General features: G+C 43.9%; 61 protein-coding genes and 2 other annotated features (2 of these 63 only partly in view). Of the genes, 45 read left to right on the forward strand and 16 right to left on the reverse strand.

The genetic code is table 11. The annotated features are described in order from the left end of the window. From AB1K91_RS00555 to AB1K91_RS00575, 5 genes are all read left to right on the forward strand, one after another. Window positions 1-474, forward strand: the 3' end of a protein-coding gene (locus AB1K91_RS00555; protein WP_413087388.1) for an iron-hydroxamate ABC transporter substrate-binding protein. The gene continues 474 nt to the left of window position 1, outside the view; only the last 474 of its 948 coding nucleotides appear in the window; its start codon lies beyond the left edge, outside the window; it ends in the stop codon at window positions 472-474. A gap of 2 nt (window positions 475-476) precedes the next feature. After that, window positions 477-1493 carry a FecCD family ABC transporter permease gene (locus AB1K91_RS00560; protein WP_413087389.1) on the forward strand — a complete coding sequence of 339 codons (1017 nt, stop codon included), beginning with the start codon at window positions 477-479 and terminating at the stop codon, window positions 1491-1493. Continuing rightward, window positions 1483-2523 (forward strand): FecCD family ABC transporter permease, encoded by a 1041-nt coding sequence (locus AB1K91_RS00565; protein WP_413087390.1) that lies wholly within the window; start codon window positions 1483-1485, stop codon window positions 2521-2523. Before AB1K91_RS00560 ends, AB1K91_RS00565 begins: the two co-directional genes overlap by 11 nt. Beyond that, complete coding sequence (locus AB1K91_RS00570; RefSeq protein ID WP_413087391.1) at window positions 2520-3266, forward strand: alpha/beta hydrolase; 747 nt, start codon at window positions 2520-2522, stop codon at window positions 3264-3266. The genes AB1K91_RS00565 and AB1K91_RS00570 overlap by 4 nt, the downstream gene beginning before the upstream one ends. Window positions 3267-3337: 71 nt before the next feature. After that, entirely contained in the window at window positions 3338-3979 is a 642-nt protein-coding gene (locus tag AB1K91_RS00575) for a FusB/FusC family EF-G-binding protein (protein WP_413087392.1), read from the forward strand. 41 nt (window positions 3980-4020) lie between these two features. Here AB1K91_RS00575 and AB1K91_RS00580 read toward each other — a convergent pair whose 3' ends face one another. Further along, window positions 4021-4695 (reverse strand): hypothetical protein, encoded by a 675-nt coding sequence (locus AB1K91_RS00580; protein WP_413087393.1) that lies wholly within the window; start codon window positions 4693-4695, stop codon window positions 4021-4023. Between the two features lie 326 nt (window positions 4696-5021). Between AB1K91_RS00580 and AB1K91_RS00585 the strand changes: the two genes are divergently transcribed. The 9 genes from AB1K91_RS00585 (at window position 5022) to AB1K91_RS00625 (ending at window position 12511) form a co-directional block, all read left to right on the forward strand. Continuing rightward, window positions 5022-5408 carry a PH domain-containing protein gene (locus AB1K91_RS00585; RefSeq protein WP_413087394.1) on the forward strand — a complete coding sequence of 129 codons (387 nt, stop codon included), beginning with the start codon at window positions 5022-5024 and terminating at the stop codon, window positions 5406-5408. Next, window positions 5409-5612: a binding site (T-box leader), on the forward strand. Between the two features lie 38 nt (window positions 5613-5650). Then, window positions 5651-6103: an HIT family protein gene (locus tag AB1K91_RS00590; RefSeq protein ID WP_413087395.1), complete on the forward strand. Its 453-nt coding sequence runs from the start codon at window positions 5651-5653 to the stop codon at window positions 6101-6103. Next, window positions 6096-6884, forward strand: a complete 789-nt coding sequence (locus AB1K91_RS00595; RefSeq protein ID WP_413087396.1) for a PP2C family serine/threonine-protein phosphatase — start codon at window positions 6096-6098, stop codon at window positions 6882-6884. Before AB1K91_RS00590 ends, AB1K91_RS00595 begins: the two co-directional genes overlap by 8 nt. A gap of 218 nt (window positions 6885-7102) precedes the next feature. Then, window positions 7103-7510, forward strand: a complete 408-nt coding sequence (locus AB1K91_RS00600) for a lactococcin 972 family bacteriocin (protein WP_413087397.1) — start codon at window positions 7103-7105, stop codon at window positions 7508-7510. Between the two features lie 59 nt (window positions 7511-7569). Beyond that, window positions 7570-9720: a DUF1430 domain-containing protein gene (locus AB1K91_RS00605; protein WP_413087398.1), complete on the forward strand. Its 2151-nt coding sequence runs from the start codon at window positions 7570-7572 to the stop codon at window positions 9718-9720. Between the two features lie 2 nt (window positions 9721-9722). Then, entirely contained in the window at window positions 9723-10340 is a 618-nt protein-coding gene (locus AB1K91_RS00610; RefSeq protein WP_413087399.1) for an ATP-binding cassette domain-containing protein, read from the forward strand. 155 nt (window positions 10341-10495) lie between these two features. Continuing rightward, on the forward strand, window positions 10496-10714 hold the full coding sequence (locus tag AB1K91_RS00615; RefSeq protein ID WP_413087400.1) for a hypothetical protein: 219 nt from the start codon (window positions 10496-10498) through the stop codon (window positions 10712-10714). Between the two features lie 94 nt (window positions 10715-10808). Continuing rightward, a complete protein-coding gene (locus tag AB1K91_RS00620) occupies window positions 10809-11462 on the forward strand; it encodes a DUF3298 and DUF4163 domain-containing protein (protein ID WP_413087401.1) in 654 nt (217 codons plus the stop codon). 83 nt (window positions 11463-11545) lie between these two features. Continuing rightward, complete coding sequence (locus AB1K91_RS00625; protein ID WP_413087402.1) at window positions 11546-12511, forward strand: Gfo/Idh/MocA family protein; 966 nt, start codon at window positions 11546-11548, stop codon at window positions 12509-12511. Between the two features lie 36 nt (window positions 12512-12547). Here the strand turns inward: AB1K91_RS00625 and AB1K91_RS00630 are convergent, their stop codons facing one another. From AB1K91_RS00630 to AB1K91_RS00650, 5 genes are read right to left on the reverse strand one after another with little or no spacing between them, the layout of a single operon-like run. Further along, entirely contained in the window at window positions 12548-13204 is a 657-nt protein-coding gene (locus tag AB1K91_RS00630; protein WP_413087403.1) for an ABC transporter permease, read from the reverse strand. 15 nt (window positions 13205-13219) lie between these two features. Beyond that, window positions 13220-14137, reverse strand: coding sequence for an osmoprotectant ABC transporter substrate-binding protein (locus AB1K91_RS00635; RefSeq protein ID WP_413087404.1), 918 nt, complete (start codon window positions 14135-14137; stop codon window positions 13220-13222). An 18-nt stretch (window positions 14138-14155) separates the two neighbouring features. After that, entirely contained in the window at window positions 14156-14809 is a 654-nt protein-coding gene (locus tag AB1K91_RS00640) for an ABC transporter permease (protein ID WP_413087405.1), read from the reverse strand. An 18-nt stretch (window positions 14810-14827) separates the two neighbouring features. Beyond that, window positions 14828-15958 (reverse strand): betaine/proline/choline family ABC transporter ATP-binding protein, encoded by a 1131-nt coding sequence (locus AB1K91_RS00645; RefSeq protein WP_413087406.1) that lies wholly within the window; start codon window positions 15956-15958, stop codon window positions 14828-14830. Window positions 15959-15973: 15 nt separating this feature from the next. After that, complete coding sequence (locus AB1K91_RS00650) at window positions 15974-16657, reverse strand: TetR/AcrR family transcriptional regulator (protein ID WP_413087407.1); 684 nt, start codon at window positions 16655-16657, stop codon at window positions 15974-15976. A 163-nt stretch (window positions 16658-16820) separates the two neighbouring features. Here AB1K91_RS00650 and AB1K91_RS00655 point away from each other — a divergent pair, with 163 nt between their 5' ends. Further along, the gene (locus tag AB1K91_RS00655) at window positions 16821-18869 is read left to right on the forward strand and encodes a CocE/NonD family hydrolase (protein WP_413087408.1); all 2049 of its coding nucleotides are present in this window, start codon (window positions 16821-16823) and stop codon (window positions 18867-18869) included. Window positions 18870-18883: 14 nt separating this feature from the next. On the opposite strand, the gene AB1K91_RS00660 is transcribed toward AB1K91_RS00655, so the two are convergent. After that, window positions 18884-19525 carry a DUF975 family protein gene (locus tag AB1K91_RS00660; protein ID WP_413087409.1) on the reverse strand — a complete coding sequence of 214 codons (642 nt, stop codon included), beginning with the start codon at window positions 19523-19525 and terminating at the stop codon, window positions 18884-18886. 196 nt (window positions 19526-19721) lie between these two features. Here AB1K91_RS00660 and AB1K91_RS00665 point away from each other — a divergent pair, with 196 nt between their 5' ends. From AB1K91_RS00665 to pbp4b, 5 genes are all read left to right on the forward strand, one after another. After that, window positions 19722-20051 carry a PadR family transcriptional regulator gene (locus AB1K91_RS00665; RefSeq protein WP_093726263.1) on the forward strand — a complete coding sequence of 110 codons (330 nt, stop codon included), beginning with the start codon at window positions 19722-19724 and terminating at the stop codon, window positions 20049-20051. Next, window positions 20048-20797 (forward strand): HAAS domain-containing protein, encoded by a 750-nt coding sequence (locus AB1K91_RS00670; RefSeq protein ID WP_413087410.1) that lies wholly within the window; start codon window positions 20048-20050, stop codon window positions 20795-20797. The genes AB1K91_RS00665 and AB1K91_RS00670 overlap by 4 nt, the downstream gene beginning before the upstream one ends. 99 nt (window positions 20798-20896) lie before the next feature. Continuing rightward, a complete protein-coding gene (locus AB1K91_RS00675; protein WP_413087411.1) occupies window positions 20897-21091 on the forward strand; it encodes a helix-turn-helix transcriptional regulator in 195 nt (64 codons plus the stop codon). A gap of 1 nt (window position 21092) precedes the next feature. Further along, the gene (locus AB1K91_RS00680; protein ID WP_413087412.1) at window positions 21093-21560 is read left to right on the forward strand and encodes a hypothetical protein; all 468 of its coding nucleotides are present in this window, start codon (window positions 21093-21095) and stop codon (window positions 21558-21560) included. A gap of 129 nt (window positions 21561-21689) precedes the next feature. Further along, complete coding sequence (pbp4b, locus tag AB1K91_RS00685; RefSeq protein WP_413087413.1) at window positions 21690-23021, forward strand: penicillin binding protein PBP4B; 1332 nt, start codon at window positions 21690-21692, stop codon at window positions 23019-23021. A 24-nt stretch (window positions 23022-23045) separates the two neighbouring features. Here the strand turns inward: pbp4b and AB1K91_RS00690 are convergent, their stop codons facing one another. Then, window positions 23046-23639: a C39 family peptidase gene (locus tag AB1K91_RS00690; RefSeq protein ID WP_413087414.1), complete on the reverse strand. Its 594-nt coding sequence runs from the start codon at window positions 23637-23639 to the stop codon at window positions 23046-23048. A 174-nt stretch (window positions 23640-23813) separates the two neighbouring features. Here AB1K91_RS00690 and AB1K91_RS00695 point away from each other — a divergent pair, with 174 nt between their 5' ends. Then, window positions 23814-23906, forward strand: coding sequence for a putative holin-like toxin (locus AB1K91_RS00695; protein ID WP_244499261.1), 93 nt, complete (start codon window positions 23814-23816; stop codon window positions 23904-23906). A gap of 145 nt (window positions 23907-24051) precedes the next feature. On the opposite strand, the gene AB1K91_RS00700 is transcribed toward AB1K91_RS00695, so the two are convergent. Further along, complete coding sequence (locus AB1K91_RS00700; protein ID WP_413087415.1) at window positions 24052-24777, reverse strand: ArsR/SmtB family transcription factor; 726 nt, start codon at window positions 24775-24777, stop codon at window positions 24052-24054. An 88-nt stretch (window positions 24778-24865) separates the two neighbouring features. Between AB1K91_RS00700 and AB1K91_RS00705 the strand changes: the two genes are divergently transcribed. Beyond that, a complete protein-coding gene (locus tag AB1K91_RS00705) occupies window positions 24866-25459 on the forward strand; it encodes a flavin reductase family protein (protein ID WP_413087416.1) in 594 nt (197 codons plus the stop codon). A 19-nt stretch (window positions 25460-25478) separates the two neighbouring features. Here the strand turns inward: AB1K91_RS00705 and AB1K91_RS00710 are convergent, their stop codons facing one another. Further along, window positions 25479-26165, reverse strand: a complete 687-nt coding sequence (locus tag AB1K91_RS00710; protein WP_413087417.1) for an HAD family hydrolase — start codon at window positions 26163-26165, stop codon at window positions 25479-25481. Between the two features lie 18 nt (window positions 26166-26183). After that, a complete protein-coding gene (locus tag AB1K91_RS00715) occupies window positions 26184-26942 on the reverse strand; it encodes a DeoR/GlpR family DNA-binding transcription regulator (protein ID WP_413087418.1) in 759 nt (252 codons plus the stop codon). A 225-nt stretch (window positions 26943-27167) separates the two neighbouring features. Here AB1K91_RS00715 and lacG point away from each other — a divergent pair, with 225 nt between their 5' ends. The 3 genes from lacG to AB1K91_RS00730 all read left to right on the forward strand — a co-directional run bounded on the left by lacG (window position 27168) and on the right by AB1K91_RS00730 (window position 30667). After that, window positions 27168-28568: a 6-phospho-beta-galactosidase gene (gene lacG / locus AB1K91_RS00720; protein WP_413087419.1), complete on the forward strand. Its 1401-nt coding sequence runs from the start codon at window positions 27168-27170 to the stop codon at window positions 28566-28568. 71 nt (window positions 28569-28639) lie between these two features. Next, entirely contained in the window at window positions 28640-28954 is a 315-nt protein-coding gene (locus AB1K91_RS00725) for a PTS lactose/cellobiose transporter subunit IIA (RefSeq protein WP_413087420.1), read from the forward strand. Window positions 28955-28969: 15 nt separating this feature from the next. Further along, window positions 28970-30667 (forward strand): PTS lactose transporter subunit IIBC, encoded by a 1698-nt coding sequence (locus tag AB1K91_RS00730; protein WP_413087421.1) that lies wholly within the window; start codon window positions 28970-28972, stop codon window positions 30665-30667. A 241-nt stretch (window positions 30668-30908) separates the two neighbouring features. Here AB1K91_RS00730 and AB1K91_RS00735 read toward each other — a convergent pair whose 3' ends face one another. The 3 genes from AB1K91_RS00735 to AB1K91_RS00745 all read right to left on the reverse strand — a co-directional run bounded on the left by AB1K91_RS00735 (window position 30909) and on the right by AB1K91_RS00745 (window position 33267). After that, complete coding sequence (locus AB1K91_RS00735) at window positions 30909-31916, reverse strand: ketoacyl-ACP synthase III (protein WP_413087422.1); 1008 nt, start codon at window positions 31914-31916, stop codon at window positions 30909-30911. Between the two features lie 79 nt (window positions 31917-31995). Further along, window positions 31996-32382, reverse strand: coding sequence for a hypothetical protein (locus tag AB1K91_RS00740; RefSeq protein WP_413087423.1), 387 nt, complete (start codon window positions 32380-32382; stop codon window positions 31996-31998). Between the two features lie 369 nt (window positions 32383-32751). Next, window positions 32752-33267: a hypothetical protein gene (locus AB1K91_RS00745; RefSeq protein ID WP_413087424.1), complete on the reverse strand. Its 516-nt coding sequence runs from the start codon at window positions 33265-33267 to the stop codon at window positions 32752-32754. A 135-nt stretch (window positions 33268-33402) separates the two neighbouring features. On the opposite strand from AB1K91_RS00745, the gene AB1K91_RS00750 reads away from it, so the two are divergent. From AB1K91_RS00750 to AB1K91_RS00800, 11 genes are all read left to right on the forward strand, one after another. After that, window positions 33403-34092: a response regulator transcription factor gene (locus AB1K91_RS00750; RefSeq protein ID WP_413087425.1), complete on the forward strand. Its 690-nt coding sequence runs from the start codon at window positions 33403-33405 to the stop codon at window positions 34090-34092. Further along, entirely contained in the window at window positions 34089-35090 is a 1002-nt protein-coding gene (locus AB1K91_RS00755) for a sensor histidine kinase (protein ID WP_413087426.1), read from the forward strand. The genes AB1K91_RS00750 and AB1K91_RS00755 overlap by 4 nt, the downstream gene beginning before the upstream one ends. 105 nt (window positions 35091-35195) lie before the next feature. Next, window positions 35196-35957, forward strand: coding sequence for an ABC transporter ATP-binding protein (locus tag AB1K91_RS00760; RefSeq protein ID WP_093726246.1), 762 nt, complete (start codon window positions 35196-35198; stop codon window positions 35955-35957). Beyond that, a complete protein-coding gene (locus tag AB1K91_RS00765; RefSeq protein WP_413087427.1) occupies window positions 35947-37890 on the forward strand; it encodes an ABC transporter permease in 1944 nt (647 codons plus the stop codon). Before AB1K91_RS00760 ends, AB1K91_RS00765 begins: the two co-directional genes overlap by 11 nt. Window positions 37891-37935: 45 nt before the next feature. After that, window positions 37936-39843 (forward strand): ABC transporter permease, encoded by a 1908-nt coding sequence (locus AB1K91_RS00770; protein WP_413087428.1) that lies wholly within the window; start codon window positions 37936-37938, stop codon window positions 39841-39843. A gap of 118 nt (window positions 39844-39961) precedes the next feature. After that, on the forward strand, window positions 39962-40516 hold the full coding sequence (locus tag AB1K91_RS00775) for a YdhK family protein (RefSeq protein ID WP_413087429.1): 555 nt from the start codon (window positions 39962-39964) through the stop codon (window positions 40514-40516). A gap of 116 nt (window positions 40517-40632) precedes the next feature. Then, entirely contained in the window at window positions 40633-42162 is a 1530-nt protein-coding gene (gene nikA / locus AB1K91_RS00780; protein ID WP_413087430.1) for a nickel ABC transporter substrate-binding protein, read from the forward strand. Then, window positions 42162-43106 carry a nickel ABC transporter permease gene (gene nikB, locus AB1K91_RS00785; RefSeq protein WP_413087431.1) on the forward strand — a complete coding sequence of 315 codons (945 nt, stop codon included), beginning with the start codon at window positions 42162-42164 and terminating at the stop codon, window positions 43104-43106. Before nikA ends, nikB begins: the two co-directional genes overlap by 1 nt. Further along, on the forward strand, window positions 43107-43949 hold the full coding sequence (gene nikC / locus AB1K91_RS00790; protein ID WP_413087432.1) for a nickel transporter permease: 843 nt from the start codon (window positions 43107-43109) through the stop codon (window positions 43947-43949). Continuing rightward, on the forward strand, window positions 43946-44734 hold the full coding sequence (locus tag AB1K91_RS00795) for an ABC transporter ATP-binding protein (RefSeq protein WP_413087433.1): 789 nt from the start codon (window positions 43946-43948) through the stop codon (window positions 44732-44734). Before nikC ends, AB1K91_RS00795 begins: the two co-directional genes overlap by 4 nt. After that, complete coding sequence (locus AB1K91_RS00800; RefSeq protein WP_413087434.1) at window positions 44731-45492, forward strand: ABC transporter ATP-binding protein; 762 nt, start codon at window positions 44731-44733, stop codon at window positions 45490-45492. Before AB1K91_RS00795 ends, AB1K91_RS00800 begins: the two co-directional genes overlap by 4 nt. Before the next feature lie 30 nt (window positions 45493-45522). Here AB1K91_RS00800 and thrS read toward each other — a convergent pair whose 3' ends face one another. Then, complete coding sequence (gene thrS, locus AB1K91_RS00805) at window positions 45523-46716, reverse strand: threonine--tRNA ligase (RefSeq protein ID WP_413087435.1); 1194 nt, start codon at window positions 46714-46716, stop codon at window positions 45523-45525. Between the two features lie 301 nt (window positions 46717-47017). Beyond that, window positions 47018-47234: a binding site (T-box leader), on the reverse strand. A gap of 62 nt (window positions 47235-47296) precedes the next feature. Between thrS and AB1K91_RS00810 the strand changes: the two genes are divergently transcribed. Continuing rightward, complete coding sequence (locus AB1K91_RS00810; protein WP_413087436.1) at window positions 47297-47995, forward strand: nucleotidyltransferase domain-containing protein; 699 nt, start codon at window positions 47297-47299, stop codon at window positions 47993-47995. A gap of 147 nt (window positions 47996-48142) precedes the next feature. Here the strand turns inward: AB1K91_RS00810 and AB1K91_RS00815 are convergent, their stop codons facing one another. Beyond that, window positions 48143-48763 carry a GntR family transcriptional regulator gene (locus AB1K91_RS00815; RefSeq protein WP_413087774.1) on the reverse strand — a complete coding sequence of 207 codons (621 nt, stop codon included), beginning with the start codon at window positions 48761-48763 and terminating at the stop codon, window positions 48143-48145. A 214-nt stretch (window positions 48764-48977) separates the two neighbouring features. On the opposite strand from AB1K91_RS00815, the gene garR reads away from it, so the two are divergent. The 8 genes from garR to AB1K91_RS00855 all read left to right on the forward strand — a co-directional run. Next, complete coding sequence (gene garR / locus AB1K91_RS00820) at window positions 48978-49871, forward strand: 2-hydroxy-3-oxopropionate reductase (RefSeq protein WP_413087437.1); 894 nt, start codon at window positions 48978-48980, stop codon at window positions 49869-49871. A 1-nt stretch (window position 49872) separates the two neighbouring features. Beyond that, a complete protein-coding gene (locus AB1K91_RS00825; RefSeq protein ID WP_413087438.1) occupies window positions 49873-51309 on the forward strand; it encodes a four-carbon acid sugar kinase family protein in 1437 nt (478 codons plus the stop codon). Between the two features lie 59 nt (window positions 51310-51368). Then, window positions 51369-52685 (forward strand): gluconate:H+ symporter, encoded by a 1317-nt coding sequence (locus AB1K91_RS00830; protein WP_093726231.1) that lies wholly within the window; start codon window positions 51369-51371, stop codon window positions 52683-52685. A 17-nt stretch (window positions 52686-52702) separates the two neighbouring features. Then, on the forward strand, window positions 52703-53542 hold the full coding sequence (locus tag AB1K91_RS00835) for a class II fructose-bisphosphate aldolase (protein ID WP_413087439.1): 840 nt from the start codon (window positions 52703-52705) through the stop codon (window positions 53540-53542). 173 nt (window positions 53543-53715) lie between these two features. Further along, window positions 53716-54171: a hypothetical protein gene (locus AB1K91_RS00840; RefSeq protein ID WP_413087440.1), complete on the forward strand. Its 456-nt coding sequence runs from the start codon at window positions 53716-53718 to the stop codon at window positions 54169-54171. A 36-nt stretch (window positions 54172-54207) separates the two neighbouring features. Next, complete coding sequence (locus tag AB1K91_RS00845; protein ID WP_413087441.1) at window positions 54208-54723, forward strand: GNAT family N-acetyltransferase; 516 nt, start codon at window positions 54208-54210, stop codon at window positions 54721-54723. Beyond that, window positions 54720-55490, forward strand: coding sequence for an HAD-IIB family hydrolase (locus AB1K91_RS00850; protein ID WP_413087442.1), 771 nt, complete (start codon window positions 54720-54722; stop codon window positions 55488-55490). Before AB1K91_RS00845 ends, AB1K91_RS00850 begins: the two co-directional genes overlap by 4 nt. Window positions 55491-55578: 88 nt before the next feature. After that, a protein-coding gene (locus AB1K91_RS00855) for a ClbS/DfsB family four-helix bundle protein (protein WP_413087443.1) crosses the window boundary here: on the forward strand, window positions 55579-56080 show its 5' portion. It continues 20 nt past the right edge of the window; only the first 502 of its 522 coding nucleotides appear in the window; its start codon is at window positions 55579-55581; the stop codon falls past the right edge of the window.

Consider the following 56080-nt stretch of genomic DNA (forward strand, 5'->3'; position numbering starts at 1 on the left):
ACAGATAAAGAGGAAGAAGCAGAACAAATCATTTCAGATTATAAGGAAGACGCGGAATCAGGCAAGACAGAATTTGGGGAAAAGCTTCAGGATAAGCAAGTACTTGTAGTACGCATCCGGGCAGGCAGCCTGTATGTCTATCCGGAGAATGTTTATTTGAACCCGGTTCTATACGACGATCTGGGGTTGAAAGTACCTGAAGTTGTCAAAGAAGCGGAAGCACAGGCAGAAATATCGCTGGAGAAACTGGCGGAAGTAAATCCTGACTATCTCTTCCTCCAATTCGAAGCGACAGAAAACCCGGAGAATGCTAGTGCTTTAGATGATTTGCAAGCTAATGAAATATTTAAATCGATTAATGCAGCCAAGGATAATCATGTATTCGTAAACTCGATCGATCCGCTGGCCCAAGGAGGCACAGCGTGGAGTAAAACGGAATTCCTGAAAGCAGCAACCGAGAAGCTGGCTGAGTAAGCATGTACCAAGGCACAAAAAATAGAATTGCTTGGTTTGTTCTGCTTACAGCTCCTTTGACAGGAGTTCTGGTTGTATTGATTTCTGTACTGTACGGTGTTAAGGACATGCCTGTAAGTACGATTTGGGATGCGATTTTCCACTATGACGCCCAAAATGTCGATCACACCATCCTCCTGACTGCCAGATTGCCGAGAGCGCTGGCAGCGTTACTAGTCGGGGCATTCCTGGCTATAGCAGGGGCGATAATGCAGGGAATCACAAGGAACTATCTCGCTTCTCCATCCATTATGGGTGTCAATGACGGTTCGGCTTTGGTGATTACAATGTGCATGATATTGGCTCCAGGTTTATCTGATCATATGATGATCCTCTACTCCATGGCTGGTTCAGCATTTGGTGCAGGCATTGTGTTTGGTTTTGCATCACTGCTGAAAAACGGGATGGCGCCAGTTCAGCTGGCAATCATCGGGACAGTTATTGGTACATTCCTGAGCGGGATTGCTGCAGCATTTGCTTCCTATTACCAGGTGTCACAGCATATCAGCATCTGGTACAACGCAAGAATGGATGGCGTGGATGTCCATATGCTGAAATTGGCTGTGCCGATTGGGCTGGTTGGCTTGGTTTTGGCTATGTCCGTTTCCAAGTCGGTCACCGTCATGGCTTTGGGTGAAGAGGTTGCAGCAGGATTGGGTCAGAAGACGGTGTATATCAAACTGATCAGTATGCTCAGTGTTGTCTGTCTGACTGGTACGGCTGTTGCCCTTGTTGGGAAAATCGCATTTGTCGGGCTTGTCGTGCCCCATATCACGCGATTTTTGATCGGAGTCGATTACAGGCTGCTCATTCCATGCGCTGCAGTCATTGGCGGTATTTTCCTTTGCTTGTCGGATGTGATCAGCCGCTTTATCAACGCGCCGTTTGAGACGCCGATTGGTGTTGTGACTGCTTTTATCGGTGTTCCGTTCTTCCTCTATCTCATCTGGAGAAAGGGAGGGAAACAATATGCAGCTTAAAATCGGATCGAAGCTGGTGCTCAGCGGACTCATCATTACGGTGCTGCTCTTGATCTCCATTTACCTGCATCTGACAAGCGGCAGTTATGCAATGAGCCTTGGGGAAATTTTCCGGACACTTTTTGGATGGAGCGATGATCGTAAACTTGAACTGGTCATCTTTCAGTTCCGTCTGCCTCGGATCATTGTCGGTGCCCTCGTTGGTGCAGGTCTTGGCATTGCTGGAGCTGTCATGCAGGGAATCACGCGCAATGGCCTCGCCGACCCAGGCATACTTGGCATCAATGCCGGTGCCGGGACTGCTATCGTCATATATATCTTCTTCTTCCAAGGAATGATCCAATCAGAGTCGATTGGCGGTTGGCTGGCCGTCCTGATGATGCCGATATTCGGCTTTGTGGGTGGTCTGCTGGTGGCGCTGCTCATATTTGCTTTCTCCTGGCGTCAAGGTACGCTTGATATGCAACGGCTCATCTTGACTGGTATCGCACTGGGAACAGGCTTTGGGGCGCTTTCTTTGTACATATCCCTGAAAATGAACGCAAATGATTTTGAAATGGCCACGGTGTGGACTACAGGCAGTATTTATAATGCGAACTGGATTTATATTTATGCCATGCTGCCATGGATCATCATCCTTGGCGCCATGCTTTACCGGAAATCGTATCTGCTCAATTATTTTCAGTTGAGCGATGATTCGGTTCGCAGCCTCGGGATTCGCAATGAGCGTGAGAAGGTCGTCCTGCTGCTGGCTAGTATCGGATTGGTCAGTGCCTGTGTATCCGTCTCCGGTGGCATTGCTTTTGTCGGTTTGATTGCACCGCATATCAGCAGGCGTCTAGTCGGGAATGATTACCGCTATAATATGCCTATCAGCGCGCTGACCGGTATGGTACTGCTCGTTTTTTCGGATTATATCGCAAAAACCGTCTTTGCCCCGGCAGAATTGGCAGTAGGTATTGTCGTTTCGATTATTGGAGTACCTTATTTCTTGTTTTTGCTGGCAAGAGCGAACAAAGGAGGCGAATGATGATAGAAGAAATGATAGTTGCCGGAAAGGAGCCTGAAGTACAGTATCGTGTCCAGATATTCGTTCCGGAACAATCCCCGCCGCCAGAAGGTTTTCCTGTCATTTATGTGTTGGATGGCCATATGTATTTCGGATATGGTGCTGATACCATACGAAATCAAGCCGGTAATGCACCTAAAACAGGGATCGAGCCGGCAATAGTTGTGGGGATAGCATTACAAGCCGAAGATACTGTTGTCAGAGAGCGGCGATTTTATGATTTTACACCGCCGGCTGCAGCTTATAAGTATCCGGATAGACTGAAAGGCATGAAGATTGGCAAGCATGGAGGAGCTGATACTTTCCTGGACTGGCTCGCTGAGGAGCTCCAGCCCAGGATCATGGACAGCTATCCTATCCAGCAGGAGAAACAGTGCTTGTATGGACATTCTCTGGGCGGGTTGTTTACCTTGTACAGTATGTTCAAACGCCCGGAGGCTTTTCAATGCTATTTGGCTATCAGTCCATCCATCTGGTGGAATGAAAAGCATATCTATTCGTTTATGAATGATGCCAAGGATGCCAAGCTGTTCATTGGTGTTGGTAATGAAGAAGGCTTCATGGTCGAGGATGCCCAAGCACTCTATCAGCGTTTGCCGAACGGCGTGGAAGAAGGGGCAGTCTACCATGTGGCAGAAGATGAGAACCATGCATCAGTCGTTCCGGCGACGATGAGCCGCGCCTTTCGTTATTTCTTCCAGTAATCCGGTTTTTTTGTTTCCTGCTCGATGTCTGCTAAAATGAGAGGAAGCGATCAAAACGGAGGGATGTCCACATGCAAGCCTTTATCCGGAACGACCAATACAACAATATAAAAGAACAGGTGCAGCAGCTTGTGAATAGCTCTGCTTCTGTCAAAGACATAGACGTGATTTACGGACTTCGCTCATTAGCGGAAGAGAAAATCAAGAACAGGTTTGAGGAGCTTACGGAAGAAGAGGCGGAAATGCTCGGGAGAATACGGGATGTACAGGATGAGATTGATGCGGAGCTTTTTTTGGCGCAGTTGCGTCCTTCCATCAAAGCCTTTCCTGTTGTGAATGAAGAGCAGCTCAGGAAGCTGTTTCCGAAAGTGAAGCATCTGCATCTGCCAAAGCTGCATGACATAGATTGGGAGAAGACATCTTATCTTGGCTGGAATGATAATGGCCAGCAAGCAAAATACATGGTTGCCCCACACCTAGAAGGAATGATAGCTGCTCGCGGCACATTTACGCCGTCCTCCCAGCCTGGAATATGTGCGATTTGCAACAAGCTGGAAAGCGTGGGGTTATTCATGGCAGAACCAATCGGGCGCGGCCAAGGAACATATGTAAAGCGAGGGAATTATGTTTGCCGGGACAGCGCCAAGTGTAACAGGAACTTAACTGATATCAACCGATTCTACAGCTTCATTTCCCATCTGCATTCCTCTTGAAAAAACAAGGAGCACACGCCTGACTGGCATGTGCTCCTTGTTTAGTCTGCGGGCAGCTTGAATGTCAGATCGGCTGCCAGCAAGTCTTCTTCTTCTGTATCTGTGATACTGGATATACGCAGGGAGAAGTCATCTTCTTCTTTGTAATCAGCTTGATCCATCAGGAAGACGACATATTTGGTAGAAGTCTGACCAGGTTCAATCTCCCCGGAATCTGCTTCCAAAACATTATGGTTCAAAATCCGATAAGTCGGCGTTTCAAGGAAGGCACCCATATCTTGTAAAGGTACTGTTTCCTCACCATCATTCTTTACTTCCAGCATTGCTGTCGCAGCGACGATTTTTTCCGGATCCTTGAATCCGGTAAAGGATTCCTCGTAGGAATCTGCCGGTTTCAGCTTTGTATATTGAATCCCTTTGAGGGTCACTTCCAGGTTGTCATCGGTTTCGGACTGATCAAAGTTCTGTTCAGACAGCATTTCCTTTTCCGCAACCGAATCTTTTGTCAGGCGGTCTGGGAAGAAGGGATTGTCTGCTGATACAGTGTCCGTCAAGTCGGCAGACAATGCATCTGTATCCTCGTTTCCTTCTGCAGCTGCTTTTGCTGTCGGCGTTTTTGGCTCATCTGCAGCTGCTTCATCATTGTTACTGCAGGCAGATAAGGTCAGGGCGATAGCGCACAGCAATAACGCAACTGGAATACGGAACAGTTTCATATACTTCTTTCATCCTCTCTTTAACAAGGTTGTCTTTTTTGGAAAATAAGCAAATTAAGACATAAATATCATACCGTAACCCTATATGGAATGAAATGAAAAGTGCCTAATTTCCTAGAAGAAAGTCTAGGAAGGGATGGAAAAATTGGAGATGGGAGGTATCATTCTCTCTATATAGCTGGTAATATGTAGGAGAGTGCAAGCGACAGCAGGAAAGAGATGAATTCGCTGCAATTTTATTGCATAATTTCAGAAGTACGATATATATTTAGTAAAGTATGAATCAGGATAGGAAGCAAGTATATTAAGTGAGGAGAACGCGGAGAATGGGGCAAAAAAGGGATCTGAAGGAATTGTCCACGTACTTAGATGAAGAAGAGCGGATATTTCTCTACGTACAAAGTAAGCTTGATGAGAGGACTGGCATCCTTGGTGTTACACAAAATCGAATCTTGTTTACGCACAAACCGCTGCTCAAACCAGCTTATATGGATACGACCAGCTATGACAGCATCGACTATATCCTTTATACAGAGGGAACGGGGGAGGGCGAATTATCCATCCATTTAAATAATGGGGATATAAAATATATTACAAGCCATCGTCTGATTCATCTGAAGGGTGTAAGTGATATCGTCAGAATGTTCGTTAATAACCATCAGCGGGATCTCTTGTACCGGAATACGTTCAACCGCAAGCAATTGTTGGAATAGATAGACACAAGGAGCAGAAGCAGTAGGATGGAAATCTGTCTAAGAGAGCTGCCGGTCGGTGCAAGGCAGCCAGGGAAGCATCCGAACTCATCTGGGAGTGCCCGGGAGGAAATGCCTGGTCGGCTGGCGGCCGTTATCAGTTTTCGAGGGTGAGCAGCTTTCTCACCGAAAAAGAGTGGTACCACAATGTCCATTGTCTCTTTACGAGACGATGGGCATTTTTTTATAAGGAGGAAAAATGAATGGGAGAATGCTTTATCTGTGACAAACATGCAAATCGTTTGCAAGTGAGCGGAGCGTGTATCTTTGAAAATGACTACATTTATACCAGTCATATCGATAAGCAAGGAAAACCCACTTATCTAGGCCACATCATGCTTGATTTAAAACGGCATGTTCCGCAGATAGGGGATATGACAGAAGAAGAAGCAGCTGCATTCGGTATTGCAATGAAACAGGTTGCCAAAGGGTTGCAGGAGGTCTTTTGGGCAGAACATGTGTACACGCTTGTCTCCGGGAATGCAGTGCCTCATGTTCACATGCATATCATCCCCAGATATGCTGGAACACCAGAAGAATATTGGGGACCGATGGAAGTATATGCTTGGCCGGATGCACCTTTTGGCGGCGAGGCGGAAATCAAGCATGTTACCGAGAAATTGCAGCGCTTTATGAAAGGGAATGCTCATGCATAGCTTCAGTTGGACAGGCCATCAACGTGCATTCTTGGATACACCTGATGTAAGACAATTCGGAAATCTGGTGTTAGGAAGGCTCGGCGGAATGACGAGTGCGGGTCAAACGAAAAACGAAGATGGCGTATTGTTGTTTACCGGAGGGGATTGGGAGTTCGTCTTGCTGATGGATGCACATCATACAGCAGATAGTGCCAGACTTGTTGCCGAAACACTTTTGAAGGAGGAGACTTCCTTGAGAGCAGCTTCCGAGTCCGCGGATGCCTTTTTACAAGTGCCGGCATTCGTTACCGCTCAATTATCCAACCCTTCTTTCCTGGATGCATGCCAAAATGCAACCGGAGAGACTGCTTGCCTTTTCGTTTTCCGCAAAGATGCCTATGTGTGGTGGCTTTCAGTTGGGGATTGTCTTTTCTATATTTTCCATGAAGATCTAGCGAGAATGGGTGAATTCGAACAAAATACACGACATTTTTTCGAATGGATCGGTCGGCAGAATGCCTGGACATTGCCTGTCCCTTCGTACACAACTGGTACAAGGCAGCTGCGGAAAGGAAAGAATCGGCTTTTCGTAACGACGGATGGCTTGCTGGAATGTCCAGGGCTCCATGTGAAGGGACAAGCGTTATATCGTATGTTATCCAGTACAGAAGATGAGTTGTTTGTAAAAAAACTGCTCACTGATTTGAAAGACCATTTTGTACGGGATAGCTGTACTTTTATCTGCTGGACCATAGAAATAACCAACGATGGGTTGATGCCCAGTGATGTAAAAAAATAGTATTGAATAGCAGCAGGTAATATATTACTAGTTACTAAATCATAGTTAAAAACTGTTGCTTTCTAAAAGAAATGCTAAGAAAACTGCTATATGAATAAAGACTAAAGTAACAATTTGAAAATTATTACAAATATTACTTGTTTTGCACTGAGATACTTATATAATGAAATCACACCTAGCGATTACATTATTTAACAATTAATGGAGAGGTGATTGATGTGTCAAAGTTGAAGAAGGGTTTGGCAGGAGCTTTATTGGCTGGTGTTATTGTAGGCGGGATTTCAGGAGGGGTTTCAGCATCAAGTAATGGACTTACTGAAAACGGGAACTCTGAAATCATCAAAGCAAGTCAAGGAGTAACGGAAAGCTTCGTTAAAGACACACAAACTGGATTCTCAATTAATGCAGAATCCGGGGAAAAAGCCGGCGGTTATTGGATCCGAGGCAAAAGGGATGGCAGAGTGATTTCCGAGTATAAACATTATACGAAAGAAGGACGAGCTTCTGTTACCAATGGTGCCGGATACCATGATGATGGTGGATGGAAAGCAAAGGGTCTGTGGAGCAAGGCTGACTTGGATTGGAGCTTCTGGGGAACTAACAAGGCTTACTACGATTATAGATAAAAAACAAGGTGATAATGCAAGGGTGTTTTCACTCTTGCATTATTTTATGAGGTGAAATTGTGAGAGCAATCTTAGGGTTTTTAACTTCTTTATTCCTTTTGATAAGCCTGTACGTTATATATGATTTACTGGAGCAATACAAATTCAACGAACTGCTATATGAAGATAGAACGGCAGTAGCATTTAATTTTAGTGACTATGAAGGAAACCCCAACGACTTACTTGAAACATATGCTGAACGATATGATTTAGATATCTCTAAATATGTATTTGTAAATCAGGATTCCATCCGGGTATTCACTACCGATCCTACCCTCGGCTCCCGTATTGATGGGATAGATGGTGTTTTTCCAAAGAAGGGAACCACACAATTTATAACAAATCGTTTCAATGATTCCAGCAATGATAAAAGTGGATCGTTCCATTCCGGAGAAAGTACGATTGCTATATCCATCTGGAATTTAGATAACCAGAAACAAGCCAGTGCAAGCGGTATTTATTACATAGATGATAAAGCTGGTTCCATTTCCGCCATGCTGGATCAGCTGCAAAAGGATGGGGTTTCTTCGGAGCTGATAGAAGCACGTATAGACCCGGTAGTGATCAGCCAGCCGCTGACCTTTCTCATATCACCGCTTATCATTCTCCTTACTATGATCGGTGTAATTTCTTTCTACCTGATAAATCGAAGCGACCAAGTCATGCTTTATAAAGTGATGGGGTACTCTTATGGCAGAATATCCATTATCTTAGTGAAAAAGCTTATTTCACCTTTGATTGCGGCCGTTCTGACAAGTTATATTCTATATCTGATTTTCCGTGTTATTACGAAGAAAGAGATTCTGAATTTGTTAGACTTTACGCTTCTGTACGCAGGAGTGGCAGTAGTACTATTTGTTGGAATAGTTCTTTATACGTTCCTGCTGACAGGCTTAATCTTTTCCTTTGGGAAAGAATACGAGGCTTTGAAAGGCAAGAGGCTTTATAAAACATTGATGGCACTCAGTTATGTAATGAAGATTTTATTTCTTATTGCGGCTGTTGGTGCTCTTTCGCAATTGGATCAAACGAAGAAATCACTGGAAGATTACCAAGATAATCTGGAAACATGGAATCAAACAGAGAATTTGTACCAAACGGTTCTGTATTCCACTGGACAAGTTGATCTAGCGATAGAAAGTGTGCAAAATAACAACTTAAAGCAGGTATATAATCAATTAAATCATGAACTGGATGGTTTTCTGATTGATGCGAGCAACTATGAAATAAGCTCTAACGGAAGCTATTTATACGAGATGAACACAGATGACGAGAATGCGTCGACCTCTCCTTATGGAAAAGCGATAACTATAAACGAGAACTATTTGAAATTCAATGAGATCCAGGCAGAGACGGGAGAAATTGAAGGATCTATCGTATCTGACGCTTCTGTCACGAATTTATTGGTTCCTGCATCCCTCAAAGACAAAGAAAATGAAATCAAAAAGAACTTCCTGGACTATTTTTATTTCCAGAAGGTCGAGGTAGGGAACATTTATAGAGAAGCAAAGGGTCAGGAACTGGATGATACCTCTAAAGACGATTTAGCTATAAATATCATCTATGTACGAGATAACCAAGAATACTTTACGTATAACTCTGACAATAAAGGAGAAGGGGATTACTTTATTAAAGACCCGATTGCCATTTTAGATACTGGACAGTTCGATGATTCCTATTATATGAGCTATTTGTCCAGAGCGTATTTCTTTTATACAGATCAAGCAGAACCTACTCAGAAATTAGAGGAGATTGCAGGCGAACATGATGCAGCATCACAGGTTAATTCCGTTATCTCTGTCTTTGATGAGTATGGGCAGGAAATACAAGAATTGAAAACAGACAATTATTTATTATTGCTGGCGGTCATTCTATTATATATCGCTGCATTCACCACTAGCGTTTACTACACAATATGTCACTTTTATAACTATAAAGTGGAAGTATTATTGAAAAATATTCACGGCTATTCGTTTTTCAGAACGAACAGAACACTGCTGATATTGCAATTTTTGAGTTATTGCATTCTTTTATTAGGGATTTTGTTTGTATCATTACCTTCCCTAATTGTCATTGTATTCGGAGGTATAATAATTGATGCCTTGCTTGTGATTGGTTTAAGCAAATATTACACCGCCAATATGCATACTAAACTCAGAAGAGAGGCATAGAGATGATCAAAGCTACTCATCTAAAGAAAAAATTTAAAGAGAAAACCATATTTGATGATTTTTCTTTGACAGTGAAAAGCGGCGAGTTCCTATCCATTACAGGGGAGAGCGGAAAAGGAAAAACAACTTTAATTAATCTATTGAGTCTTCTGGAAAAGCCGGATAGCGGAGATATAGAATACGACGGGATTAAAAACCCTAATATGAAACAGACGATGCTGCTGCGAAGGAATGAGTTTGGTTATCTATTTCAGAATTACTCTTTGATCAATAACGAAACGGTAGAGAAGAATATCCTTTTGGCCATTGCTTATAAAAAGATGAACGATAAAAAAAGAATGATACAAGAAATCCTGGCGAAAGTAGGTCTTTCCGGTTATGAAAAGAAACGGGTCTATACGTTGAGCGGGGGGCAGCAGCAACGAGTTGCACTTGCACGAGTCATTGCGAAGGACTGCAAGTATATATTTGCCGATGAACCAACAGGAAATCTCGATATCAAAAATAGGGATGCCATCTTTCAGCTATTACAGGATATGAACAATACTGGGAAGACGATCATAATGGTTACGCATGATTTGGAGATAGCAAAAGCTACTTCTGCACAAATGGAGATTTAACAGGAACAGCTCTGTGAAAGGAAAGCCATTGCCTGAAAGGAAATGGCTTTTTAAGTGCCCATAACATCACGGGGGGATTTTTAAGACTGATGTAGAATTTATTTTTTGAATAGAAGTTGCTTAAATATAAGCCCATTACGAAATAGGAGGAACGAATGACGGACCCAGTAATGGAAAGTGATGGAGTGAAAGTAGTATTCGTCTTTCAAAAGAATGAAGAGATCGTAGAAACCACGTTGAATGCAGCTCAGCTAACAGCATTATTACATGCTAAGCAAGTATGGATCGAAAAATTCAGCACTACCTTAAAGATTGAAAACACAATCTGGTCCTATGGAAACAATACGGCATCATTGCAGATTTATGTAAAATAAGCAGAACGAATGCCTACTTCCCTCGCGATATAGCTCATAATTAATCGGTGACCTGCACAAACTGTAAACGAGATGAAACAGTGGAGGGAAACTGATGAAGAAAGCGATGATCATGCTTGTGTTTGTGCTTGCCTATTCTGTCTTTATACAACCAGTGCAAGCACTGCCGACGAAAAATGTAATCGTAGAAACTGAATACTATAATGACATTGATGAGTTGAAATACCCGCAAGTGAAGCATGCTGGAACCCCAAAGGTTACGCGGATGATCAATAGTGATTTCAAAGCATATATCGAGAAAGCTGCTGAGGCACGTAAGGAGAATATCGAGGCTGGCCGGAAATATGATTATGACCCGGATTTTCAAACAGATTTTGAAGTGAAATATAATTCGGACCACCTGCTCAGCATATTAATGAGCAGCTATATATTTACTGGGGGAGCACATGGTTCAACGGCCGTAGAATCGTTTAATTACGACTTGAAGGATAAGAAGCGCGTTTATTTGACTGATATCCTGCAGACACCGAGTCAGCTAAAGAAGGTCCAGCATTATGTATTCACCTACGCAAAGGCGAGGCCGGAGATATTTTATCCCGACCTCAAGAAAGAAGATATTCATCTGAATGAAAATACAGCCTTCTTCTTCACTGATGATGGAATTGCGCTTGTTTTTCAGCAGTATGATATTGCACCATATGTATCAGGTAATCAGGTAATTAAAATACCGGAGAAAATATACAACTAAGAAAGAAGCCATGGAAGTATGCTGCATCCATGGCTTTTTCGGGTATATCTAAAATAATACAAGAGAGAAATGGGGAGAAACGGATGATTAATTGGGCTATTCTAGGACCGGGTTCGATTGCACACCATTTTGCGGCAGCCTTGAAGGAAGAAGGGCAATCCTTACTGGCAGTCGGGGCAAGGAATAAAACGAAAGGGCAAGCTTTCGCAGAAAAATTCGATATACCTAGAGTGTACGAAGGATTCCAGGGCGTGTTGGATGATTCGGAAGTAGATGTTGTATACATAGCTACGCCGCATGCTTTTCATTATGAAACGATTATGGAAGCTCTGCATCATGGGAAGCATGTGTTTGCGGAGAAAGCAATTACAGTGAACGCAAAGCAGCTAGAGGAAATCACTGATTTAGCTACAGAGAAACAATTGATTGTGGCTGAAGCCATGACTATATATCATATGCCGATTTATAAGGAGTTAAAGCAATTGGTAGATGCCGGCAAGATCGGTGAGATTCAAACTTTGAGTGTGAACTTCAACAGCATCAAGGAAAACGATCCCGGGAATCGTTTCTTCAATCCTGAATTGGCAGGCGGAGCGCTTTTGGATATTGGGGTTTATGCCTTGTCATTTGTACGTCTGTTCATAAAGGATGAGCCAAATGAAATCATCAGCACAGTTACAAAGCATGAAACCGGCGTCGACCAGCAGGCAGGAATCATCCTGAAGAACAGGCAAGGACAGCTCGCTGCCATTACATTATCTTTTATGGTGGAATCTCCTGAACGTGCTACTGTCATGGGGACAAAAGGATTCATCGATATCGAACGGTTTTCGCGGGCTGAGAAAGCCACTGTTTGTTATATAGAAGAAGGTAAGACAGAAACAATGGAGTCTGGAGAGACGGCGAAGGCTTTGCAGTATGAAGTCAGGGCGATGAAGGAACTGATCGAAAAGGATGTTCCACATGTAACATTGCCGTATACGAAGGATGTTATGAACATCATGGATCAACTTCGGAAGCAATGGGAAATAAGCTTCAGCTTCGAATAAAAAAATGCTCCGGGTATTTCCGGAGCATTTCACTATTTAGCTCAATTTTCTGCTGTTGGCAGGAGAAAGCAACCGTTCGAACCAACCCATGACAAAGTCGGCCAGTACTGCCATAAGCGCAGTCGGAATGGCGCCTGCTAGAATGATGGCCCCGCCTTCTGCTGCATTCGTACCTCGGACGATAATGGAGCCTAACCCGCCAGCACCGATGAATGTACCAATTGTTGCGATACCGATTGCGATGACAAGCGCGGTGCGTAAGCCGGCCATGATAACAGAAAGTGATAAAGGAAGCTCAACCATCCGCAAAATCTGAAATCTTGTCATTCCCATGGCATTACCTGCTTCTTTCAATGTCTTGTCAACGCCAAGAATACCGGTATACGTATTCTTTACAATCGGAAGCAGGGAGTAAAGGAACAACGCCAGGATGACGGTGTTCGTCCCTAATCCCATCACCAGCATGAGGACAGCGAGCAGGGCAAGGGCAGGAATTGTCTGGATAACGTTCACAAAGGAAATAACCCAGGGGCTGAGTTTGCTGTAGCGGGCAATAACGATTCCGATTGGGATACCCACGATAGCAGCGAATAATACGCCGTAAGCAGACATTAAGAAATGTCGGTAAAATTCAGTCCAAACGTAAGCTCCATTATCATTATAATAGGTCACTAATTCTTTCAGTAAGTCCAAGTTTCCGCACCTCCTTTATTCATCTTCGAAGTAGTTATGAGCTTCTAAATACTCTTTGGCAATCGTGCTAGGTTCTTTTTTCTCGATATCAGCTTGATAATTCAGTTCAATGATTGTGTCATTATCGAATTTCCCTACCAGCTTTTGTAGGATATCATCGATCTCTGGATGTTCTTCCAGCAAGTCATTAGAAGCAACTGGGGAGGCATCATAAGGAGGGAAGAAATGTTTATCGTCTTCCAAGGTAGCCAAGTTAAATTGCTTTAGTCTGGCATCTGTGGAGTACGCCAGAACAGCATCCATCTTCTTATTGTTCAAAGCAGAATAAACGAGTCCAATCTGCATCGGGTAAACTTTATTGAATTCAAAGCCATATTTCTTCACGAATTCGTCATATCCGATTCCCTCACGGTTGATCCAGCTGTTATCCACACCAAATAGGTATTTATCGGCAACCGATGAAAGGTTTGAAACCTTCTCCAATCCTTCTTTCTCAGCTACATCTTGTCGTACGGATAGGACATACGTATTATCGAATCCATATGTGTCGTACCATTTTTGATCAAATTGATCCTGAAACTCTCGCTGAACGATTTCCATCGCTTCCTCGGGATCGTTTACCAGATCCATATGCAAGGCTCCACTCAAATCGGTACCGGTATATCTCGCTGCGGAAATATCCACATCACCATTCACCATCGCTTGATGCATCACGATCGAAGAACCCAAGTTGCCGACAATTTCGGCATTTAAATCTGTATAATGCTCAATCATGTATTTCTGTATATAGCCGAGCGTCTGTGTTTCGGAGGTGGTGACTGTACCGATTTTGATCGTTTCCCCTGATCCGCCGCCCAGACCAGGGAGTGAACAGCCAGACAGAAGAAGGGCTGTCAACATACCGATCATGATAAGTTTGGTTAGCTTTTTCATTTTCGTCGTCGCTCCTTCCTATGCGGTTTCCTGCTGCGCACTTCTTGTTGTCGGTGTGAGTTTGGTTTCGATTCTGCCCAGGATAAAATCGGCGAGCAAAGCCAAAATGGTCGATGGAATCGCACCAGCTAAAATCAGTTCTGGCTGATAAAGATTCAACCCATCGAAAATGAAGTCCCCGAGTCCGCCAGCTCCGACGAATGAGGCTAATGTGGCCCAGCCGATAAGATAAACAGTGGATACCCGGATACCAGCCATGATGACGGGTATTGCGAGCGGCAGTTCAACACTGAAGATAAGCTGTGCATTGGTCATGCCCATACCACGACCTGCTTCCAGCAGATTTTTATCTGTATTTTTAATGCCGATGTAGGTGTTTCGGAGAATCGGCAGCATGGAGTAGAAGAATAAGGCGACAATGGCGGGCACTTTTCCTACACCTAATATTGGAATGAAGAATGCCAAGATGGCAAGACTTGGGAAGGTTTGTATGATACTGATGATACGGATGACTGTATCAGCTGCGCGCTCGAATCTGGTGAGCAGGACGCCGACTGGTACAGCGACTAGGATACCGAGAAGAACGGCAATCAATGAAATATATAAATGCTCCCACGTTTTCAGGGCAAGTGTGCTGCCTTGTTCCTGGAAGAATTGAATTAATGCATCCATATGGTCTGTGCCTCCTTCTTAGTTGTCATCCTCATCACCCCAGATAGATTCATAGACTAGATCGGCAAGCGTCGCCCGAGTGACGATACCTTTCAGTCGATTTTGATCATCCACTACAGGTACATATTTCGTATGCCTGCGGAGCATTTTTTGGATGGTATCCCGTATGAGGCTGTCTTCTTTGACCCGATAAAGCTCTGTTTCGACAATTTCACCGACAAGCGTCGATTTTTTTCGGTTTTCCTCGATATCCTCTACGTCGATGTAGCCTTCAAGTGTCTGATCTTCTCCAATAACGAGCAAGGAATCCACGCGTTTCTCCTTCATCCGCTGGATAGCGGTGGATAATGTCTCTTCTTTATGAACAGTTGCCGGTATCTTATTCATGATTTGACCTACTGTTTTAACATCTGGTTTTGTTTGAATCAAACGCTCTTTTCCGATGAAGGATTCGACAAATTCATTTGCTGGATTACGCAGGATTTCATCAGGTGTATCAACTTGCACGATTTCTCCATCCCGCATGATGACAATACGATCCGCCAGTTTGATAGCTTCATCCATGTCGTGGGTTACGAAGACGATCGTCTTGCCTAGCTTTCGCTGCAAATTCTTGAATTCTTCCTGTAATCCATCACGTGTAATCGGGTCCAGCGCACCAAAAGGTTCATCCATCAGAATGAGTGGCGGATTGGAAGCCAGTGCACGCAAAACACCGATCCGCTGCTGCTGTCCGCCGCTCAGTTCCTGTGGGTAACGATCCAGGTATTCTTCCGGCAGATTGACCAGTTTGATCAATTCTTTTGCCCGCTCCCGCCGCTTGTCCTTGGACCATTGAAGCAGCTTTGGGACAAGCGTGATATTTTCGCTGATTGTCATATGCGGAAACAGCCCGATCTGCTGGATGACATATCCTATTTCCCTGCGCATCTGCACCCGGTTTTGTTTCATGATATCTTTGCCATCGATCAGAATTCTTCCTTCGGTTGGCTCGATCAGCCGGTTGACCATTTTCATACTGGTCGTCTTACCACAGCCGCTCGGTCCGATAAAGCAGATGAATTCGCCTTTTTCTATTTCTAAATTCAAGTTATTCACGGCTTTTTTGCTGCCGCTGTAGATCTTTGTTACATTCTCGAATGTCAGCACATGATAACCTCCTGTTTACGGTGCATATTTATTGTCCGAAAAATCGAAAGCTGTCTCATTCCGGACGATTTCAGTAATGTATTGCATCGTTTTTTTCATCGCGCGTTGTGGATCGTATGATCGGCGGTGGTTCAGCACATTGTTGAACATCCCTTGCCAGATGAGGATCGTCAATTCATTGATGGCATCTACATTCTTTTCACTGATTTCTCCAGCTTCGAGTGCCAGTTCCAAGGCAGAGCGCCCCCGTTTGGACATATTGCGTTCCAATAATGTCGAGTGCAGTTCCTCTGGAATATTGATCAGATCCTTAGGAAATTTTGTGTAATAACGTTCCAGCATATTTTCTGGGCTGTCGCCAAGATCCATGATGAAAATGGCATGGAATAGTTTTGGATAACGGAAGGAATACGTACAAAAGCATTCCCAGGCTAATAAATACTTTTCCAGAGGCTTATCGGATCGATTCATATAAGCGACGACTTCTTCGGTATAGTCCTTCAAGAATGTCATGGACGCAAAGAAAATGAGATGAGATAGATCGGAGAAGTAATTATAAATCGTGGCACTATTGTAGCCAGCACGATCCGCTACTTTCCGGATCGTCACTTTTTCTAACCCTTCCTCGCGGATAATATCTGCTGTCGCTTCCACAAAGTATTTCCACATCCGGCTCTTTTGGATTTCTTTCTTGTTCATCGTGCTTTTCTGTCTCCTTTACATACGCGTTCGTGCTCGCCTCCCCATGGTTGTTAAGTCGTAATCGCGTATGATATTATAATCAAAGTTAAAAAGTAATCATGATTATAAATTATAGCATAGTCATTTTTTAATGCAAATTTGCCTAGGAAGGAAGATAGCGATGGTATTCAATGTGCGAGATAACCAGCTGCAAATAAAAACATCATATCCGCATTCCGTTAAAGAGATACGTCATGTTTGGATTCCGATGCGTGACGGTGTGAGATTATCAGCAAGAATCTGGATTCCTGAAGACGCAAATGAAACACCGGTACCAGCGATTCTGGAATATATCCCTTATAGGAAAGGTGATTTCACCGCTTTGCGTGATTCCATCCGCCACCCTTACTTTGCGGGCCATGGATATGCAAGTGTACGCGTGGACATTCGCGGAAGCGGCGACTCAGAAGGCATCCTATATGATGAATATCTGCCGCAAGAACAAGATGATGCAGAAGATGTATTGAAATGGATAGCTGATCAAGCCTGGTCGACTGGTAAGGTAGGCATGATCGGGAAATCTTGGGGAGGATTCAATGGTTTGCAGGTTGCAGCCAGACGACCACCTGAATTGAAAGCTGTCATCACTATTTGCTCGACAGATGATCGGTATGCAGATGATGTGCACTATAAGGGCGGGGCGTTGCTTGCTTCCGATATGCTTTGGTGGGCATCGACGATGTTTGCGTACAATGCAAGACCTGCTGATCCGGAAATTGTCGGGAAGAAATGGCGGGAAGATTGGATCCGGCGAATGGATGAGACGCCACCCTTTGCAGAAGAATGGGTACGTCATCAGCGCCGGGATGCTTATTGGAAGCACGGCTCAGTCAAGGAGGATTATGCAGACATAGAGATACCTGTATTTGCTGTCGGTGGCTGGGCGGATGGTTATACGAATGCCATCCCTCGTTTGCTGGAAGGATTGAAAGTACCGAAAAAGGGACTGATTGGGCCATGGGCGCATGAATATCCGGAAGTTGCAATACCGGGGCCATCAATCGGTTTCCTGCAGGAATGCTTGCGTTGGTGGGATTATTGGCTGAAAGGTCACGAAACAGGCATCATGGAAGAGCCGATGCTTCGTGCCTGGATGCAAGAAAGTGTTCTGCCTGAGGTGGAATATGAAGATAGACCAGGTCGATGGGTTGCAGAAACACAATGGCCTTCCCCGCTCATTGAGCAAAAATCTTTCTACCTGCATGGACAAACGCTGAGTGAAGAATCTGGTGCCGGTATGCCGGTCACTGTTGCAAGCATGCAGCAGCATGGTCTTTACGCGGGTGTATTTTGTCCGTTTGGCCAGCCGGGTGATATGCCATCCGATCAACGTCTGGAAAATGGATTTGCGACTGTATTCACCAGTGCTCCTTTAGAAGAAAGAATGGAAATACTCGGAGCATCTAAACTGGAGCTGGAAATATCGAGCGATCAAGAGCAAGCACTGGTGGCAGTCCGCTTGAATGACGTCGCTCCAGATGGAAGTGTTACACGTGTAACATGGGGCATGCTCAACCTGACTCACCGTAACAGTCATGAATTTCCTGAAGAATTGACGCCAGGTGAGAAAATTTCAGTGACGATCCAATTGAATGATATTGCCCATGCACTTCCGGCCGGTCATCGCTGGCAAGTGGCAGTCGCGCCGACATATTGGCCGCACGCTTGGCCATCTCCAAAAGCAGCAACGCTTACGATTTATCCTGGTGATAACACAAAACTGCTGCTCCCGGTTAGGGAACCACAGGCCATTGATGAGCAACTGTCTCCTTTTCAGCAGCCTGAAACAGCACCTGTGCTGGAGAAGGAAATCTTGCGCCCGGAAAGTCGCAAGCGCCAAATACGGTATGACACGGTGGGGAAAACCTGGATATTGGATGATTATTCAGATGAGGGTGCACGAAAACTCGCAGATAGCGGTTTGGAGTACGGCAGTACGAACCGTAATGTCTACACAATTAAAGAAGGCGAACCTCTATCCGCCAGCGTCCAATGTGATTGGACAATGGACATCGGGCGTGGGGAATGGCAGACACACTTGGATCTTTCCTGTAACATGTGGTGCGATGACATGTACTTTTATCTAAAGCATGAACTTCACGCATTTGAAGGCGAAAAAGAAATCTTCACGAAGGAATGGAATGAAAAAATCCCCAGGGAGTTTATTTAGGGGAGAAGCAGGCATCACTTGGATGCCTGCTTTATTTTTAGTTCATAGAAGCTTGCCATGGTAGTACGGACATAAGGCTCTAACCAAAAGAGCCCAATAAATAGGGTGAAGATGCTTAATATAGCCCATCCAATAAAGCTTAGCTGCAATACAAATAGCGCCCATTTGAAGCCTCGCATCTTTTCTTTGCTCTCCCGGATAGCATCCAGTGGTGAGTAATCTGGATGTTCACGCAGGATGTAAAGTGTCTGGGAATAGCTATAAAATTTGATGATGCCAGGGATAACCAGCAGCAAAGTCCAAAATGTCAGCAGGACGACTAAAATCAGTCCTGTCAGCATGTACCGCCAGAAGCGTCTAAAAGGTGAAAAAATAAATCCAAAGGAAGGGCGCTCTCCTTGGACAAGACTTTGAAGCATCCAGGTTGTTCCGACATATAGAGGCATTAGCAGCACGTAATTTATCAAGGTGCCTTGGATATTAGCAATAATGTCTTCTTTTAAAGTCGTTATTTCATCCAAGCCGAGCAAAGGGTTGGTTAACAAAGTCAATGCAGTCGAAATAACAGCAAAGAGAAATACGGCAAGTACGCTTTTACCCCAATTGCCGCTTAAGCTTTCCAATGCATCATGCTTCATTGTTTGATTATCAATCATATGCATGTCCCCCCAGTTTTTATATGTATATGAGTATGATTTTATTGAGCATACCACACAATTATGGAAAAGTATGGTTGTGTTTGAGGGAAGCTTATGCTACAGTATAACTATCTTGCAAAACAAAGTAGTTAGTCGGCTTCTTTTTTTTGATCAACTACCTTGCTAAACAATATAGTGGGGAGGAAAAGTAAATTTGTCATCCAGCCAATTATTAAAAGGCATTCTCGAGGGCTGTCTGCTCTCGATCATTGCGGAACGCGAGACGTATGGCTATGAAATGGTGGAGAAGCTTGCAGCCTATGGATTTACTATGGTAAGCGAGGGCAGTATCTATCCATTGCTGCTGCGGATGAAAAAAGAAGGTCTCGTCACGACGACAAGTAAAACATTGCCATCAGGCGGACCGAAGCGGAAATATTATCAATTAACTGCAGAAGGACGGACAGAATTAGCAGATTTCAAGGTAAGATGGGCAGAAGTTTCGTCCAGTGTTAATAACATTCTAAGGAGGGAACAATCATGACATTATCCAAGGAAAGTCAGGCGTTTCTCGATAACTTGCGGATTTATCTATTTGCCAGCAATAAGAAGGAAGATGAAGTAAGTGAGTTATTGGAAGAACTTGAAGATCACTTGTATGAAGCGGAACAGAATGGCAAAAGTGTCGAGCATATCATCGGGAAGTCTCCGAAAGCGTACATGAAGGAAATAGAAGCAGAGGTGGAAGCGGATGGAAAGTTTTGGCTTATATTTGTACCGCTTATCCTATTGAATGCCTTTGCGTATCTCATTATGAATAAGGCGATAGCGGACGAAAGAGATTATTCCCTGCTGGTGCTCATTGGAAATCCCTTGGTATTCATTGTTACCATACTCCTGCTGTTTGGAATGTATCGCTTTATAGCAGCAAACAAACTATCAAAAAAAGTTACCGTCATGCTATATATAGTGATGGGATTTGCTCCTACTGCCATGTTCACGGGAATATTGGTGGGAGATCTCTTTATTGAGACACCAGTGCTGACAATCAGTCCGTCCATGAATATAGCTGTGATTATTGCCGCTTGCTTCATTTTCATTGCGGCAGCACTATATTGGAAAACGTGGATTTCCGTCATTGTTCCAGCAGTTCTTTATATTCCACAGGTGATTTTACGTTACATCAATATAGAAGAGGAAAGCAAACTTATCATCATACTCTCGATCATTATCGCTTTCTCTCTCTTTCTAGTGATCTGGCAATTTAGACAACTCAAAAAAGATAATTAACGCATGCAGAGGCATGCGTTTTTGTCTTGACTCAAAGCTGCGCATGATGTAATGTATATATTGCAAATGTAATATATACATTACATGGGAGTCTGACATATGCAAAACAAAGTGAAATTTACAAGAATGGAACGAAAGATGACGCAGGAACAGCTTGCCCGCCAGGTGCGTGTCACCAGACAGACAATCGGCTTAATCGAAAAAGGAGAGTACAATCCGACACTGCAGCTTTGTGTTGCGATTGCAAAAGCATTAGGAAAGACATTGGATGATCTATTTTGGGAGGTAGAGTGAGATGGAGAAAACATGGATTCGTTTTTTGCTGCCGAATGATGAATATAAGCGGAGGAATATGCTGGTTTACTTTGCAGAAGCTGCTATATTACTGCTGATAGCGATAATCTCCCTGATTGTTATATCCCGCTTTGAGCTCATCCTTATGGATAATTTGGTTGTACTGATATGTATGATGTTCGGGACAATAGCTTATGTTTGGGTTCGGTATATTCTGTCTGGTATGGAGTTTGCCGAAGTCATGACGGAAAAAGCGTATCGACGAGAGAGAAAGCTGGTAGTAGTTAAATCATCAACTTACTTCCTTGTGTTCAATGGTATGGTTTCGTTGTATTATTTGTTTGGAACGATGGAAGTGTCTTTGTTAGAAGGTCTGATGGTCAGCTCGCTCGGAGCATTATTGCTATTTGTAACAAACTTTATATCCCTTCGAAGGTCCTACCAAAAAAATCGGGAATTAATTGACTGACCTGTAAATTTACCTGTAATCAAAACTGAAGCACTGCATATCGCAGTGCTTTTTTCGTGTTTTTTGGGTAGAGAAAGGAATTTGTCTTGGCTTAAGGGAAAAAGTAGACAAGACAAAGGAGGAGATCGGATGAAACGTATTGGCCAGCAGTTTGCTATTTTCCCACTTATATTCTTATTATTATTTGTCCCTACGGAAGCTTTTGCTAACACCAATGAGTACCCAACATTGGAAAAGGTGAAGAGGGTTGAAGAAGCGGGATTCACTAAGGAAGGTTTAGCGAAAGTGGATGAATTAATTGAAACCGACATTGAAAATGGATTTCCGGGAGCGTCATTGATCATTATAAAAGACGGAAAGATCGTGAAGGATTCCCGCTACGGTTACCGGCAAGTGTATGACGGACTGGAGGAGCTCAAAAATCCGAAGAAAGTGAAGAAGGATACATTATACGATCTGGCTTCCAATACAAAGATGTACGCCACCAATTTTGCATTGCAGCATCTGGTCAGCGAGGGAGACATCAGATTGACGGATAAAGTCAGTGACTACATTCCAGAATTCAAAGATGAGGCAAATGCAGCGATAAGAGGGAAGGATACGATTTTGATTCAAGATCTGCTGCAGCACCAAGCGGGTTTTCCAGCGAGTATCGAATTTCATAACCCGGGTATCGCAGGTGCATTTTATTCACAGGACCGCGAACGTACCATCAAACTCCTGCCAAAAGTGCCGCTCCAATATGAGCCAAGAACGGACCATCTGTATAGCGACATTGATTATATGCTTCTGGGTGCCATCGTGGAACGTGTGACAGGGGAACGACTGGATACGTATGTGGAAGAAACTTTCTATGAGCCGCTCCGTTTGAAGCATACGATGTTCAATCCATTGGAGAACGGTGTGAAAGCGAAAGATGTGGCAGCGACAGAGCGGCTGGGCAATACACGAGATGGGTATTTCTCTTTCCCGAATATCAGGACGGAGACGATCATTGGAGAAGTCCATGATGAAAAGAGCTATTATGCAATGGATGGTATATCCGGGCATGCGGGACTTTTCTCGACCACCAATGATATGGCTGTTCTGCTGCAAGTCATGTTAAATGGTGGCGGATATGGCAAATGGGGATTTTTCAATGAAGAAGTAATCGACCAGTTTACAGCGGCTTCTCCAACAAATGAAACCTATGGTCTTGGCTGGCGCAGGAATGGAGATGAAGGGACAATGGATTGGATGTTTGGTTCCTTGGCAAGTGATACAGCTTATGGACATACAGGCTGGACAGGAACCGTTACGATCATCGATCCGGAATATGATCTCGGGATTGTACTGCTGACGAATAAGAAGCATACACCTGTACTTGATCCGGAACAAAACAGCAATCTATTCGCTGGAGATGAATATGCCACAGGCGATTATGGTCCTGTTGTACAAGCAATATATGAAGCGATGAAGTAAAACACGGTCATGAACCGTGTTTTACTATGTAATAACGAGTGCGCGTCTTCCCATCGCATCATAAATCTGGATAAAGTGGGCTTTTTCAACTCTTATATGTTCTCCGCTTTTTTCTGTTGATTCACAGTCATGAAAATAAACATACTCGTCATCGACACCAGTGACGACAATGCAATGCAGCGGTCGTGGTGCTTGTACGACTTTACCAGTTGGCGTATGCCAAATACGTGGAGTTGGCATGTCATGGTGAATCGTAAACCAGACTAAAACGGGATGTCCATTTGCTATATGTGTTTCAATGACACGAAATTCCTTTTGATACAATGCCAGACTTCCTGGCCGGTACTTGTCGGCAACTTGCTTCAACGGATTCGGGTTAATTGTGATACCATTGCCAAAAGCGTCTCCGACAAAACCGTCTTCCGGATCGCCCCAAATGCGGATCGTTCCGTCTTCAGTGCGTTCGGCAGGGGCACCATCCTTTGGCATTTCACGGGCTAATGTCAGTTTATCGACAGTTTGTCCGTAATAAGATAATGCCATTGCCAAGGCAGTTACTTCACAGCCGGAAGGAAGTTCAGGGTTCTGCTTGATATACGGTACATCAAGTAAAGGCATATTCCATCCCACCTTAAGTGTTTTTCTAATTATAGCAATATACCAACTTATAATGTCAGAAAAATTCCATCAAAAGTAAGATGTAGCTTGGAGGCTTGGCTGATATAATGGACAGACAATAGCATAGATGACTCAAGGGTGGTCGGCTCACTTATCCCTCCAGGGAGGGAGGTGATGCCTCTGACGGTATTCGAAACGCTGACGCTGATGATTTCATTCGGTACGCTCATCGTTGCGATCATGTCTGATAGAAACCAAAAAAAATAACCACCCTTGAGTGACGGCTCATGATGGGTAGGTTATTTTTCGCTCTTTTGTGGGCTGATTCCTTTGAGGAATCCTTGCTATTGCTTGACCGTTTGGTGTTACCAGCACCAGGCGGTCTTTTTGTCGTTGTTATCTTATGCACATTTTATCGTAAATACACCTTGTTGTCATGTGTTTTATGCTTGTTCGTTATGTCCAAATCGAAAATCTCGGCAAAACCATTTCTTCCTATCTCGGTAAGAAGGAGTGCCCGTGATCCGGATTTTCTTTTCAACCAACCTAGCTCCAAAAAACACTCCAGCAATGCATTCCCTAAAGAACCAGCCAGATGATGCTTGCGCTCGCTCCAGTCCAGACAGCAGTGGCAGAATGAACGCCTTTTTCCTCGGATTGCTTCCAGATCGACACCAAAACTGGAGAAGAAAGTTTCTCCCTTTGGTGTGAGGATGTATTGATCTTGATCTTTCTTTACATATTCGTTTGAAGTAAGCGTTTCTGCAACCAGTATGCCCAGTGAACCAGCAAGATGATCATAGCAGGTCCGGGCATAGCGGATGGCTTGGTCTTCTGCTGCCTGATTGAACGAGGAGACTTTGACAGGCGGTGTAATTGTCAGCAGAGATTCGATGACTTGCGCGATTGCGGGGTCCTTTAACCCGTAATAGCGATGGCGCCCCTGCTTTGTCTGTGCAAGGAATCCAGCCTCCTCCAGTTTTTTAAGATGGAAGCTGGCTGTTTGTGGAGTGATGCCGGCAGCTCGGGCAAGCTCCCCGGACGTATGGAACCGACCATCCATCATCATGGTGAGCATGATACTGCGTGATTCTTCACTGAGCAGGCTGGCAGCTGCTGCAACGTGCGGCGAGTGCAAATCGATTCTCCTTTCCAGGTATCCATATTTCGATGGCGTTCGTATTATCTTTATTTTAAGCTAAAGATGGAAAGGGGAGAAGTAAATTATGGTACATAAAACAATAAATCCAAAAATCTTATATTATGGCAACCCAGTTGTCCTGCTTACGACAGTTAACGAGGATGGGACAACAAATATCAGTCCGATTTCTTCCTCATGGGCATTGGATCATTTTCTAGTCATCGGCCTCGGTACCGACGGGAAAGCATATGAAAATTTGAAGCGCCGTGGTGAATGTGTACTGAATGTTCCGAGTCCGGATTTATGGCGGCATGTGGAGAAGCTTGCTACTTGCACAGGAAAAGAAATGATTCCTCCAGGTAAAGCGGCATATGGCTGCGTCTACGTTAAAGATAAATTCCGTGAAGCTGGCCTGACAAGAAAAATATCCTCAGTAGTGAGTGCGGATGCTGTTGCAGAATGTCCTTTACAGATCGAAGGGAAAGTAAGGCACACCAGGGAGCCTGACTATATGGAGGGTATTGCTATTGTAGAGGTCGATGCTGTTGCCGTCCATGCACAAGAAGACATTATAAAAGAAGGGCATCATATCGATCCTGGTAAATGGAGTCCACTTATCTATAACTTTAGACATTACTTTGGTCTTGGTAAGGAATTAGGGAAGACCGTGCGGGCGTAATGGAGCAACCCCTCATTGTTTAGATGAGGGGTTCTGTTATTAATATATCGTGAAAGTTCGTAAAGTCTTGGATAATACCATCAGAACCGAGCTGATTCTGTAGGAATGCTTCGCGGTTCTTGCCGAAAGGGTCGATTGCAATGATCTTCCCGATGCCAGCTTTTTTGGCTGCTGTCAGACCGGAGAAAGCGTCTTCGATCACAAGGCACTCGCTTGGCTGCAGACCTAGTTTCTTAGCTGCAATCAAGAAGATATCAGGAGCAGGTTTTCCTGGGAAGCTGCCGTCATCGAATGTGACGGTTTCAAAGTCGAACCACCTGTCCAGCTTGAATACATCGAAATAGAAGGCGACATTTTCTTTCACTGTTGCAGTCGCAATTGTACGAGGCAGATTCTGTGCTTTCAGGTGATCCAAAATCCCGGTTAAGCCGTTTGTCAGTACAAGATCCTTCTCATTTTGCAGGCAAAGCTCCCGATAAAGACCTTCCTTTTCATCGGAGAGCTTCCGTATATCATCGGCAGACAGCTCATGACTCACGAAATGCCGCAGAATCTCATTATTCGTACGCCCATGTATATTTGTGAAAATCTCTTCATCCGTGATGGATCCAGCAGCATATTTCCGGACCATATGAAACCAAGCCTGCTCGTGTAAGTGGGAATCCAAAAACATAGTGCCATTGAAATCGAATATGACGCCTTTCATTTTTTCTCCTCCTTAAGCCTACTTCGATAGTTGAACCTCTACATATTGTTCGTAATGCGACTGAACATCTTCGCGAAGCTGATCATCGGTTATCAGATAATCCATGTCATGCAGATTATAAAAAACATAGAAATCTTCCCGGTTGAATTTTGTATGATCAACAAGCAAGTACTTGCTGCGAGAGTTGTTCAGGGCAATCTGATGTGCTTCTCCTTCCTCGATGCTGTATGTGGAAATCTCTTCATTATGGACGCCGTTTGCACTGATGAAAGCTTTTGTGAAATTGAGTTTTTGCAAACTGCTGTTGACCAGCGGTCCGACGAAGGTACCAGTATTTTTGCGAAAATCCCCGCCGATCAGCATGATTTCAGCCGTATCACTTTGAGTCAGGATTTCAAATACTGGATAACTGTTCGTGATGATCCTGATCTTTTTCTGGAGCAGATGACGAGCAAGCAGTTCAATTGTCGTTCCTGGACCGAGAAAAACGGTATCGCGATCACTTATGAGAGATGCGGCCAGAGCTGCAATCTGTGTTTTTTCCTCTACTTGAACGCCAAGCTTTTCCACATGGGATAATTCCTGATCCATCGCATGGGTGATACTTTGTGCTCCCCCATGTATCCTTACTAACTTGCCGGCCTTATCCAATTCATCCAAGTCTCTGCGAATTGTCATATCCGAAACATTCAAATCGTGGATGATATCGTTGACTGTTATGATTCCTTGTTTGTTGACGATATCCACTATTTTTAATAAGCGCTCTCTTTTCAACATTATTTTCACCTCGAAACTTTAAACATAACTTATCATATGCAAGTTTATGCAGTCAATATAAATAAACAAAATCAAACAATATATGAAGGTTATGCACGAGTGTATTCCTGTTATTAGAAAAAATGTCATTGACACGACCGTTGTATCCGTTTACAATGAACGAAAGATAACAAAAACAAACATTATATTTCTGTTTGAACAAACATTATAAGGAGGAATCCAATCATGTATAAGTTGCCGGAGGATTTCATATTTGGAGGAGCAACAGCAGCCTATCAAGCAGAAGGCGCAACAAAGGAAGGTGGTAAGGGAGCGGTAGCCTGGGATGAATTCCTGGAAAAGCAAGGGCGCTTCAGTCCGGACCCAGCCAGTGATTTCTATCATCAATATCCTGAGGATATCCGGCTTTGTGAAAAGTTCGGTGTTAATGGTATCCGTATTTCCATTGCTTGGACGAGAATCTTCCCTGATGGGACGGGTGCGGTGAATCAAGAAGGAGTGGACTTTTATCATAATCTTTTCGCTGAGTGTAAGAAGCGAAATATAACAGCTTTCGTTACGCTGCATCATTTCGATACACCGAAGAAGTTGTTCGATAAAGGTGATTTTCTGAACCGGGATAACTTGGATGCCTTCGTCGACTATGCGGCTTTCTGTTTTAAGGAATTCAGCGAAGTGCGTTATTGGAGCACATTCAATGAAATTTATCCGGTGGCAACGAACCAGTACTTACTCGGGACCTTCCCTCCATCCATAAAAAGTGATTTTTCGAAGATCATCCAATGCTTGCATAATATGATGGTCGCCCACGCTCGTGCCGTCAACTTGTTCAAAGATAACAATTATCCTGGTGAAATCGGGGTTGTGCATTCATTGGAAACAAAATATCCGGCAACTGATTCCCCTGAGGATCGACATGCAGCTTTTCTGGATGATGCGCTTTCGGTCCGCTTCCTCTTGGATGCTACATATCTCGGATACTATTCAGAGAAGACGATGCAAGCACTCGAAGAAATTGCTGAAGCGAACGGAGCGACCTATGAATTCCTTGATGAAGATTTCGAGATCATGAAAAAGGCATCCCGGCGAAATGATTATCTTGGAATCAACCACTACCAATGCCACTTCGTCAAAGCGTATGATGGCCAGACGCAGATTCATCACAATGGAACAGGAGATAAAGGGACCTCTGTTTATAAAGTGAAAGGAATCGGAGAACGCATCTATAAAGAAGGCCTGAAACGCACCGATTGGGACTGGCTCATTTATCCCGAAGGCATGTATGACATTCTTGTGCGAATAAAAGAGGATTATCCGCATTATAACAAGATTTATATTACCGAAAACGGGATGGGCTACAAAGATGAGTTCGAAGATGGAGTCATCATGGATGAGGCGAGAATCGATTATCTCAAAGTCTATCTGGAAGCAATCGGCAAAGCGATAGAGGATGGTGTGAATGTGAAAGGCTACTTCCTCTGGTCCTTGATGGATCTCTTCTCTTGGACAAACGGCTACAATAAACGCTACGGTCTGTTTTATGTGGATTTCGAGACGCAAAAGCGTTATCCGAAGGCTTCCGCTTATTGGTATAAGCGCCTGAGCGAGACAAAGATGATTAATTGATGACTTGCACGGCGGACGCTGTTTGCCGTGCCTTTCCAATAACATAATGAAAGCGTTTTAGGAGGATTATTATGACAAAAGAATCATTGCAAATGCTAGGGTTTGAGATTGTTGCATATGCCGGGGATGCTCGCAGCTCATTGATGAAGCTGCTGCGAGAGGTACGTGCGGGTAACTTTGAGAATGTGGAAGAGGAACTGAAAAGTGCTGATGAAAATCTTAAATTGGCTCACAATGCACAAACGCAGATATTGGCTGATGAGGCAGCAGGCAAGGATATGGATATCGGCTTCATCTTCATCCATGGTCAGGATCATCTGATGACAACATTGCTTCTTCGGGAGCTCGTTCAGGACTTCGTCGAGCTCTACCGCAAAACGAGCTAAGGAGGAGGAAGTGGGATGAAAGGGATTATTGGACAAATTGAGAAAGGGAAACCGTTTTTCGAAAAGGTTTCCCGGAATATTTATCTGGGTGCAGTGCGGGATGGCTTCCTGACGGCGATGCCTGCTATTCTATTCGCCAGTATTTTCATCCTTCTGGCAGCTTTACCGGAAGTATTAGGATTCGCCTGGCCGGAAAGCGTCTCGACATGGCTGTGGAAAGTATATAACTATTCCATGGGTGTGGTGGGCTTGCTTGTTTCTGCTACCACAGCAAGAAGCTTGAGCGAGTCCATGAACCGAAAGATGCCGAAGAACAAAGTAATCAACTCGACATCGGTAATGCTGGCATCGATCGTCGGCTTCATGCTGTTGAGTGTTTCACAGATTGATGGAGGGTTCTCTGCCGAGTACATGGGAACCAAAGGTTTATTGGCATCGTTTGTATCAGCTTTCATAACGGTTAATGTCTATCGTTTCTGTGTGCTGAAGAATATTACCATCAAAATGCCGAAAGAAGTGCCAGGCACCATTTCGCAGACATTCAAGGATATGTTTCCATTCGCCTTCTCAGTCCTTGGCATGGTGATTATCGACTTGGTCGTTCGTACAACGTTGGACGTGCCATTTGCCGAAGCGCTTGTTAAACTGCTTTCTCCGTTATTCACAGCAGCCGATGGTTATCTAGGTATTATGATCATCTGGGGGATGATGGCGTTCTTCTGGTTTGTCGGTGTACACGGACCATCCATTGTGGAACCTGCCATTGCAGCTATCATTTACGTCAATGTCGAGGCAAACCTTCAGCTTTATAATGCAGGAGAACATGCATCCAATGTACTGACAGTAGGACTAGGCAACTTTGTCGGGACAATGGGCGGGACAGGGGCCACACTTGTCGTTCCATTCATTTTCATGCTCCTGGCAAAATCCAAGCAACTAAAAGCGGTAGGTAAGGCTTCCTTCATACCGGTCAGCTTTGCGGTGAATGAGCCATTGCTTTTTGCAGCGCCAATCATCCTGAATCCGTATTTCTTCATCCCGTTCCTGCTCACACCGATGATCAACGTATGTATCTTCAAGTTCTTCGTCGACGTCATCGGCATGAACAGTTTCATGTACGTCCTGCCTTGGGCTACACCGGCACCGATCGGACTTATACTCGGAACCGGAATGGGTTTATGGTCATTTGTGCTCGTGCTGACTTTGATCATCGTAGACTTCTTGATCTACCTGCCATTCTGTAAGGTATATGATAAAGAGCTAGTCATGCAGGAAGCACGCAACGCGCAGCTGGAAGCTGCCGCAGCAAGAACACAACCTGCAATGGCTGCAGCAGTAAGCGGCATCGCTGCAACGCAAGCAGCAGAACCAGAAGTGACAACAGTATCCAATGAAGTGAAACCGACTAACGTCCTTGTCCTTTGCGCAGGCGCAGGCACTAGTGCCATGCTGGCCAATGCATTGACAGAAGGGGCAGAACAATTCAGTGTACCGATTTCTGCATCCGCTGGTGCGTATGGCTCCCATTATGAAATCATGCAAGATTACGACATGGTCATCCTGGCACCACAAGTTGGGTCGTATTTTGAAGATATCAAAGAAGATACCGATCGTCTCGGTATCAAACTGGCGGCAACAAAGGGCGCTGAGTACATCAGTTTGACACGCGATCCCAAAAAAGCGGTGGATTACGTTATCGATCAGCTTAAATAAACAAATAATCACCCTCAAAAAAATGAAGCTGGGACAAACCCTGTAAAATAAAAACGAAAGATGTGTTCTTCTCCGAGGATTAGGAGAAGAACACATCTATTTATGTTAGTTTCTTGATTATACAAGCAAAAAAAGGATACGCTCTGTTAAGGTTAAAGCGCCCTAACCATAGCAAAGGGGGAAGCCTTATGTATATTTCCCTTTTCAATTGCTTCTATAGTAAATGCATTTTGTTATTGGTTTAGTACTTCATTAATAAAGCGCAAGCGGTGTAACCTGCTCCGATAGACCAAAACACAATGTAGTCACCTCTGGTCACTTTTCCGCTTTCCACTGCTTCATTTAAAGCAATAAAAGGGCTGCTTGTTCCGGTATAACCGTATGTATCACCAATGATATAGAACTTATCAAATTCGTTTTCCCCGAGGGAATTCATCATTTTTTCCATTGCTCTAATAGAAACCTGCGTACATAAGTATTGTTTTACATCTGATAGATTGACATTATGTTTTTCTAACAAATCAGTGATTTGCTTCGGAGCATAATCAAATAGTGGGCCGGAATGAAGTTTTCCCCACTTAAATAGCTTGTCATCATTAGGAACATCCTCATCAAGGATATTTGATAGTCCGCATGCTGGAAATAACATTTCTTTGTAGTATTGCGATTCAGTATTAGAAGAGGCACCCAGGACACCAACATCCTCTATATTGACTTTCTCCAAGATAATCGCACATGAAGCATCACCAAAACCGCCATATGTAAATGGATCGTTTTTTTCAGCATAATGATACATTCTTTCTGCTCCAACTATTAGTGCATATTTAGAATCTGGATTGGCCAGTAGTGCTTTGGAAACTTGATCCACAGAAACAACCATACCTACACAGGCTGAATTAGCATCATAAACCACTGCTTCACGTTTCCCCTGTATCTCATTATGGATGATTAAAGCGTTTGGCGGGAACAAATATTCTGGAGTTCCAGAAGAAAATACGATAATATCTAAATCTTCTCCTGATAGATTGGCTTTTTCGAGGGCTTTTTTTGTTGCTTCCACACCCATTGATAGTGTTGTTTCCCCTTCTTCGGAGATGTAACGATTTTCTCTTCCAATATCTTTTAGGAAGTTCCTTACTTTCTCTTCGTCTTGACCTAATGATTTAAAGTGCTCTATATATACTTCATTGTTTATTTTTCTTTTTGGATGATAAACGCCGATTTCTTTGATGATTACACTTTGATGCATTTTTGTATGCCCCCTTACAGTCAAATAGACTACCCCTTAAAGTAGTCTATCTGTTTCTTACTATCCGCTTAAGATATGATTACTGTTCTGATAGTGAGTACGCTTCATCGATTGAGTCTACAAACACGCCATTGAACTGAGCGTATCTAGCAACTCTAGCCAATTGCATTTTAGCGGCAATATCTTTTGGATTTACCATAATTACTTTCTTGAAACCGCTACTCATGTATAGTTCGTAGCTCTTAGTCAATACCGGAAGAATCTCTTGGTGGAATGTTTTTAATTCTGTCGAGTCAATAATCAGATTAATCGTTGAAGGAGTTACCTTTGATACTGCATCCTGGTAAATGGAAACAAACGAACCGGCTTTATCTTTCTGAGCAAAACCAGATAATTTAATAACCAAAGCGTTATTTTCATCATCCTTCTTAATTTGTAAAATCTCGCTTTCATGAATAACTGCCATAATTAATCTCTCCTTAGTAGAGGTGCATGTATACAAAAATTATATCATTACAATCTGTTAAAGTAAGGTGATTTTGGCAAATGTTTTACTGAATATTCCTTCATCATCCATTTTTCACCTCTTAGGGTCAAAAAAGGTACAGAGATGCCCTCTGTACCTTAAATTAGAAGTATATGGACCACTGCTTAATCTTGCAATCCTAAAAAGGACTCCTGCTTACCGTTCGCATGGTTAAAGCAGATGATGGATGGTACCATTGCAAGCGGGAATTGAAATGCCACCTGTTAACTTTTCCCGCAGTCATCCTGCATGTATGGAAAGAATCGTTGAATCATTAACGCTCTCTCCTCCGTATCATTTGCAGCCTTCTTATTCCATTGTAAGAGCCTCCAATGAATCGAGAATATGATCAATCAGATTCGGCAGATCCTCCATTTGATTCTCATTGATTTTCCGATCAAAACGTACTTCCACTGTATTTTGGTAATGCGTTTGCTGTTTATCGTATACATACTGCAGCGTTTGTTCCGGACGGCTTGGAGGAGTCCAAATTTGAGTCAGTATTGACTCGATGACAGGACACTCTGTACCGGGATCTTCCACTGTAGTATAGAAGAAAAGACGTAATGTACAGCCGGGATTTTTATCCGGCTCCTCCAATATCTCATCGGCTAGATCACGCAGGGATGCTTCCAGGCAAATTTCAGCGGTCACATCCGCATTTTCGAACAATGTGAAACCTAGTCGGAATTCACGTGACATTGCAGCCATTTCCATTCGGTCGTGGCGGGAAACAATTGTAATCTCATTGTCCAGATTATCCAAATCATATAGCTGATTCTCGAAAGCCACTTTCAAGTTATCGAATATAGTAGGATCAAACATCGTACAGGACCTCGCTTTGTTTATATGAGAAAACTCTAGCACAAGCCAGATATAGAAACAATCTTTACCAAAGGGTGCTAGTAAAAACATTGGGTATTCGTTACAATTTTATGGAAGACAAATGAGGTGACGAACGTGTTTAAAATACTATTGATCGAGGACGATAAAAGTCTCTTTGAAGAAATTCAGGCGCGGTTGACGCAATGGTCTTATGAAGTGCATGGTATAGATGATTTTGGCCAGGTGATGGAAAAATTCTCGTCAGTACAGCCGGACCTGGTACTGATTGATATCCAGCTGCCAAGTTATGATGGCTTCCATTGGTGCCGCATGATACGGGCGCATTCCAATGTGCCGATCATCTTCCTGTCCTCTAGGGACCATCCAATGGACATGGTCATGGCGATGCAGCTCGGCGGAGATGATTTTGTCCAAAAACCATTCCATTTTGAAGTGCTTATCGCAAAAATCCAGGCTATCTTACGCCGCGTGTACAATTATAGCACCGATACCGTCAAGCTGAAGACGTGGAATGGTGCCACAGTCGATTACGAGAAAAACGAAGTGGAAAATGATGCGGGCAAAGTAGAATTAACGAAGAACGAGATGTTTATTTTAAAGCTTCTGGTTGAGCAGAAAAACAAGATTGTCTCCCGGGAGAAATTGATTACGAGTCTATGGGATGATGAGCGTTTCATCAGTGATAATACATTGACCGTTAATGTGAATCGACTCCGAAAGAAACTGGATGATATCGGCTTGGGGCAGCAAATTGAAACAAAGGTGGGTCAGGGTTACTGTGCATTGGAGATGAACAAGCCATGATCCGGGAATTTCTTCGGGATAAGGCAAGCTGGCTTTGTATGTTTGTCTTGCTCTCAGGTTTGCTGCTGTTGATTGTGTATGTGGATACCACTATACCTTTTGATTCCATACTCTACGTACTATTGTTGTTTTGGCTGTTGTTTATAGCCTTTCTTATCTTTCGTTACCATCGTGAAACACGTTATTATCGCGGATTGAAAGATTGGGAGAAAAGTCTGGACGCGTCAACATTGCCTGAACCAGACCGACCTTATGAATACATCATCCATGATAGCCTTCAAGAACAAGTAAACTTCCTAAATAAGACTTCCACTGATCGCCGGGAGTCATTGGAACGGGAGAAGGACGAACTGCTTTCCTGGATTCATGAAGTGAAAACACCGTTGACTGCCATGCAGCTGATCATCGAACGTATCGAGGATGCAGCATTGAAACAGCAGCTGACGTATGAATGGCTGCGTGTACACATGCTATTGGACACGCAGATTCATCAAAAGCGTATCACCTTTATAGAAAATGACTTATTTATAGAAAAGATTGATCTGCATGCTGTCATCAGCCAGGAGATACGCACCTTGCGCTCGTGGTGTATGCAGAAGGGAATCGGGTTCGAATTGGACTTGGAGGAAGAGGTGGTGCTGAGTGATACGAAATGGCTCACATTCATCCTGCGTCAGCTGTTATCAAATGCAGTCAAGTACAGTGAAAACAGCGACATCCATATTGGAAGTGAGAAAATCAATGGTCATGTGCGAATCAGTATCCAGGATCAAGGCATCGGAATTGATGCAAAAGACTTGCCGCGTATTTTTGATCAGGGTTTTACGTCCACTATCCAGCATGATAAGGCTGCCACCGGTATGGGCCTCTATCTGACCAAGAAAGCAGCAAAACCGCTTCGGATCAAAGTGGATGTATCTTCTCAGCTAGGAAAAGGTACATGCTTTACACTTACTTTCCCGAAACGAAACGATATGGTCGGAATGACTGGCGTGTGACAGGATTGTCACACGCTTTTGTTCGTTTGTTAGCTGAAAAGCAGGAGCATATGCAAGGGCATCCGTATACTTGAGGTAACAAATCACATAAAGAGGTGCGAAAAGATGGGTATTCTAGAAGCGACAAGAGTCCAAAAGAATTACGGGAATAAATTCAACAAACAGGAAGTACTGCGGGGTGTCGACCTTAGTATCGAGGAAGGAGAATTCGTCGGCATCATGGGTTCATCCGGATCTGGTAAGACGACATTGCTGAACGTCCTGTCTTCCATTGACCGTGCAAGCGGCGGAACGATCCTGATCCAAAATAACGAGATTACAAACATGAAAGAGAAGCAGCTTGCTGAATTTCGTAAAAATCATCTTGGATTCGTATTCCAAGACTATAATCTGCTTGATACGCTGACAGTGAAGGAGAATATATTGCTTCCGTTGTCTATCAAAAAAGTGCCAAAGAAAGAGGCTGATCGTAAATTTGAGGAAGTAGCTAATCAGCTCGGTATTATGGAACTGCAGAACAAATATCCAAGCGAAATCTCCGGTGGTCAAAAGCAGCGGACATCTGCAGCTCGTGCATTCATCCATGAGCCAAGTATCATTTTCGCAGATGAGCCGACGGGTGCACTTGATTCAAAATCGGCATCCGATCTGTTGAACAAGCTCGGTTCATTGAATGCAAATCGAAAAGCAACGATCGTTATGGTCACACATGACCCAGCCGCAGCCAGCTATTGCAGCCGCGTCATCTTCATCAAGGACGGTCAGATTTATACACAGCTGAACAAAGGTCAGCAAGAGCGCCAAGCCTTCTTCAAAGACATCATGTCCACACAAGGTGTACTCAGCGGGGTGCAAAATGAGCATTAATAGTCTGATTTTCCGTAATCTGAAGAAAAACCTGCGTAACTATTACCTATATGTCTTTGCTCTGATTTTCAGTTCGGGATTGTATTTCGCCTTTGTCACTTTGCAATATGACAAGGCGATGGATCCTGTAGAGGGTTCGGTAAAAGGTGGTGCAGGTATAGCGACCGCATCTGTTCTGCTTATCTTTATCGTTGCTGTATTCTTGCTGTATGCCAATACGATTTTTATCAAACGGCGCAGTAAGGAAATTGGTCTGTTTCAATTGATTGGCATGACGAAAAATAAGATTTTCAATATATTAAGCGCAGAAAATGCCATTCTTTATTTTGGCAGTCTTATCGTCGGAATTATTTTGGGATTTGCAGGTTCAAAGCTATTAATCATGATATTATTCAAAGTTACCGGTGTTGAAGGAATTGCATCCTTGACGTTTTCATCAAGGGCGTTACTTCAAACTCTAGTAGTATTCCTATGTATCTACGCACTTATCATGTTGATGAATATACTCTTCATCAAACGCCAGACAATTCTTTCATTGTTTCACGTGAAATCAAAAACGGAAATGACAGCTCGGAAACTATCAGTCTTTCAAGTTATCATCGGTATTTTTGGGATTGCGTTGATTGCAGTAGGTTATATTGTGTCAGGAAAATTATTTGATGGTGATTTTACATCGATGAAGGAATTATTCCTAGTCATGTTCTTTATCTTGTTTTCTGTCATTCTGGGGACATACTTGTTCTATAAAGGTTCTGTCGCCTTTCTGGTGAGCCTTGTCCGGAAGCAAAAAGGAGGCTATTTGAACATCAAGCAGGTTCTGTCTCTGTCTTCCATCATGTTCCGGATGAAGTCCAGTGCCACGCTGCTGACCATCATCACGACAGTATCTGCGTTAGCCATCGGACTGCTTTCCTTGAGTTATATTACGTACTATTCTGCCGAAGAAACGGCTTATAACTATACCGGAGGGAAAGATTTCTCCTTACTAACAGAAAGTGATGCCGAAGCTTTCCGTCAGGCAATGGATGATAATAATATCGCTTATACCGAAGACAAAGCAGAAGTGTACACAGTACAGCTCAATATCGAAAACATTCTGCAAACTGAGCTGGAGCTGAATTTGGATTCTTCTATGATGGATACAGCTGTCATCAGCGAGAAAGCAGCAGGGTTGGATGTAGCCCCGGATGAACTGAAACTGACTGGATATAATGAGTTGCTGCAGCGTTTCATGTCACTAAAGGACGAAGGTGACGTTACAGTTCTTGGAAAAGAGACCGAAACAGCTCTGCATTACACAGGACTTGAGGATGAATATCCGATTTCCAATTATTACACCATGGGCGGACTGCCGACAATGATTGTCGATGACGCGCTATTCCAAGAGCTGAAGCAAGATATCAATCCAGATATGAATCAAGGCTATCATTGGTATTTCGGTTATACGATTGAAGATGATGAACAGCTGCAAAAGGCAAATGATTTATTTAATGGTCTGGATCTAGAAGCGAAGGATAACAGCGCATCCAGAATCGATGTTGCTGAAGATCAGAAATCCACGATCGGTCTTACCCTGTTCATCGTTGGTTTCCTAGGCCTGACATTCTTGATCACATCTGGCTGTATCCTTTACTTTAAGCAGATGGATGAAGCAGAAAGCGAGAAACCGAATTATACAATTCTCCGTAAACTAGGTTTCACAACGGCTGATCTTCGACGCGGTATCCAGCGCAAACAGCTATTCAACTTCGGTATCCCGCTTGTCATTGGACTTTTGCACAGCTACTTCGCTGTCCAATCTGGCTGGTTCTTGTTTGGCTCGGTCATGCTGACACCGATGATTGTCGTGATGGTGATTTATACAATCCTGTATTCGATCTTCGGCATACTATCAGTTGTCCACTACAACAAGGTAATCAAACAATCGCTTTAAACTATGGGGCTGCTTAGCGGCCCTTATTACTTGGAGGCAAGTAATATGTCGATCTACCAATTGATCTATCGCAATACAAAAAGAAATTTACGCCACTATGGACTTTATTTTTTTGCTCTTGTATTCAGCGTTGGACTGTATTTTGCATTTCTGACACTGCAGTTTGATGCTTCTATGGGCTCAATCGAAGATTCGATAAAAGTCAGTGCAGCAATAAAGGTAGCCTCCATTATGCTGTTGTGGGTTGTAGCCGTTTTTCTTATCTATGCCAATCGACTTTTAATCAATCGCAGATCGAAGGAAATCGGTTTGTACCAGTTGGTCGGAATGGCAAAGCGCCGGATAGCTTTTATGCTGGCCATAGAAAATGCAATTTTATATTTGGGGAGTTTACTTTTGGGGGTCTTTGCAGGGTATTTGGAATCCAAACTGCTCACAATGATTCTCTACAAATTGACAGGGCTTGAAACCATTGCGGAACTGAATTTTTCCACTTTGGCGTTAAGATGGACCATTCTTGTATTCAGTTTACTCTACTTATTATTGATGATCATAACTAGTTTCCAGATAAAGAGGCAGACCTTGCTTTCTCTTTTTCTTGTACGAGATACTTCCGAAACGGCTGGGAAGCGCATTACCTGGTGGCAAATGATAATCGGTATAGCTGGAATGCTCTTTATCTTATTCGGATACTATTTGTCTACAAGGCTGTTCAGCGGTGACTTTGATGCTACGAATGAGTTGATGGTGCAGATGCTGATCATCCTGACATCCTGTATTGCCGGTACATATCTTTTCTTTAAAGGGTCCGTTACGTTCCTCCTGATGCTTTTTCGTAAACGTAAGGGTGGGTATCTTTCAATTAAGCAGGTACTTTCATTAGGGAGCATCATGTTCCGGATGCGGACAAATGCTTTCTTGCTCACTGTCATCACCACAGTGTCTGCACTGGCAATCGGATTTCTATCGCTGGGTTATATTACGTACTATTCTGTAGGCAAGGATGGAGATGCGCTGACTGCCGGAGCAGACTTTGTCTTTCTCGCAAAGGAGGATGCCAATACATTTGAACATGTGCTTAACGAATCAGGCATTCAGGTACAGACAAAGGAAACGTCAACACTAGAGCTGAGTGCAGATTTGACTGGTATACTTGGGAAGGGTGCAGGTATTACAGCGGAGCAGCAGTTCTTGGTTATACCAGATAGTCAAGTAGGCATGGATCTGTCGGGTGGACAGATGGTACTAACAGGTCAAAGTGATCGATTAAAGCGCTCGTTGAAGTTCCAGCCCGGAGAGGTGCACTTTTTAGGAGAAGCCGAACGTACCCTGGAATTGGTAGACATTCATGACACTTACCAAGTACCTTCATTCCTCTCCTTTGGTGCTCCAATTGGCATTTTAAATGAAGCGGATTATAGGCAGCTGCAAGAGCTTCCTTCTGTCATATCACAATCCTTTATTAAAATAATTGTACAGGATGATAGGGATAAAGTGGGTGCTGCTCGGTTATTCCAGAAGCAGCAATTTGAGGACAACGCTGTTTCAAAAGAGTTATCAGAGACTCAGCAGAAGATGCAGATGGGACTGTATTTGTTCATCGTCGGATTCCTTGGTCTGGCATTCCTCATTACATCTGGCAGCATTTTGTATATCAAGCAGATGGATGAAGGTGACAGCGAACAGCAAACTTACACCGTTCTCCGCAAGATAGGCTATACCAAAACGGATCTAAGAAAAGGCATCGTACATAAACAGCTTTTCAACTTTGGCATCCCATTACTGATTGGCTTGTCACATAGTTATTTCGCTGTGAAGTCTGGCTGGTTTTGGTTCGGTTCATCTCTATGGATTCCGATGCTGGCTGTAATGGTTGTTTATACACTGCTATATTCCATATTTGGTGCTCTGTCTGTGATTTATTACAAGCAGGTCATTACAAGATCCCTCTAGGGCAGTCAGCAGACTGTCCTTTTTGTGTGTCAGCATTGCTGCGTTTTCTGCGTATTTGAAAGGGTATAGGGAAATGAGATTGTGATACATACTAGTGCTAGAAAAGGAGGATAATCAAATGAGGATATTGATGATTCTGCTTGGGGCAGTTTTCATGCTCAGCGCATGCGGCAATGACGAACAGCAAACGCAAGATAGCCAAGGTGCCAATGAAATGGAACATATGCAGCATGATGAATCGGGAGAATTACCGGAGGGTCTTAAGGAAGCAGAGGATCCGAAGTACCCGCCTGGCAGCAAAGCAATCATCCAAGCCGATCATATGGAAGGGATGAAAGGTGCAGAGGCAACCATTATCGGTGCATTTGATACATATGCTTATGAAGTCACATATACACCAACGAATGGTGGCAAGCATGTTGATAACCATCGCTGGGTCATCCAGGAAGAGCTGAAGGAAGCGGATGAGCAGCCGCTTGAGCCAGGAATCGAGGCAACGCTAGAGGCTGATCATATGGAAGGGATGAAAGGTGCCACAGCGATTGTAGAAAAAGTGGAAGATACGACCGTGTATATGGTGGATTACAAGTCGACTGCTACAGGGGAAGAAGTAAAGAACCATAAGTGGCTGACCGAGGACGAGTTAGCACCTACGGAAGATAGCTCCGATTAACGGGGCTATTTTTTTGAAAAAATTTACTTTACAAAACGTAATCGTTACGATAACATACAAAACGTAATCATTACGAAATTTAATACATATATATAGAGGTTGAAGGAGGAATACGGATGAGAAAGTTATTATTAAAGACTATGGGGATAGCGGTACTTATCTTGCTGCTTGCAGCATGTACGGATAATGCCGGTTCGGAAGGGGACAAGAAGCATCTGACCTTCGTTTATAATTTCGCGACGAATTCCTTGGATCCGAATGTGGATTCCAGCTATGTACCTTTGCGTGCCGGTATGACAGAAACGTTGGTGCGATTGAATGAAGAAACGTTGACGATCGAACCGTGGTTGGCCGAGAGCTGGGAAGGCACAAATGAAGGAAGAGAATGGACGATCAAGCTTCGTGAAGGCATCAACTTCCAGAATGGTGAACCGATGGATGCGGAAGCGGTGAAAGCATCATTGGAGAGATCTTTGAAGGATAACGTAGCTATCCAGAACGCATTGAAAATTGATTCTATCGAAGCAACAGATGATAGGACATTGCATATCATGAATACGCAGGCGTTTCCAGAATTCGTTTCTGAACTTGTAAATCCAAATGTATCGATTATTGATGTTGAAGCAGGCGACTTTGTAAATAACCCAATTGGGACAGGCCCCTTTAAACTGGAATCCTTCACGCCTGGCAGCAAATTGGAGCTTGTTCGCAATGAAGATTATTGGGATGAAAAAGCAAAACTTGATTCTGTGACATTCTCCTTTAATGAAGATGCAAATGCACGCTCCTTAGCATTGGAGTCGGGCAATGCGGATGTTGTATTTCGTCCGGAAACAGAAAGTATCGAGAGCTTGGAAGCAAAGGATGGCATAAAGGTTGAATCAACGGAGACCTTCCGCGTTCACCAGCTGACGATGAATATGGAGCGAGAAGCTCTTAAGGATGTAAATGTTCGTAAAGCATTGGATGCCTTGATTGATCGAGAGGAAATTGCAGATTCTGTGCTGCTTGGATATGCACAGCCGGCAAAAGGTCCATTCCCTGATTCGTTGCCATTTGCGCCAAGCTATAGTGAACATGAAACGGGAGAAGATGTGGCAAAGGAATATCTTGAAAAAGCAGGCTATTCCTTGGTGGACGGCAAGATGCAGAAAGATGGGGAACCTCTTGAGCTTACCATGCTGACATATTCCGCAAGAGCTGATCTTCCATTGATTGCACAAATATTCCAATCGGATGCAAAAAAACTTGGAATTGAAGTAGAGCTGCGTCAAATCGAGATTCCGGAAGAATACATGGCAGCAAATCGGGATTGGGATTTGGCCACATATAGTAACCTGACAGCTCCTCGCGGGGATGCAGGCTATTACTTGAATGCTACGTATCACCCAGATGGGGCATTGAATTTCAGCGGTGCAGATGAACCAGAGCTGACGAAGATCATCGATGAATTAAATGTAACAGTAGATACAGAGAAGCGGGCGGAACTAGCAGAAGCGGCTGCCAACTATGTAGATGAAAATCAAATCAATTCATTTGTGATTTATCCAGACACACTTGTTGCTTACGATGAAACGAAAGTGAAGAACTGGGTTACGACAAGAAGCGAGTATTATATGATTACAAATCAATTGGATGTGAAGTGATGGTTCGTATTATTGGGAGGCGGCTGCTGGAGGTCGTGCTGTTTGTCTTATTCGTCACTTTCTTCAGTTTCCTTTTCCTTCGCCTTGCACCAGGTGATCCGGCACTTACCATCCTGAATGTGGATGAATTGAATGTAAGCCAAGAGCAGGTGGACGCACTTAGGGAAGATATGGGTTTCAATGATCCATTACTTGTTCAATATGGGAAGTGGCTGTTGGATTTCCTTCAACTTGATTTTGGTAACTCCTATATTACGAGTCAGCCGGTTTTGGAGATGCTGCTGACTGGACTTCCGGCTACATTGGAGCTGACCATCGGTTCTTTGATCGTCATGCTGCTGGTCGCGATTCCATTGGGATCCCTCTCCGCTCTGTATAAGGATAGCTGGATCGACCATATCAGCCGTTATTTTTCCATCATCGGTGCAGCAGTTCCAAGCTTTTGGCTTGGGCTTATCTTGATTGATATGTTTGCGGTGAGGCTGAGCTGGTTCCCGACAATGGGACGTGACAGTTTGCTGTCCCTTGTGCTGCCAGCAGTGACATTGGGACTTGCCATCGCAGGTGTTTATGTGCGGCTGCTCCGTTCCAGTCTGCTGGACTCTTTAGGTCAGGAGTTTGTCCGTGCTGCGAGAGCGCGCGGTATTTCAGAAAGGCGCATCTTCTTCTCGCATGCTTTCCGATATAGTTTGCCGCCTGTTATCACCGTATTCGGTGTCAGCCTGGGCAGTTTGATTGGCGGTGTGGTCGTGGTGGAAGTATTGTTTGCTTATCCTGGTGTGGGAAAGCTTGTCGTTGATTCTATCCGCCAGCGTGATTATCCGCTGATTCAAGGCTATATCGTCCTGATGGCGGCTATCGTATTTGTTGTGAATACATTAGTGGATCTATCTTATCGATATGTAAATCCTGAACTCCGATTAAAAGAAAGGAAGCTCAGCTAGATGAGTGTTATAGCTCTTTCTCAGAAAAAAATAAAGAAGACCAAGATCTGGCTGATCAGTGCGCTTTTGCTTCTGTTATTGGCAGTGGTGGCATACACGTTTCTTTACTTGAAGCATGATGCCACGATGACAGATGTTGGGAACCGGTTGGCATCCCCTTCATGGGAACACCCGATGGGGACGGATCACTTGGGCCGGGATGTGCTGACGCGGCTCTTGCTCGGCTTCCGTCTGACTGTCGGCTATAGTTTGATTGCTTTGGCGGCAGCAGTTATCATCGGTGTACCATTCGGCCTGCTTGCTGGATTGAGGGGTGGCTGGGTCGATCGGTTATTCATGCGAATTGCCGATGGCTTCCTTGCTTTCCCGGATACAGTGATTGCCATTGTGCTAAGTGGTCTTCTGGGACCAGGTATCGGGAATTTGCTGTTTGCCATCGTTCTTGTGAAATGGGTCAACTATGCCCGGATGGTACGCAGTACGGTGCTGACGGAAGTGCAAAAAGACTATATCACCATTGCCAGAATCAATGGTTTGTCCACATTTACGATGATGCGCAGACATCTGCTGCCGCATATTATCGGAAATGTCCTCGTACTGTCCAGTTTGGATTTTGGCAAGATCATTTTGCTCATTTCCTCGCTGTCTTATATCGGTCTTGGGGCACAGCCGCCAACACCAGAGTGGGGAGCCATGCTCAATGAATCCAGACCTTATTTCCAAGCAAACCCAGAAATGATGGTTTATCCTGGACTGGCCATCGTTGCGGTAGTGTTAGTGGCAAATGTCCTCGGTGACTATTTACGAGATAAATTCGATGTGAAAAAGGAGGTGCAGCCATGATTTTATCGATTAAAGATCTAACCGTATCGCATGGTGAGAAAACGATTGTCAATCATGTCAGTCTAACCATCGATAAAGGTGAATGGTTTGCCCTCGTAGGTCAAAGCGGCAGCGGTAAAACGATGCTATCACAAGCGATTGGTCAGCTGCTCGGACCCAATTTACGAGCTTCTGGCAGTGTAAACTACCAAGGCAGCAATATTCTTGAATGTTCAAAGACGGAAATGAACCAGCTTCGAGGAAAGGCGATCAGTTATATTTTCCAGGACTATCACGGCTCTTTCACACCATTTTTGACAATCCAGCAGCATATGGATGAATATTTGCAAACACATGGCGTGAAAGAAAAGCAAAAGCGTAACAGTATGGCAAAAGAGGCATTGGAATCGGTTGGCCTGGACGCCGATTTTGTTAAGCGGTATCCATTCCAGCTGAGCGGCGGCCAGCTGCAGCGTGCGTCCATTGCGCTTGCGCTTCTCTTGGAACCTGATATTTTGATTGCCGACGAAGCAACAACTGCACTTGATAGTGTATCTGCGCACAGAATACTTTCCTTGCTGCAGGAGCTTCAGCAGAAGACAGGCTGTGCGATCCTATTCATTACACATGATTGGCGCCATGTTGTTCGTTATTCTGATAAGATTGCGGTTATGAAAGATGGGAAAATCATTGAAGTCGGAACAAAACAAAAGCTCATCCACCAGCCGGAACATGCGTATACGAAGCAGCTGATCCAAGCTGCCCCGACATTGCCCATGCGCGTCAGGGAGGTAAGCAAGTCATGACCGTTATCGAAATCAATAATCTGAAAAAAAGCTATCATCCTGGCAAACTGGCAGTCAATGATGTGTCTCTTTCCATTGCCAAGGGTGAAAGCTTAGGTTTGGTAGGAGAAAGCGGATGCGGCAAAAGTACACTGGCTCGCTGTTTGTTAGGTGTGGAAAAAGTTGAAGGCGGGTCCATTATATTTAATGAAAAGTCTCTTGCAAATGCCACCAGGAAAGATCTTCGAGACTATCGTCGAAACGTACAGACTGTCTTCCAAAATCCAACTGCCTCTTTGAACCCGAAGTTGAAAATCAAAGATTCATTGTTGGATCCGTATTTGCAATTTCAGGATGAGCTCCAGTTGGAGCACTTTCAATTCACTTCCAAACAAGTATTTGTCAAGCAGTTGCTTGAAACAGTAGAGTTGCCGAAAGAGCTTGGTGATCGTTATCCGCATGAACTGAGCGGCGGACAAAAACAGCGCGTGACGATTGCGCGTGCTATCAGCATAGAACCTAAGCTGATTGTCCTTGATGAACCAACAGCAAGCCTTGACGTCCTTTCACAGGGAGCAATATTAGAGCTACTGGCATCCCTCCAGGAAACACTCGGTATGTCGTATCTGTTCATTTCACATGATTTGGCTGCTGTTTATCAGCTTTGTCAGCGCATTGCTGTAATGAAAGATGGCGAAATACTTGATGTATTCCAGAAAGATGACATTTATGATAATGGCCGTCATGATTATACAAAGGAATTGATTAGCATATTTTAAGCGGATGCTACTTAGAGCATCCGCTTTTTCTTATGCTTCAAACCGTTCAATCAAATTCTCCAAAGACATTTCCCCGATATTTCCTTCCGGACGCTTTCGGACAGCAACTGTCTTGTTCTGCATCTCGTTATCTCCGACGATAAGCAGGTAAGGAACTTTCTGCTGTGATCCTTCCCGTATTTTCAATCCGATTTTCTCCGAGCGGTCATCAACGGATACCCTGTAGCCTGCCTTTTGAAGTGCCTCGCCAACGGCCCTGGCATAATCTGCATGCCCATCACTGATCGGTAAGATACTTGCTTGGACAGGTGCCAGCCAGAACGGGAAGTCCCCTGCATAATGCTCGATGAGTATGGCCATGAAGCGTTCGATTGATCCATAGATAGCGCGATGGATCATGATCGGCTGTTTGCGGCTGTTCTCCTGATCGATATAGCTGCAGTCGAATTTGTCCGGCATCTGAAAATCTAACTGCACAGTACCGCATTGCCAGCTGCGTCCGAGGCTGTCGAGAATGTGGAAATCGATTTTCGGTCCATAAAATGCACCATCACCGGCGTTCACTTTATAAGCAATTCCTTGTCGTTTGAGTACATTTTCCAGGGCTGCTTCCGCTTTATCCCAAACAGCAGGTGAGCCCATGAAGTCTTCTGGACGAGTGGATAGCTCCACTTCATAAGAGAAGCCGAACAGGCTGTAGAAATCATCAATCAAATGAAGGACTTTTTCCACTTCTTGTTCAATTTGATCTTCACGGACGAACAGATGCGCATCGTCTTGTGTGAATGATCTGACTCGAAGCAGCCCGTTGAGTGAGCCGGACAATTCATGGCGGTGCACCAGCCCCAATTCGGCATAACGCATAGGCAAGTCCCGATAGCTGCGGAGCTTGCTGTTATAAATCAGCACAGCACCAGGGCAGCTCATCGGTTTGATGGCATAGCGCTGATCATCCACTTCTGAGAAATACATATTTTCGTGATAGTGATCCCAGTGGCCGGACTGCTCCCAAAGCTGCTGCTTCATCATGATCGGTGTCTTGATTTCATCGTATCCAGCTTGCGCATGTTTTTCTTTCCACAGTTCCTCCAGTTTATTGCGCAGTACCATTCCCTTTGGCAAGAAGAAAGGCATGCCTGGTGCTTCTTCCATGCTCAGGAATAACTCGAGCTGCTGACCTAGTTTACGATGGTTCCGTTTTTCTGCTTCTGCTTGTTTGTTCATGATAAATTCCTCCTTAGAATATAAAAAAGACCACAATCCTCCCATGATCGGGACGATTGTGGTCGTGGTTCCACCCAAATTTCCGCCAGTGTATAGGCGCTTGTATGAGATAACGGTTCTACCGATAGCGGATACTGTGACTTCCCCGCTATAGCTTGAAGGTGGTAATTCGGATTGCTCTTCCTGCAGGGCTCTCAGCCGGTGACCCTGCTTTCTGTCAGGAGAGGGATGATCGGAATCATGTCCTTCGCATTGCGTTTTAAATATAAAATGATAAACAAAAAGACCGCAGTCATCTCCCTAAAGGGACGATTGCGGTCGTGGTTCCACCCTAATTTCATCAGCATATAGCTGATGCTCCAAAATACGATAACGGTCTTCCCGATTACGGATACTAAAGTTTCCCCGTAATAGCTCCAAGGTGGTAATGCATCTGCTTTTCTGTGAAGGTTCCAGCAAATTCCTTCACTCTCTGAAAGAAAGAGGCGCGTGCATCTTGTCCTTATCAACGCTTCTGTTTTGTTGTATGCTCATTATACAGATACTGGATACAGACGTCAAACGGAAATGAGGAATTTTTATGAAGAAGCCGGTTGAAGCGGCAAAAGACTATATTGACACTGCCCATCCTGATTGTGATGGCGCTTTGCTTGCGGGAAGTTGTGCCAGAGGGGAAGCTACTGCGACATCCGATTTGGATATCATCATACTGTATGCAGGCAAGAATAGTGCCTATAGGAAATCAGTTCGTTTCCTTGACTGGCCGGTCGAGGCGTTCGTCTATACAGGTGATGCGTATATCGATTTCTTTAGCAGTGATGCAATGCGTGGAATTCCATCATTACCAAGGATGGCGAGCGAAGCTATTGTCTTGAAACCATCTTCTGCTGTTGATGAGATGCAAGCTGAAGCAAGACGGGTTCTCGCCACCGGGCCTTTGCCTTGGAGCGATCAGATAATACAACATCATCGCTATATGATCACGAACTTGATAGACGACTTTTTGGATAAAGAGGATGGTGGGGAAGCCTATTTTCTAGCTAACAGCATCGTTCATGACCTGGCAGTCTTCAAGCTTCGCACAAGCAAGCACTGGATAGGTTCCGGCAAATGGATGTTCCGGGAGCTTCATGATTTGGATCCGGAATTGGCCAGTCGGTTTGAACATAGTTTAACAGCATTTTATCAGTTGCATGATAAGCGAGCCATGGTACAGCTAGCAGATGAGTGCTTGAAGCCGTTTGGTGGTCGTTTATTTGAAGGCTATTATCTGGGTTGAGGAAGAGAGGTCAGTAGAATGGTTTGAAATGGCGCAGCTAAGAAACGAAGAATCATTTTGCAATTGGTATCTATTCCAGCGATGCAGACTAAAACCATACGCCTCATTAGTAATTTAAGGAGAACCGCTAATCCGCGGTTCTCCTTTTTAATTTTGACTATTGATCAGATGCAGACAGAAGTCGAGATCTTTTTCCAAATGCTGTTTCATTAATTCTTCCGCTCGTTCCGGTTGTCTGTCTCTTATCGCGCTAAAAATATCTTCATGCTCCTCAATAAGAAAAGGACGGTTATAAAATACCACTGTCTTACGGAATAAATAGATAATACTCTGCATGCGGTTAATAGTATCAATTAATCTATCGTTACCGCTGGTTTGGACAATTATTTGATGGAATTTTTCATTGGCATCCATGATCTCATCATAAGAGCCTGTTTTACCTATTTCTACACATTCAGCCAATGTCGATAGCTGATTTGCGGAAGAATAGATTGCAGCACAGCGGGCGCTATATCCTTCCAAAAGCATACGAACCTGAAAAATATTCCGTAAATCTTTATCAGTAGGTTTTACTACCTTTTTATTGATGATTAAGCCTTCGTATTCCAATCTTTTGATCGCATCACGGATTGGCGTTCTGCTGAAACCGAGGTCAGCGGCTAATTTTTCTTCTGTAATTTTTTCTCCGCTTTGCAGCTGACCGTTCAATATCTTATCCCGTACCATTTCATAAGATTGCTGCACAGCTTTCTTCTTGTCCATTTTCATATTTCTCCACCTTAAGTTTCCCATACGGATTGAATCTGCAGGGTTTACCATCATCATATCAAATCCTGGTAAAAAGACAAACACACTAGAAATCAAAGCAAAAAAATAAAAAATGTATACAATATATAGATAAATTGTATACAAAATAATATAATTGTGTTTAAATTAAGAATGCAAACGTATTCAATACTTTCTCGGAGGCGAACAAATCATCATGAAATCAAACATAGGCTTTATTGGACTTGGGATTATGGGGAAACCGATGGCATTGAATTTAATAAAAGCAGGTCAAAATGTAACCGCTTTTGATATCAATAAGACGGCTGTCGAGCAGTTGGCAGCAGTAGGAGCAAAACCAGCGCTATCCATCCAGGAAGCAGTAGAAAATACTGACGTTGTGATTACGATGTTGCCTAGCGCAAAGCATGTAAAAGATGTCGTTTTGGGAGCAAATGGTGTAGCTTCATTTGCCAAAGCGGACTCAATTGTCATTGATATGAGCTCACTATCTCCGGTCGACAGCGTGGAAATCGCAGCTGCATTGAAGGAGAAAGGCATACGTATGATGGATGCGCCAGTCAGCGGAGGAGAGCCAAAAGCTATAGATGGAACCCTATCAATCATGGTAGGGGGAAAAGAAAAGGATTTTGCAGCAACTAAGCATATCTTTGACATTGTCGGAGCTGAGACCGTCCTGGTAGGAGATAATGGCAGCGGTGCAACAGCAAAACTTGCAAACCAAATAATAGTGAATTTAAATATTGCAGCCATGTCTGAGGCGCTTGTACTAGCAGCAAAAGCGAATATTGATATAGAAAAAATGTATCAGGCAATCAGAGGAGGCCTCGCTGGCAGTACCGTTCTGGATGCAAAGGTACCACTGATTCTCGATCGCAACTTCAAACCAGGCGGCAGGATTGATATTAATTTGAAAGATATTACCAATGTGATGGATACAGCTCACAGCATTGGCGTTCCGCTTCCGCTTACAAGTCAGCTGCTTGAGATTTTCCATGCACTGAAAGCAGATGGAAAAGCAACGGATGACCATGGTGGCATTGTGCAATATTACGAAAAACTCGCCCACGTAGAAGTAGGGAGGAAGTAACATGATAGGAGAGCAAACCGAGCGTCAAGTCGATGAGCTGAAGCGATTTGGAAAAGTGGATGGATCAAAAGCAAAGCAGCAGCTGGATGAGGCACTGCAATCCTTTAACAAGAAAATCATTGTATTGGATGATGATCCGACAGGGGTACAAACCATTCATGATATTTCCGTGTACACCGATTGGACGGCAGAAAGTATTCGTGCCGGATTTAAAGAAACCAACAGCATGTTCTTTATCCTTACGAATTCCAGGGCTTTTACTGCTAAAGAAACAGAGCAAGTGCATCAGGACATCGCGTCTGTCATCTCGGCGGTTGCCAAAGAAGAAGATAAAGATTTTATCATTATTAGCCGCGGGGATTCCACCCTTAGAGGGCACTATCCGTTGGAAACAGAAGTACTGAAACAGACAGTGGAAAAAGTAAGCGGTGACAAGTTTGATGGAGAGGTCATCTTTCCTTTCTTCAAGGAAGGGGGACGCTATACGCTTGATAATATCCATTATGTTCAAAGTGGGAACAGCTTGATTCCGGCTGGTATGACCGAGTTTGCCAAAGACCGGACATTTGGCTTTACACATTCCCATCTTGGCAAGTGGGTGGAGGAAAAAACAGAAGGAAAATATCAGGCAGATAAGGTTACATATCTATCACTGGATAAAATTCGGGCACTGGACATTGATGGGCTTTTAGATCAATTAATGCAGGTGGAAGATTTCAATAAGGTTGTCATAAATGCAGTCGATTATGTAGATGTGCAGATAGCTGTGACTGCCCTCATCCGCGCTATGAACGCTGGCAAGAAATTCATGTTCCGCACAGCAGCATCGCTGACCAAAGTGATCGGCGGGGTTTCTGACCGCGCGCTCTTATCAAAGCAAGATCTGATTCAAGAGAATGCGGAAAATGGCGGGCTGGTTTTGGTAGGTTCCCATGTGAAGAAAACGACCCAGCAACTCGAACAATTAAAGAAATTGGATGCCCTTCATTTTATCGAATTCAACACGCATTTAGTATTGGAGGAAAAGGCCTTCGGCGAGGAATTCAATCGGGTACTGAAAGAGGCAGAAACGCTTATCAAACAGGGAAGAACAGTTGCTGTTTATACCCGGAGGGAACGATTGGATCTTGGCCCGGGCAAAAAAGAGGAAGAATTACTGCTGTCAGTGAAAATCTCAAAAGCTGTTACTAATATCGTAACTTCCTTAAGCGTACGTCCTAAATTCATTGTTGCAAAAGGCGGTATCACCTCCAGTGATATCGGTGTGAATGGCCTGGCGGTTAAACGTGCAACGGTGGCAGGGCAGATTAAGCCGGGCATTCCAGTATGGGTGACTGGAGACGAAAGCAGGTTCCCGGGCCTCGCTTATGTGATCTTCCCGGGTAACGTGGGCGAAGTCACTACCTTGAAAGAAGTAGTAGAGGAACTGGCGTATTGACATAAGGGCAGTACTTTCCCGTAATGGGATGTACTGCCTGACAAACGAGGAGGTACACTATGCCAATTGTATATATATGTATCGGAGTGGCGCTGCTTTTGCTGCTTATTACGGTCTTTAGATTAAACGCTTTCATATCGCTTGTGATTGTGGCACTGTTAGTCGGAATTTTGGAAGGGATGCATCCCATTGAAGCCCTTGAGTCAGTGAAAAATGGAATTGGTTCCACGCTTGGAGACCTAGCGCTTGTATTAGGTTTTGGGACCATGCTTGGAAAACTGATGGCTGATTCAGGCGGAGCCCAGCGTATAGCGGATACATTGATTGCGCGTTTCGGTCAAAATAAAGTACAGACAGCGTTAGTTGTTACAGCATTTATCGTTGGAATTGCTATGTTTTATGAAACCGGATTCATCGTCATCATCCCGCTTGTCTTCACAGTGGCAATTGGCGCTAATCTACCGGTTTTATATATTGGAATGCCTGTTGCAGCGGCATTGATTACCGTGCACGGATTCGTTCCCCCTCATCCCGGACCGACTGCGATTGCTGTTATCTTTGATGCAAATATCGGCATCATGCTGTTGATTGGTCTGATCATAGCCATCCCTTCTATCTTTATAGGTGGTGTGCTTTATACACGCATGTTTAAAATGGAAAATCTGCAAAGCGATATTCCTAAGAAACTATTTAACTCAAAACGGCTGGCAGATGATGAAATGCCAGGTTTCGGAATCAGTATCTTCACAGCGCTAATCCCGGTTATTTTAATGTTCATTTATGCATTCATGGAAATCTTCTATCCTGATTCCAGTTTACTGAAGTATGTCGGATTCATCGGAGATCCCTCTATTGCATTGTTGATTGCTGTCATCCTGGGCGTATTCACCTTTGGTCTGAATAATGGGCGCTCGATTGAAGATGTCATGAATACGATAGCGGAATCGATTGCCTCTATTGCGATGATTCTTTTGATTATCGGGGGTGGCGGTGCTTTTAAGCAGATTTTGATTGATAGTGAAGTAGATCAGTATATTGCAGGTTTCATGGAAGGTTCAGGATTCTCACCAATCATTTTAACATGGTTGATTGCGGCTGTTCTCCGAGTTTCGCTGGGATCGGCAACTGTTGCCGGACTCACAGCGGCTGGAATTGCGGCTCCATTGGCCGGTGCCGGTGCAAGTCCGGAATTAATGGCATTGGCTGCAGGTGCGGGAAGCATCACTTTCTCCCATGTCAACGATGCTGGTTTTTGGATCTACAAAGAATACTTTAATTTGTCTATCGGCAAGACGATTAAAACCTGGTCTGTAAGCGTTACAATCATTTCTGTTGTCGGTCTGCTATGCATTTTATTATTAGATTTGTTTATGTAATAGAAAGGAAGATAAATATGTTAATGGATACAAAAGCAATGCTGCAGGATGCACAGAGAAACGGTTATGCTGTCGCGGCTTTTAATGTATATAGTTTGGAAACAGTTCAGGCTGCTATTGCGGCAGCCGAAGCTGCTGGCAGTCCAGTGATTATCGCGCTGGGAGAGCGGTATGTGCCAGCGGTCGATATAGATGGATTTGCCGAGATGGTAAAAGGTCTCGCGCGCAAAAGCTCCGTTCCGGTAAGTTTGCATCTGGATCATGCTTACGAAAAAGAAACAATCATCCGGGCAATACGCGCTGGGTTTAATTCTGTTATGTATGACGGTTCGAAACATGACCTGGAAAATAATATAAAATATACAAAAGAGATAGTAGAGATAGCCCATTTAGCAGGAGTATCGGTGGAAGCAGAAATCGGCTCGATGGCAAGAGGAGCGTTTTCTGATGAGGAAGAGGGAACGGGATCACTAACTGATCCGAAGTTAGCAGAGGAGTTTGTCAAAGCCACAGGTGTGGATTTCTTAGCTGCAGCTATTGGTACGGTCCACGGAATGTATCAAGGAGAGCCGAACATTGACCTGGATTTACTTGAAGATATAAAAAAACGTGTTGATATTCCGTTAGTTCTGCACGGTGGATCTGGTACTCCGCATGAAACGATTCTAAAGACAATCAACTCAGGGATTTGCAAGATAAACGTAAATACAGAAGTATCCATCGCTGCTGTTAAACGCTTGAAAAGCCTGTTAGCAAATGAAGATACCATGCATTTATCAGTTGTCATGGAAGCTATTCAATCTGAAATCCAACCGGTCATGGAGAGGTTTATCAAGCTATTTGCGAATAATAAATAAGCGTCCATATGAAAAGAAATGCCTCTGCTAAAAATTACAGCAGAGGCATTCTTTTTCTAATTGTATTGCAGATGATGGAAAACAGTAGTTGATACTTTGATTCTTTATTCCAAGAGGAATCTTAAACCAAAAAATGGATGATTTCGTTTAAAATAAAGAAAGGGGGATTGGCGATGAATTATAAAAAAACTATCGTGTTTGTGAGCGGTGTACTGTTTGCTAGTGTTGTACTGCTTCTAATTTTTCAAAGGAATGAAAATCCATCAGAGCCTACGCCGCCAGATTTGAAAGTGCATACGGGCGAAGAAGTGATTACTGCCATGCGTGGCGGTTACTGCTGGAATGAAAATGGCAAAGCTGTTTGCGTGGATGCTGCCGACCCAGCAGAAGATCTGGATGAAGATCAAGGGCTGCGTGCTGTATCCGGAGGGAATATCGAGTTGGAATTTGACAGTCCGCCAGAAGTTATTGAAATCGAAGGGAAGAGTGAGGGAGGAAGGTGGGAGGAATTACAGATGAATGATTTGCAGCTGAAACTTCCCGAGCCTAAAGATAACTATGTTTACCGTATTTCTGGGCAATGGGAGCAGGGCGATGTCACCTATGCTTTTCTAGTAAAAGCAGAGTAGGTTGAACTTAGGAATCTTGTGAGGGGGAGAAAGTCTATGAAAATAAGAAAATTGACTGCCACGGATGCGGAAGCATATTGGGAATTAAGATTACAAGCATTGCAAAACCATCCAGATGCATTCGGTACATCTTATGAGGATGCGATAAAACAGGAAGATCCAATCGGAAAGGTGAAAGGTAATTTGGAGAGCCAGGATGCAGAAACCTATGGGATATTTGTGGACGGTAAGCTTGCTGGCAATGCAACGCTAAGATACGAAACGCCTGCGAAACTGCGGCATCGTGCTGACTTGGTGGCAGTGTATTTGGCCCCGGAGACAAGAGGAAAAGGGCTTGGGAAAATGCTTATCACAAAAATGATCCAGGTAGGCCGTGAGCGAGCAGGCATCGAGAAGATAAATCTTGTTGTAGCAGCTACGAATCCAGTGGCAAAACACGTGTATGAGCAGGCGGGGTTCCAGCAATTTGGATTCGAGGAGCATGCATTAAAATTAGGAGAAACATACATAGCAGAAATTCACATGGCTTTGATTTTGGAGGGGAACAAATGAATTTCATCTTTGATTTGGACGGCACCATCTGCTTTAAAGGTAAACCGGTTACGAAGCACATAATGGATATGCTGAAAGAGCTCGAACAGAATGGACATCAAGTGATTTTTGCATCTGCCAGGCCGATCCGGGATTTACTTCCTGTTATCGATCAGCACTTTCATGCCATTACGCTGATAGGAGGCAATGGCTCCTTAATCTCCAAAGACGGGAAGATAATTTTCTCTCGTGCATTTTCACCAGTTCAATTGAATGCGATGAGGAAAATGATAGAAACATACGAAGCCAGTTACTTGGTAGATGGAGAGTGGAACTATGCTTATACTGGAGACCCAGCTCATCCGATAAAGTCGAGAGTTGATCCAGATGGTTTGGCTGAAGAAGTACAATTGGAGGATCTGGGGCAGATAGTGAAAATTCTTATTATAGATTCTGCTGATCAACAGCAAGTAGCTTCCGAGGCAGAAAAGCTAGGACTTCGTGTCCATCGTCATCAAGGGGAAGGTATCGTGGATATAAGCCCGCCTGGCATCGATAAATGGAGTGCACTCCAAGAAGTCGGAATTATGGAAAAAGAGTATATTGCATTCGGTAATGATGCGAATGATGTTGAGATGTTCCGCCATGCCAAGTATGCTGTGATGATTGGTGACCATAAAGAGTTAGCTCGCTATGCAGACGCAGCTATACCGCTGGATGAGGCTTGTGAACAGGCTATTGTGGATAGGCTGTCGGAATTCCGCGCTAAAAAATTGGAACTGTCATGAAATAGGTAGGGTAGGAGGTTTCCATCAGATTCTAGAAGATTAGCATTAGCTGGAGGACCAATATATATTGCTAAGCAGGGGTGAAAATATGAGTGAAATCAGTCCAAAGGAGAAACTGCTGACGGAGAGCCAGGAGAAATTTGATTCATTACTGCAGCTGATAGATTCTGTTTCTCCCAGGAAGCGGAGCTTGTCTGTTGATACTTCAGAAAGAGATAAAAACTTTCGTGACGTGATGATGCATCTGTATGAATGGCATGCAATGCTGGAACGCTGGTACAGAGAAGGGATGAGTGGAGATATACCTTCCATGCCTGCTCCTGGATTCAAGTGGAATAATTTGAAAAAGTTGAATGAACGAATATGGGAAAGTTGTCAGGATTTCACACTCAATCAATCTATAAAGAAAGTGACATTAAGCCATGAGAGGGTCAGAAAGCTCATAGAATCTCATACGGATGAAGAGATAATCACCAAGAAGTATTATAATTGGACCAAAACAACTAATCTGTATGCTTACTTTGCCGCCAACACTACTAAGCATTATGATTGGGCGATTAAACAATGTGACAATATAGCTAAATTTATTA

Origin of the sequence: Terribacillus jepli, assembly GCF_047228925.1 — a bacterium.
Taxonomy (GTDB): Bacteria; Bacillota; Bacilli; order Bacillales; family Amphibacillaceae; genus Terribacillus.

Excerpts from the sequence above, each read along its gene's own strand:
- AB1K91_RS00560 (WP_413087389.1), top strand. The coding sequence starts at position 477 with ATGTACCAAGGCACAAAAAATAGAATTGCTTGGTTTGTTCTGCTTACA.
- AB1K91_RS00565 (WP_413087390.1), top strand. The coding sequence starts at position 1,483 with ATGCAGCTTAAAATCGGATCGAAGCTGGTGCTCAGCGGACTCATCATT.
- AB1K91_RS00570 (WP_413087391.1), top strand. The coding sequence starts at position 2,520 with ATGATGATAGAAGAAATGATAGTTGCCGGAAAGGAGCCTGAAGTACAG.
- AB1K91_RS00575 (WP_413087392.1), top strand. The coding sequence starts at position 3,338 with ATGCAAGCCTTTATCCGGAACGACCAATACAACAATATAAAAGAACAG.
- AB1K91_RS00580 (WP_413087393.1), bottom strand. The coding sequence starts at position 4,695 with ATGAAACTGTTCCGTATTCCAGTTGCGTTATTGCTGTGCGCTATCGCC.
- AB1K91_RS00585 (WP_413087394.1), top strand. The coding sequence starts at position 5,022 with ATGGGGCAAAAAAGGGATCTGAAGGAATTGTCCACGTACTTAGATGAA.
- AB1K91_RS00590 (WP_413087395.1), top strand. The coding sequence starts at position 5,651 with ATGGGAGAATGCTTTATCTGTGACAAACATGCAAATCGTTTGCAAGTG.
- AB1K91_RS00595 (WP_413087396.1), top strand. The coding sequence starts at position 6,096 with ATGCATAGCTTCAGTTGGACAGGCCATCAACGTGCATTCTTGGATACA.
- AB1K91_RS00610 (WP_413087399.1), top strand. The coding sequence starts at position 9,723 with ATGATCAAAGCTACTCATCTAAAGAAAAAATTTAAAGAGAAAACCATA.
- AB1K91_RS00615 (WP_413087400.1), top strand. The coding sequence starts at position 10,496 with ATGACGGACCCAGTAATGGAAAGTGATGGAGTGAAAGTAGTATTCGTC.
- AB1K91_RS00620 (WP_413087401.1), top strand. The coding sequence starts at position 10,809 with ATGAAGAAAGCGATGATCATGCTTGTGTTTGTGCTTGCCTATTCTGTC.
- AB1K91_RS00625 (WP_413087402.1), top strand. The coding sequence starts at position 11,546 with ATGATTAATTGGGCTATTCTAGGACCGGGTTCGATTGCACACCATTTT.
- AB1K91_RS00635 (WP_413087404.1), bottom strand. The coding sequence starts at position 14,137 with ATGAAAAAGCTAACCAAACTTATCATGATCGGTATGTTGACAGCCCTT.
- AB1K91_RS00640 (WP_413087405.1), bottom strand. The coding sequence starts at position 14,809 with ATGGATGCATTAATTCAATTCTTCCAGGAACAAGGCAGCACACTTGCC.
- AB1K91_RS00650 (WP_413087407.1), bottom strand. The coding sequence starts at position 16,657 with ATGAACAAGAAAGAAATCCAAAAGAGCCGGATGTGGAAATACTTTGTG.
- AB1K91_RS00655 (WP_413087408.1), top strand. The coding sequence starts at position 16,821 with ATGGTATTCAATGTGCGAGATAACCAGCTGCAAATAAAAACATCATAT.
- AB1K91_RS00660 (WP_413087409.1), bottom strand. The coding sequence starts at position 19,525 with ATGATTGATAATCAAACAATGAAGCATGATGCATTGGAAAGCTTAAGC.
- AB1K91_RS00670 (WP_413087410.1), top strand. The coding sequence starts at position 20,048 with ATGACATTATCCAAGGAAAGTCAGGCGTTTCTCGATAACTTGCGGATT.
- AB1K91_RS00675 (WP_413087411.1), top strand. The coding sequence starts at position 20,897 with ATGCAAAACAAAGTGAAATTTACAAGAATGGAACGAAAGATGACGCAG.
- AB1K91_RS00680 (WP_413087412.1), top strand. The coding sequence starts at position 21,093 with ATGGAGAAAACATGGATTCGTTTTTTGCTGCCGAATGATGAATATAAG.
- pbp4b (WP_413087413.1), top strand. The coding sequence starts at position 21,690 with ATGAAACGTATTGGCCAGCAGTTTGCTATTTTCCCACTTATATTCTTA.
- AB1K91_RS00690 (WP_413087414.1), bottom strand. The coding sequence starts at position 23,639 with ATGCCTTTACTTGATGTACCGTATATCAAGCAGAACCCTGAACTTCCT.
- AB1K91_RS00695 (WP_244499261.1), top strand. The coding sequence starts at position 23,814 with ATGCCTCTGACGGTATTCGAAACGCTGACGCTGATGATTTCATTCGGT.
- AB1K91_RS00705 (WP_413087416.1), top strand. The coding sequence starts at position 24,866 with ATGGTACATAAAACAATAAATCCAAAAATCTTATATTATGGCAACCCA.
- AB1K91_RS00710 (WP_413087417.1), bottom strand. The coding sequence starts at position 26,165 with ATGAAAGGCGTCATATTCGATTTCAATGGCACTATGTTTTTGGATTCC.
- AB1K91_RS00715 (WP_413087418.1), bottom strand. The coding sequence starts at position 26,942 with ATGTTGAAAAGAGAGCGCTTATTAAAAATAGTGGATATCGTCAACAAA.
- lacG (WP_413087419.1), top strand. The coding sequence starts at position 27,168 with ATGTATAAGTTGCCGGAGGATTTCATATTTGGAGGAGCAACAGCAGCC.
- AB1K91_RS00725 (WP_413087420.1), top strand. The coding sequence starts at position 28,640 with ATGACAAAAGAATCATTGCAAATGCTAGGGTTTGAGATTGTTGCATAT.
- AB1K91_RS00730 (WP_413087421.1), top strand. The coding sequence starts at position 28,970 with ATGAAAGGGATTATTGGACAAATTGAGAAAGGGAAACCGTTTTTCGAA.
- AB1K91_RS00735 (WP_413087422.1), bottom strand. The coding sequence starts at position 31,916 with ATGCATCAAAGTGTAATCATCAAAGAAATCGGCGTTTATCATCCAAAA.
- AB1K91_RS00740 (WP_413087423.1), bottom strand. The coding sequence starts at position 32,382 with ATGGCAGTTATTCATGAAAGCGAGATTTTACAAATTAAGAAGGATGAT.
- AB1K91_RS00745 (WP_413087424.1), bottom strand. The coding sequence starts at position 33,267 with ATGTTTGATCCTACTATATTCGATAACTTGAAAGTGGCTTTCGAGAAT.
- AB1K91_RS00755 (WP_413087426.1), top strand. The coding sequence starts at position 34,089 with ATGATCCGGGAATTTCTTCGGGATAAGGCAAGCTGGCTTTGTATGTTT.
- AB1K91_RS00760 (WP_093726246.1), top strand. The coding sequence starts at position 35,196 with ATGGGTATTCTAGAAGCGACAAGAGTCCAAAAGAATTACGGGAATAAA.
- AB1K91_RS00765 (WP_413087427.1), top strand. The coding sequence starts at position 35,947 with ATGAGCATTAATAGTCTGATTTTCCGTAATCTGAAGAAAAACCTGCGT.
- AB1K91_RS00770 (WP_413087428.1), top strand. The coding sequence starts at position 37,936 with ATGTCGATCTACCAATTGATCTATCGCAATACAAAAAGAAATTTACGC.
- AB1K91_RS00775 (WP_413087429.1), top strand. The coding sequence starts at position 39,962 with ATGAGGATATTGATGATTCTGCTTGGGGCAGTTTTCATGCTCAGCGCA.
- nikA (WP_413087430.1), top strand. The coding sequence starts at position 40,633 with ATGAGAAAGTTATTATTAAAGACTATGGGGATAGCGGTACTTATCTTG.
- nikB (WP_413087431.1), top strand. The coding sequence starts at position 42,162 with ATGGTTCGTATTATTGGGAGGCGGCTGCTGGAGGTCGTGCTGTTTGTC.
- nikC (WP_413087432.1), top strand. The coding sequence starts at position 43,107 with ATGAGTGTTATAGCTCTTTCTCAGAAAAAAATAAAGAAGACCAAGATC.
- AB1K91_RS00795 (WP_413087433.1), top strand. The coding sequence starts at position 43,946 with ATGATTTTATCGATTAAAGATCTAACCGTATCGCATGGTGAGAAAACG.
- AB1K91_RS00800 (WP_413087434.1), top strand. The coding sequence starts at position 44,731 with ATGACCGTTATCGAAATCAATAATCTGAAAAAAAGCTATCATCCTGGC.
- thrS (WP_413087435.1), bottom strand. The coding sequence starts at position 46,716 with ATGAACAAACAAGCAGAAGCAGAAAAACGGAACCATCGTAAACTAGGT.
- AB1K91_RS00810 (WP_413087436.1), top strand. The coding sequence starts at position 47,297 with ATGAAGAAGCCGGTTGAAGCGGCAAAAGACTATATTGACACTGCCCAT.
- AB1K91_RS00815 (WP_413087774.1), bottom strand. The coding sequence starts at position 48,763 with ATGAAAATGGACAAGAAGAAAGCTGTGCAGCAATCTTATGAAATGGTA.
- garR (WP_413087437.1), top strand. The coding sequence starts at position 48,978 with ATGAAATCAAACATAGGCTTTATTGGACTTGGGATTATGGGGAAACCG.
- AB1K91_RS00825 (WP_413087438.1), top strand. The coding sequence starts at position 49,873 with ATGATAGGAGAGCAAACCGAGCGTCAAGTCGATGAGCTGAAGCGATTT.
- AB1K91_RS00830 (WP_093726231.1), top strand. The coding sequence starts at position 51,369 with ATGCCAATTGTATATATATGTATCGGAGTGGCGCTGCTTTTGCTGCTT.
- AB1K91_RS00835 (WP_413087439.1), top strand. The coding sequence starts at position 52,703 with ATGTTAATGGATACAAAAGCAATGCTGCAGGATGCACAGAGAAACGGT.
- AB1K91_RS00840 (WP_413087440.1), top strand. The coding sequence starts at position 53,716 with ATGAATTATAAAAAAACTATCGTGTTTGTGAGCGGTGTACTGTTTGCT.
- AB1K91_RS00845 (WP_413087441.1), top strand. The coding sequence starts at position 54,208 with ATGAAAATAAGAAAATTGACTGCCACGGATGCGGAAGCATATTGGGAA.
- AB1K91_RS00850 (WP_413087442.1), top strand. The coding sequence starts at position 54,720 with ATGAATTTCATCTTTGATTTGGACGGCACCATCTGCTTTAAAGGTAAA.